The 57,671-nt window shown below is 29.1% G+C and carries 61 protein-coding genes, 4 tRNA genes and 1 pseudogene (1 of these 66 running past the window's edge); 36 read left to right on the forward strand and 30 right to left on the reverse strand.

The window, feature by feature from the left end; translation table 11 throughout:
* The 11 genes from ABIN17_05535 to gap form a co-directional block, all read right to left on the reverse strand.
* A partial coding sequence (locus ABIN17_05535; protein ID MEO0284520.1) for a response regulator occupies window positions 1–538 on the reverse strand: 538 nt, incomplete at its 3' end.
* A complete protein-coding gene (locus ABIN17_05540) occupies window positions 535–1,770 on the reverse strand; it encodes a HAMP domain-containing sensor histidine kinase (protein ID MEO0284521.1) in 1,236 nt (411 codons plus the stop codon). The genes ABIN17_05535 and ABIN17_05540, both read right to left, overlap by 4 nt.
* Window positions 1,758–2,612: a hypothetical protein gene (locus tag ABIN17_05545; GenBank protein MEO0284522.1), complete on the reverse strand. Its 855-nt coding sequence runs from the start codon at window positions 2,610–2,612 to the stop codon at window positions 1,758–1,760. Before ABIN17_05545 ends, ABIN17_05540 begins: the two co-directional genes overlap by 13 nt.
* 63 nt (window positions 2,613–2,675) lie before the next feature.
* Window positions 2,676–3,134 carry a pilus assembly PilX N-terminal domain-containing protein gene (locus ABIN17_05550; protein MEO0284523.1) on the reverse strand — a complete coding sequence of 153 codons (459 nt, stop codon included), beginning with the start codon at window positions 3,132–3,134 and terminating at the stop codon, window positions 2,676–2,678.
* Window positions 3,135–3,147: 13 nt separating this feature from the next.
* Window positions 3,148–4,068: a prepilin-type N-terminal cleavage/methylation domain-containing protein gene (locus tag ABIN17_05555; GenBank protein ID MEO0284524.1), complete on the reverse strand. Its 921-nt coding sequence runs from the start codon at window positions 4,066–4,068 to the stop codon at window positions 3,148–3,150.
* Window position 4,069: 1 nt separating this feature from the next.
* Window positions 4,070–4,489, reverse strand: a complete 420-nt coding sequence (locus ABIN17_05560) for a prepilin-type N-terminal cleavage/methylation domain-containing protein (GenBank protein ID MEO0284525.1) — start codon at window positions 4,487–4,489, stop codon at window positions 4,070–4,072.
* Window positions 4,486–4,989 (reverse strand): prepilin-type N-terminal cleavage/methylation domain-containing protein, encoded by a 504-nt coding sequence (locus tag ABIN17_05565; protein MEO0284526.1) that lies wholly within the window; start codon window positions 4,987–4,989, stop codon window positions 4,486–4,488. Before ABIN17_05565 ends, ABIN17_05560 begins: the two co-directional genes overlap by 4 nt.
* A complete protein-coding gene (locus ABIN17_05570; protein MEO0284527.1) occupies window positions 4,982–5,470 on the reverse strand; it encodes a hypothetical protein in 489 nt (162 codons plus the stop codon). Before ABIN17_05570 ends, ABIN17_05565 begins: the two co-directional genes overlap by 8 nt.
* A 12-nt stretch (window positions 5,471–5,482) precedes the next feature.
* Entirely contained in the window at window positions 5,483–9,085 is a 3,603-nt protein-coding gene (locus ABIN17_05575) for a PilC/PilY family type IV pilus protein (GenBank protein ID MEO0284528.1), read from the reverse strand.
* Window positions 9,086–9,168: 83 nt separating this feature from the next.
* On the reverse strand, window positions 9,169–10,326 hold the full coding sequence (locus tag ABIN17_05580; protein ID MEO0284529.1) for a phosphoglycerate kinase: 1,158 nt from the start codon (window positions 10,324–10,326) through the stop codon (window positions 9,169–9,171).
* A gap of 1 nt (window position 10,327) precedes the next feature.
* The gene (gene gap, locus ABIN17_05585) at window positions 10,328–11,338 is read right to left on the reverse strand and encodes a type I glyceraldehyde-3-phosphate dehydrogenase (protein MEO0284530.1); all 1,011 of its coding nucleotides are present in this window, start codon (window positions 11,336–11,338) and stop codon (window positions 10,328–10,330) included.
* A gap of 455 nt (window positions 11,339–11,793) precedes the next feature.
* Between gap and bamD the strand changes: the two genes are divergently transcribed.
* Genes bamD through arcC form a run of 6 tightly spaced genes read left to right on the forward strand, consistent with a single transcriptional unit; the run spans window position 11,794 to window position 16,843 of the window.
* On the forward strand, window positions 11,794–12,414 hold the full coding sequence (gene bamD, locus ABIN17_05590) for an outer membrane protein assembly factor BamD (protein ID MEO0284531.1): 621 nt from the start codon (window positions 11,794–11,796) through the stop codon (window positions 12,412–12,414).
* A complete protein-coding gene (gene nadD, locus ABIN17_05595) occupies window positions 12,411–12,986 on the forward strand; it encodes a nicotinate (nicotinamide) nucleotide adenylyltransferase (protein ID MEO0284532.1) in 576 nt (191 codons plus the stop codon). The genes bamD and nadD overlap by 4 nt, the downstream gene beginning before the upstream one ends.
* The gene (locus tag ABIN17_05600; protein ID MEO0284533.1) at window positions 12,983–13,885 is read left to right on the forward strand and encodes a histone deacetylase; all 903 of its coding nucleotides are present in this window, start codon (window positions 12,983–12,985) and stop codon (window positions 13,883–13,885) included. Before nadD ends, ABIN17_05600 begins: the two co-directional genes overlap by 4 nt.
* Window positions 13,864–15,120 (forward strand): 3-hydroxyacyl-ACP dehydratase FabZ, encoded by a 1,257-nt coding sequence (gene fabZ / locus ABIN17_05605; GenBank protein MEO0284534.1) that lies wholly within the window; start codon window positions 13,864–13,866, stop codon window positions 15,118–15,120. The genes ABIN17_05600 and fabZ overlap by 22 nt, the downstream gene beginning before the upstream one ends.
* Window positions 15,117–15,911, forward strand: coding sequence for an acyl-ACP--UDP-N-acetylglucosamine O-acyltransferase (gene lpxA / locus ABIN17_05610; GenBank protein MEO0284535.1), 795 nt, complete (start codon window positions 15,117–15,119; stop codon window positions 15,909–15,911). The genes fabZ and lpxA overlap by 4 nt, the downstream gene beginning before the upstream one ends.
* The gene (gene arcC, locus ABIN17_05615; GenBank protein MEO0284536.1) at window positions 15,908–16,843 is read left to right on the forward strand and encodes a carbamate kinase; all 936 of its coding nucleotides are present in this window, start codon (window positions 15,908–15,910) and stop codon (window positions 16,841–16,843) included. Before lpxA ends, arcC begins: the two co-directional genes overlap by 4 nt.
* 138 nt (window positions 16,844–16,981) lie before the next feature.
* On the opposite strand, the gene ABIN17_05620 is transcribed toward arcC, so the two are convergent.
* The 7 genes from ABIN17_05620 to ABIN17_05650 form a co-directional block, all read right to left on the reverse strand.
* Complete coding sequence (locus ABIN17_05620) at window positions 16,982–17,350, reverse strand: DUF2914 domain-containing protein (protein ID MEO0284537.1); 369 nt, start codon at window positions 17,348–17,350, stop codon at window positions 16,982–16,984.
* Window positions 17,351–17,362: 12 nt separating this feature from the next.
* A tRNA-Val gene (locus ABIN17_05625) sits at window positions 17,363–17,437 on the reverse strand.
* A 20-nt stretch (window positions 17,438–17,457) separates the two neighbouring features.
* A complete protein-coding gene (gene rho / locus ABIN17_05630) occupies window positions 17,458–18,720 on the reverse strand; it encodes a transcription termination factor Rho (GenBank protein MEO0284538.1) in 1,263 nt (420 codons plus the stop codon).
* A 43-nt stretch (window positions 18,721–18,763) separates the two neighbouring features.
* On the reverse strand, window positions 18,764–19,432 hold the full coding sequence (locus ABIN17_05635; GenBank protein ID MEO0284539.1) for an HD domain-containing protein: 669 nt from the start codon (window positions 19,430–19,432) through the stop codon (window positions 18,764–18,766).
* A complete protein-coding gene (gene alaS / locus ABIN17_05640; GenBank protein ID MEO0284540.1) occupies window positions 19,429–21,969 on the reverse strand; it encodes an alanine--tRNA ligase in 2,541 nt (846 codons plus the stop codon). Before alaS ends, ABIN17_05635 begins: the two co-directional genes overlap by 4 nt.
* 70 nt (window positions 21,970–22,039) lie before the next feature.
* Window positions 22,040–22,111, reverse strand: a tRNA-Gly gene (locus ABIN17_05645).
* A gap of 42 nt (window positions 22,112–22,153) precedes the next feature.
* Entirely contained in the window at window positions 22,154–23,695 is a 1,542-nt protein-coding gene (locus ABIN17_05650) for a mucoidy inhibitor MuiA family protein (GenBank protein MEO0284541.1), read from the reverse strand.
* A 97-nt stretch (window positions 23,696–23,792) separates the two neighbouring features.
* Between ABIN17_05650 and ABIN17_05655 the strand changes: the two genes are divergently transcribed.
* On the forward strand, window positions 23,793–24,206 hold the full coding sequence (locus ABIN17_05655) for an NUDIX hydrolase (protein ID MEO0284542.1): 414 nt from the start codon (window positions 23,793–23,795) through the stop codon (window positions 24,204–24,206).
* On the opposite strand, the gene ABIN17_05660 is transcribed toward ABIN17_05655, so the two are convergent.
* Window positions 24,165–24,833, reverse strand: a complete 669-nt coding sequence (locus ABIN17_05660) for a Crp/Fnr family transcriptional regulator (GenBank protein ID MEO0284543.1) — start codon at window positions 24,831–24,833, stop codon at window positions 24,165–24,167. The two genes, ABIN17_05655 and ABIN17_05660, sit on opposite strands and share 42 nt — an antisense overlap.
* A 72-nt stretch (window positions 24,834–24,905) precedes the next feature.
* On the opposite strand from ABIN17_05660, the gene rpmE reads away from it, so the two are divergent.
* The 5 genes from rpmE (at window position 24,906) to ABIN17_05685 (ending at window position 28,797) form a co-directional block, all read left to right on the forward strand.
* A complete protein-coding gene (gene rpmE, locus ABIN17_05665) occupies window positions 24,906–25,157 on the forward strand; it encodes a 50S ribosomal protein L31 (GenBank protein ID MEO0284544.1) in 252 nt (83 codons plus the stop codon).
* A 12-nt stretch (window positions 25,158–25,169) separates the two neighbouring features.
* Window positions 25,170–25,526, forward strand: coding sequence for a RidA family protein (locus ABIN17_05670; GenBank protein MEO0284545.1), 357 nt, complete (start codon window positions 25,170–25,172; stop codon window positions 25,524–25,526).
* Window positions 25,523–25,945 carry a cobalamin B12-binding domain-containing protein gene (locus tag ABIN17_05675; GenBank protein ID MEO0284546.1) on the forward strand — a complete coding sequence of 141 codons (423 nt, stop codon included), beginning with the start codon at window positions 25,523–25,525 and terminating at the stop codon, window positions 25,943–25,945. The genes ABIN17_05670 and ABIN17_05675 overlap by 4 nt, the downstream gene beginning before the upstream one ends.
* Before the next feature lie 147 nt (window positions 25,946–26,092).
* A complete protein-coding gene (locus tag ABIN17_05680; protein ID MEO0284547.1) occupies window positions 26,093–26,566 on the forward strand; it encodes a thermonuclease family protein in 474 nt (157 codons plus the stop codon).
* Window positions 26,563–28,797: a hypothetical protein gene (locus ABIN17_05685; GenBank protein ID MEO0284548.1), complete on the forward strand. Its 2,235-nt coding sequence runs from the start codon at window positions 26,563–26,565 to the stop codon at window positions 28,795–28,797. Before ABIN17_05680 ends, ABIN17_05685 begins: the two co-directional genes overlap by 4 nt.
* Before the next feature lie 49 nt (window positions 28,798–28,846).
* Here ABIN17_05685 and ABIN17_05690 read toward each other — a convergent pair whose 3' ends face one another.
* Window positions 28,847–29,086 carry a hypothetical protein gene (locus ABIN17_05690; protein MEO0284549.1) on the reverse strand — a complete coding sequence of 80 codons (240 nt, stop codon included), beginning with the start codon at window positions 29,084–29,086 and terminating at the stop codon, window positions 28,847–28,849.
* 104 nt (window positions 29,087–29,190) lie between these two features.
* On the opposite strand from ABIN17_05690, the gene ABIN17_05695 reads away from it, so the two are divergent.
* On the forward strand, window positions 29,191–29,997 hold the full coding sequence (locus ABIN17_05695) for a transglutaminase domain-containing protein (protein ID MEO0284550.1): 807 nt from the start codon (window positions 29,191–29,193) through the stop codon (window positions 29,995–29,997).
* 5 nt (window positions 29,998–30,002) lie between these two features.
* On the opposite strand, the gene ABIN17_05700 is transcribed toward ABIN17_05695, so the two are convergent.
* Genes ABIN17_05700 through ABIN17_05715 form a run of 4 tightly spaced genes read right to left on the reverse strand, consistent with a single transcriptional unit; the run spans window position 30,003 to window position 35,823 of the window.
* Window positions 30,003–32,192 carry a penicillin acylase family protein gene (locus tag ABIN17_05700; protein MEO0284551.1) on the reverse strand — a complete coding sequence of 730 codons (2,190 nt, stop codon included), beginning with the start codon at window positions 32,190–32,192 and terminating at the stop codon, window positions 30,003–30,005.
* Between the two features lie 36 nt (window positions 32,193–32,228).
* Entirely contained in the window at window positions 32,229–33,593 is a 1,365-nt protein-coding gene (locus ABIN17_05705) for a hypothetical protein (GenBank protein ID MEO0284552.1), read from the reverse strand.
* Window positions 33,590–34,927 (reverse strand): glycosyltransferase family 39 protein, encoded by a 1,338-nt coding sequence (locus tag ABIN17_05710; GenBank protein ID MEO0284553.1) that lies wholly within the window; start codon window positions 34,925–34,927, stop codon window positions 33,590–33,592. Before ABIN17_05710 ends, ABIN17_05705 begins: the two co-directional genes overlap by 4 nt.
* Before the next feature lie 2 nt (window positions 34,928–34,929).
* Complete coding sequence (locus ABIN17_05715; protein MEO0284554.1) at window positions 34,930–35,823, reverse strand: hypothetical protein; 894 nt, start codon at window positions 35,821–35,823, stop codon at window positions 34,930–34,932.
* A 16-nt stretch (window positions 35,824–35,839) separates the two neighbouring features.
* On the opposite strand from ABIN17_05715, the gene ABIN17_05720 reads away from it, so the two are divergent.
* From ABIN17_05720 to ABIN17_05750, 7 genes are read left to right on the forward strand one after another with little or no spacing between them, the layout of a single operon-like run.
* Window positions 35,840–36,826, forward strand: coding sequence for a flippase-like domain-containing protein (locus ABIN17_05720; GenBank protein MEO0284555.1), 987 nt, complete (start codon window positions 35,840–35,842; stop codon window positions 36,824–36,826).
* Window positions 36,814–37,431 (forward strand): glycerol-3-phosphate acyltransferase, encoded by a 618-nt coding sequence (locus ABIN17_05725; protein MEO0284556.1) that lies wholly within the window; start codon window positions 36,814–36,816, stop codon window positions 37,429–37,431. The genes ABIN17_05720 and ABIN17_05725 overlap by 13 nt, the downstream gene beginning before the upstream one ends.
* Window positions 37,406–38,215, forward strand: coding sequence for a hypothetical protein (locus ABIN17_05730; GenBank protein ID MEO0284557.1), 810 nt, complete (start codon window positions 37,406–37,408; stop codon window positions 38,213–38,215). Before ABIN17_05725 ends, ABIN17_05730 begins: the two co-directional genes overlap by 26 nt.
* On the forward strand, window positions 38,212–38,637 hold the full coding sequence (locus ABIN17_05735) for a transcriptional repressor (GenBank protein MEO0284558.1): 426 nt from the start codon (window positions 38,212–38,214) through the stop codon (window positions 38,635–38,637). The genes ABIN17_05730 and ABIN17_05735 overlap by 4 nt, the downstream gene beginning before the upstream one ends.
* Window positions 38,613–39,521, forward strand: coding sequence for a DNA/RNA nuclease SfsA (gene sfsA, locus ABIN17_05740; GenBank protein ID MEO0284559.1), 909 nt, complete (start codon window positions 38,613–38,615; stop codon window positions 39,519–39,521). Before ABIN17_05735 ends, sfsA begins: the two co-directional genes overlap by 25 nt.
* Window positions 39,522–39,532: 11 nt before the next feature.
* Window positions 39,533–40,270, forward strand: coding sequence for a 5'/3'-nucleotidase SurE (gene surE, locus ABIN17_05745; GenBank protein ID MEO0284560.1), 738 nt, complete (start codon window positions 39,533–39,535; stop codon window positions 40,268–40,270).
* Complete coding sequence (locus ABIN17_05750; protein MEO0284561.1) at window positions 40,263–40,952, forward strand: protein-L-isoaspartate(D-aspartate) O-methyltransferase; 690 nt, start codon at window positions 40,263–40,265, stop codon at window positions 40,950–40,952. The genes surE and ABIN17_05750 overlap by 8 nt, the downstream gene beginning before the upstream one ends.
* A gap of 4 nt (window positions 40,953–40,956) precedes the next feature.
* On the opposite strand, the gene ABIN17_05755 is transcribed toward ABIN17_05750, so the two are convergent.
* From ABIN17_05755 to ABIN17_05775, 5 genes and pseudogenes are all read right to left on the reverse strand, one after another.
* Window positions 40,957–41,028 (reverse strand) — tRNA-Ala (locus tag ABIN17_05755).
* 40 nt (window positions 41,029–41,068) lie between these two features.
* Window positions 41,069–41,971 (reverse strand): glycosyltransferase family 9 protein, encoded by a 903-nt coding sequence (locus ABIN17_05760; GenBank protein ID MEO0284562.1) that lies wholly within the window; start codon window positions 41,969–41,971, stop codon window positions 41,069–41,071.
* 10 nt (window positions 41,972–41,981) lie between these two features.
* Window positions 41,982–42,054, reverse strand: a tRNA-Phe gene (locus ABIN17_05765).
* A gap of 315 nt (window positions 42,055–42,369) precedes the next feature.
* Window positions 42,370–42,582: a hypothetical protein gene (locus tag ABIN17_05770; protein ID MEO0284563.1), complete on the reverse strand. Its 213-nt coding sequence runs from the start codon at window positions 42,580–42,582 to the stop codon at window positions 42,370–42,372.
* Between the two features lie 9 nt (window positions 42,583–42,591).
* Window positions 42,592–43,098 (reverse strand): annotated as a pseudogene (locus ABIN17_05775) (DUF3782 domain-containing protein).
* A 118-nt stretch (window positions 43,099–43,216) separates the two neighbouring features.
* Here ABIN17_05775 and ABIN17_05780 point away from each other — a divergent pair.
* The 16 genes from ABIN17_05780 to ABIN17_05855 all read left to right on the forward strand — a co-directional run bounded on the left by ABIN17_05780 (window position 43,217) and on the right by ABIN17_05855 (window position 57,321).
* A complete protein-coding gene (locus tag ABIN17_05780; GenBank protein MEO0284564.1) occupies window positions 43,217–43,966 on the forward strand; it encodes an SCO family protein in 750 nt (249 codons plus the stop codon).
* The gene (locus ABIN17_05785; GenBank protein MEO0284565.1) at window positions 43,967–45,583 is read left to right on the forward strand and encodes a cbb3-type cytochrome c oxidase subunit I; all 1,617 of its coding nucleotides are present in this window, start codon (window positions 43,967–43,969) and stop codon (window positions 45,581–45,583) included. It begins immediately after the preceding gene.
* Window positions 45,584–45,602: 19 nt separating this feature from the next.
* Window positions 45,603–46,346: a cytochrome c oxidase subunit 3 gene (locus ABIN17_05790; GenBank protein MEO0284566.1), complete on the forward strand. Its 744-nt coding sequence runs from the start codon at window positions 45,603–45,605 to the stop codon at window positions 46,344–46,346.
* A 9-nt stretch (window positions 46,347–46,355) separates the two neighbouring features.
* Complete coding sequence (locus tag ABIN17_05795; protein ID MEO0284567.1) at window positions 46,356–46,640, forward strand: cytochrome C oxidase subunit IV family protein; 285 nt, start codon at window positions 46,356–46,358, stop codon at window positions 46,638–46,640.
* The gene (gene coxB / locus ABIN17_05800; protein ID MEO0284568.1) at window positions 46,640–47,605 is read left to right on the forward strand and encodes a cytochrome c oxidase subunit II; all 966 of its coding nucleotides are present in this window, start codon (window positions 46,640–46,642) and stop codon (window positions 47,603–47,605) included. Before ABIN17_05795 ends, coxB begins: the two co-directional genes overlap by 1 nt.
* On the forward strand, window positions 47,602–48,438 hold the full coding sequence (locus ABIN17_05805) for a UbiA family prenyltransferase (GenBank protein MEO0284569.1): 837 nt from the start codon (window positions 47,602–47,604) through the stop codon (window positions 48,436–48,438). The genes coxB and ABIN17_05805 overlap by 4 nt, the downstream gene beginning before the upstream one ends.
* An 84-nt stretch (window positions 48,439–48,522) precedes the next feature.
* Entirely contained in the window at window positions 48,523–49,554 is a 1,032-nt protein-coding gene (locus ABIN17_05810; GenBank protein ID MEO0284570.1) for a cytochrome c, read from the forward strand.
* On the forward strand, window positions 49,547–50,056 hold the full coding sequence (locus ABIN17_05815; protein ID MEO0284571.1) for a cytochrome c3 family protein: 510 nt from the start codon (window positions 49,547–49,549) through the stop codon (window positions 50,054–50,056). The genes ABIN17_05810 and ABIN17_05815 overlap by 8 nt, the downstream gene beginning before the upstream one ends.
* Before the next feature lie 9 nt (window positions 50,057–50,065).
* Window positions 50,066–52,852, forward strand: a complete 2,787-nt coding sequence (locus ABIN17_05820) for a 4Fe-4S dicluster domain-containing protein (GenBank protein MEO0284572.1) — start codon at window positions 50,066–50,068, stop codon at window positions 52,850–52,852.
* Entirely contained in the window at window positions 52,836–54,143 is a 1,308-nt protein-coding gene (gene nrfD / locus ABIN17_05825; protein MEO0284573.1) for an NrfD/PsrC family molybdoenzyme membrane anchor subunit, read from the forward strand. The genes ABIN17_05820 and nrfD overlap by 17 nt, the downstream gene beginning before the upstream one ends.
* A complete protein-coding gene (locus tag ABIN17_05830; GenBank protein MEO0284574.1) occupies window positions 54,127–54,537 on the forward strand; it encodes a quinol:electron acceptor oxidoreductase subunit ActD in 411 nt (136 codons plus the stop codon). The genes nrfD and ABIN17_05830 overlap by 17 nt, the downstream gene beginning before the upstream one ends.
* A complete protein-coding gene (locus ABIN17_05835) occupies window positions 54,534–55,352 on the forward strand; it encodes a hypothetical protein (protein MEO0284575.1) in 819 nt (272 codons plus the stop codon). The genes ABIN17_05830 and ABIN17_05835 overlap by 4 nt, the downstream gene beginning before the upstream one ends.
* A 52-nt stretch (window positions 55,353–55,404) precedes the next feature.
* Window positions 55,405–56,097, forward strand: a complete 693-nt coding sequence (locus ABIN17_05840) for a MerR family transcriptional regulator (GenBank protein ID MEO0284576.1) — start codon at window positions 55,405–55,407, stop codon at window positions 56,095–56,097.
* A gap of 8 nt (window positions 56,098–56,105) precedes the next feature.
* The gene (locus ABIN17_05845; protein MEO0284577.1) at window positions 56,106–56,321 is read left to right on the forward strand and encodes a CDGSH iron-sulfur domain-containing protein; all 216 of its coding nucleotides are present in this window, start codon (window positions 56,106–56,108) and stop codon (window positions 56,319–56,321) included.
* Window positions 56,318–56,893 carry a thioredoxin family protein gene (locus ABIN17_05850; GenBank protein MEO0284578.1) on the forward strand — a complete coding sequence of 192 codons (576 nt, stop codon included), beginning with the start codon at window positions 56,318–56,320 and terminating at the stop codon, window positions 56,891–56,893. The genes ABIN17_05845 and ABIN17_05850 overlap by 4 nt, the downstream gene beginning before the upstream one ends.
* A 35-nt stretch (window positions 56,894–56,928) precedes the next feature.
* Window positions 56,929–57,321, forward strand: a complete 393-nt coding sequence (locus ABIN17_05855; GenBank protein MEO0284579.1) for a DoxX family membrane protein — start codon at window positions 56,929–56,931, stop codon at window positions 57,319–57,321.
* 34 nt (window positions 57,322–57,355) lie between these two features.
* On the opposite strand, the gene ABIN17_05860 is transcribed toward ABIN17_05855, so the two are convergent.
* Window positions 57,356–57,671, reverse strand: the 3' portion of a protein-coding gene (locus tag ABIN17_05860; protein ID MEO0284580.1) for a hypothetical protein. The gene runs 173 nt beyond the window's last position; only the last 316 of its 489 coding nucleotides appear in the window; its start codon lies beyond the right edge, outside the window; the stop codon is at window positions 57,356–57,358.

Below are 57,671 nucleotides of genomic sequence, written 5' to 3' on the forward strand. Positions count from 1 at the left end.
TGAATCTTGCAAAAACCTCTTTACCTGTTCCTGACTCACCTGTTAAAAGAACTGCTACATCTTCTCCAGCAACTTTTTTAGCAAGTTCAAGAGCTTTTAAGAATTTTTCATTTTTCCCTATTATTTCAGGTAAAGGTTTTAAAAGTTCTCTTATGAATCCCTTTTCTCTTTCCTTTTCTTTTCTTAATCTTTCTATTATTAATATTATCTCTTCAGGTTCAAAGGGTTTTGTAATATAATCATAGGCACCGCTCTTTATTGCTCTAATTGCATCCTGAATTGAGCCATAAGCAGTTATAACTATTATTTCACTTTTAATTAAAAGTTCATTCTTAATCTTTTCTACAAGGTCAAGTCCATTTATCTCTTTTAATCTAACATCAATTATTAAATAATCAGGTTCCTCTAATTTAATTTCTTTTAAAAATTCATCACTTCTATCATATTCCTTTGCAACAAAATTATGTTTTTCAAGGAAAATTCTTAAGGATTTTGCAAATTCAAGATTATCATCAAGAATAAAAATTTTCTCTTTCATAGGGGAATTGTTATTATAACTTCGGTACCCTTATTTTTTTCTGATTTAACTTCTATATCCCAGCCCTGTTTTTTAAAGAGATAAAAAACCATTGAAAGTCCTATTCCAAGTGAATCAGGCTTTGTGGTATAAAAAGGCAAAAATATTTTTTCAATATCCTTTTTGTCTATTCCTTCTCCATTATCGGAAATTGTTAGAATATATTTTTTATTAGAAATTTTGCTTTTTATTTTAATTTCCCCCCTTTTTTTGATTGCTTCAACAGAGTTTTTTAATATGTTATAGATGGCTTTTGAAGAAAGTAGAGGAGAAGAATTTAACTCTATATCCTCGATATCTAATTTTATTTCAATTTCTTTATTCTGTGAGATTATGAATTTTTCAGTATCTTCGATTGCTCTTTTAATAATTTCTTTTATATTACTTTTACCAAGTTTTAAATCACTACCTTTTAGAAGATTTGTATATTCATTTAAAAGGTTTTTTAATTCAAAAATTTTATTTTCTATATTTTCAAGAATTATTTCAATTTCTTCATTTTTTCTTTCCATTTTTATTACCTTAAGGGTTGTTAGAAGACTTGCTGTTATATTATTTATTTCATGAATAAGAATTGAAGAAACCTGACCCAGAAAGAAAAGATTTTTTTCCATTTCTTTCTTTTTTAAATATTCAATTGTTTTTCTATCAATTATTCCTTCAAATATCTTTTCAGGCGAAAGTTCTTTTATATATCTAAAGGGTCTTAAAATTATTGATATTAAAAGTAAAAAGATTAAACCCCATAAAAAAATTATAAATGTTCTTATAAAAAGAACTTTTGTTTCTGTCCATGTAACATAAGGTAAGCTTTTAATAAAAAGGTATTCATTATTTCCCTTTTGTAATCTGAAAATAAATGTATTTGAATTTACTACATCTATGCTTTTATTCTTTTTTAAAAAATCAGAAAGTTTTTTATTATCAAAATCAAGGTAAGGATTTTCGCTGAAAATTTTTTTAAGATTTTTGCTGTATATAAATTCTATTTCAGGTGATACTTTAAAATATTCAATAATATCTTCAAGTTTTTTTTTCTGTAAGAATTCAAAAAATTCTAAACTCGAATATTCTGCAAATTCATTCCTGAGTAAGATTTCTCTTAAATAAAAAAATTCAAGTATAAGGGGAATTGAAAATATAATAATTGATATTGATATCAAAAGAAATATGTAAAATTTTACTCTTTCCAAATTAGATTAAATTCATAAGTTATTTTATTTCCTGCTGTATCCCTTACTTCAAATTTTACTGTATTTTTTTTAATTTCTTTCTTTATTTTCCCGTACAGGACCCCTGTTAGTGAATCGAGGAAAATATCAGGAGGTGCACTTATAAGCTTAAATTTTAGGGGATCACCGTCAGGGTCTATGGCTTTGATTTTGTGATTAACTACTCCTTCTTTGAATTCAATTCTACTTCCTTTTTCTTCAAGAATTTGAGGAGGAGAATTTAAAACCATTGTTTTTATTATATAAGGTGTTTTTATTGTATCCTCACCGTCTGTGGCATACACAAAGGCTTCTAAAATGTCACCTGCTTTTAGATTCTCTTTTAGCTCTTCACCATTTATAAAAACAAGTTCACCATTACGATACCATTTAACAATAAAACTTACATTATCTCCGTCAATATCCTTTGCCCTTATATTAATTTTAACTTGTTTATCAGAAGAAAAGATACTTTGTTTATCAAAGGAAACTTCTTCTATAAGGGGAGGAGTATTTCTTACAAAGACTTTTTTTGTTATTATTTTTTTATCTTTTAAACTTATTTCTGCAAAAATAGTATCATTTTTTTTAAATAAAAGAGGTGTAAGAATTTTTTCTTCTGAAACAGGTTTCCCATTTATAAACCATTTTATTTTGTAATCTTTTGTATTGGTTCTTACCATTAATTCATCTTTCTTTGAGGGATTTCTTGGAAGAATTTCAATTTTTTCTTTTATTTCAGAATAGATTTCGGATTCTCCTTTTTTTTCTTTTTTTTCCTGACATGCTGCCAAAATAAATAAAATCAAAATAAATTTTCTCATATAAAATTATATGAGAAGTATTAAAAATTTACAATTCTTTAATCTTTAACAGTTCAAGAAGTTTTAACCACCTGGTATATTAGGGACTCTCCTATAGATTTCGCTCATCCGGTAGCGGAGGTTATCTCTTATGCTTTCAGAAAATATCAGGTATTCAATAGCAATATTTCCACCTGAAGCTGATTTACCAATACCAGCATACCCTCTTGCAAAAGTTGCAAGTCCACCACCGAGAAAAGTGGAGCCAAGATTTTCTGTTTCAATATCAACATTAAATCCTTGAATATTTCTTGTCTCTGTTTGAAGATACTGTGGGTTACCTGTAGTAAAGGCAAGTTCTATTTTTCTATAACCTCTTTCAATTCCAGAAATTGCTGCTGCAAAAGCATCCCTTACAGTTTTCTGTGTTGAAGTTATAATTAAACCCCTTGAAACAAGAAAAAGGGCCATTGAGGCAAGAATGAGAATTACTGTAAGAACAAGTATTGTTGTAACCAGTGCTATTCCTCTTTTTTCTTTCATTTTATACCTCCTTTTATTCTATTCTTTTTAAATTTTTTGCAAAAGCTGTATTGGTAAAAAACTCTCTTGGGAATCTTCTCTGTAAATCAGTAAGATTAATCACCCTGTTTGCATTTGTTACAGTGTGAAAAGGATAATGAAAACCAGGCACACCTCTTGAGCTTCTTACAAGTAGTGATATTCTTATTAAAAGGGGTCTTGTGTAAAAATCGTTAATTGAATAATTAGGTGGTAATTCACTTCTAAAGTCATTTACATCAAGAACTCCATCATCATTCCAGTCAGCACAGAATTCAACTTGAAAATCCTCAACATCTTCAAGGAATATCTCATTATTTCTGAAAAGTGTATCACCTCTTAACTCATATGTGACTGTTCTATTTATTACACCCCTGTTTGGAACTTCAAGCAGAATTCTTCCTTTTTGAATTGATAAAGGGGGAGTATAAGTTATTATGCTTTCTGTATCGCTCAGGGGAGTTATATTGTTAATACAAAGACATCTTTGTATTTCAACTTCACCTCTTGGACCGAGAATCAGAAATGAATCACCCTGTCTTAAATTTCTTAAAGTATCAGCCCATCTTCTTATAAGTATAGAACCAAGTCCTGTTTCTAATGCTACTGACCATCTTCCCTCTGTTTGGTCAAGAGGCATAAGGACTGATCTTATTCCCAAAATATCAGGATTTTGAGGGCCACCATCAGTGAATTCAATTGGTTCTTCATTTATGCTGATTCCCAGTCCTGAATGTAAGATTTCTTCTGAAATTACATGTAGAGCAAGCTGTGCTTCTGTAGTTAAAGTAGCCTTTTCACTTACTTCATGAGATTTTCTTGTCTGAATTATGTAAATTCCAATCACAACAGATATAACAATAGAGAAAATTAAGGTGCTTACAATAAGCTCTATTAAAGTAAATCCCTTTCTCATCTTATTTCCTCCATATTTCATAGGTTCTGGAAAGAAACCTTTGTTCCCCTCTTTCAATCCATAAGACATGTATTCTGATTGTTTTTCTCTCTTCATTTTGATTTTCAGCAATATTCCATACTATTGTATAGGGGAAATTTTCAACAGTATTACTATCACGGAAGTCCGCAAGGGCAGGATTTCTCTCTTCAAGATCCATGGTATCACCATCATCAGTTAACAATGGACTATCATAGGGTAAATTAAGCAAATATTCCATATAATTTGTAAGAAGGTAATTTGCATTTTTTGAATGTTTTATATTTATAAGGTAACCGGAGCCAAGAAGAACCATATTTAAAAGACCACCAACGAATACTATCCCGAGTAAAACAAGTGAAACAAGTAATTCAATTAAGGTAAAACCTTCTTTTTTATTCAATACCATCCTGAACCTCCCCATTTCCAGATTTTAATTCTTCCACTTCTTGAAATTCCTACAGCATAAGCATTTTTACCATCAGAAAAGTAAATTCCACAGGGAGTTAAACAGGCTCCAGTTGAAGAAAATATAATAGGGTCAGGAGTTATTAAAGAACCCTGAGCTTCAGGAATTCCATCAGAAGGGACACCGTTTCTTGGTCCATTTAATCTATCAAAATTTTCAGGCAAGGAAAATCTTAACGCATCTCCTGTATTTTCAACAATTATTTCAATTGTGTTAGGTTGAGGGGATCTTCTTATTATTAAATTTGAATTTCTTGCTATTGCAATATTTCTTATATTTCTTAAAATCTGAGCTGTGTTTTCAGCTGTAGCTCTTATATTTGCTTCTCTTATGTTACTCTGACTTAAATAAAAGGAAAAAACACCGAAAAAAATAGTTAAGATGGTTATAACAACGAGCAGTTCAATTAAAGTTAATCCTTTTCTTTTATTCATTTTTAAATATATAAATTTCTTTTATTTCCTTTATATATTCACTCAGGTTAATCCCTTTACCAGTTTTACAGATTAGAAAAGCATTTCCTTTTTCTGGAACAGAAAGGGTTATAAAGGTGTTTTTAAATCCTGCGCTCAATTTGTTTATATCACTTTCAAAATTAAAATTTAGTGCAAAATTTTCTATATCAAGGAGTGAGGGTTTTCCTCCAAGTAAGGATTCAAAAGTTTTGAAATTAATAAGCACAATTTTTGTTCCTGGATTTATTTTTATTGTGGATTCATCTGGATATGAATCTTCATCTTTTACAACAATATAATCTTCAGTGCTTTTTATTATCTCAACAGGTAAAATAATGTATCCTTTTTCAAGTAATTTAAGGTTCTGTAGCCTCCCATACAAAAAGGCATGTATCTTATCAGAGAGAGAATAATCTCCCCCTGATATGGTGATTAAAAAACTTAAAAAAAATCCTCTCATTTTAAACCTCCTTTATCTTTCTTTTTTCCATAAAATTGTTCCTTTCTTTGGAGCAAGGGGTAAATTTATATCATATTTTTCAATAACTCCTGTTGTAGTCTGAACGAAAATTGTTCCTCCTTCTTCTCCTATATGCAGAGTAGGCTCTGATGGGAGACCAGCCACCTGCTTTTCCCTTTCAATCCTTTCTTTTCCTCCCGGGAGCTGTGTCACTACTCCAAGTATTGGAGTAATATACGCTGTTCCTGTTTTTAAATAGATTCCCCAGATTCTTCCTGCTCCACCCACCTGACCTGACTGACAGGGATTACATATTTCTTCAGTTCCACTTAATAAAGGATTTAAGGTTGTAAATATTGCAGCGCCTCCAACAACAGCAGGTCTTGAAATACATCTTTCGTCATCCTCAAGTTTTATAAACCATCCACCTGATGATTTTATGAGATTTTCAAATTGATCGAAGGTATATCTTCCAAGAGATGATATTACACTATCTCCACCTGGTGTGGAAATAACAGCTGCATCAGTAACATCTACTAAATAACTTAAAGTTTTTGTTATACCTCTATCCACTTTAAATCCAACAAGATATTCTGAATGCTCTAAATTAAAATCAGTCAAATCCCAGAATTTTCCGGTTCCAAAAAGTATCCATATATTACCGAATTCATCAACCACAGGGGAAAGCTCTGCAGTAACAGGTGCTGGAATTGTAAATACCCTGTAGAAATTCCAATCAGAAGGATTTCTTTCATTATTTGTCTCCACCATTATTATATCGGTTACCCATTCATCATTTGGTTTGTGTTTATTTATTGCAAAGAAAAGGTGATCAACAGTAAAATCAAGATTAATATCAGCAGGTGCAAGGTCATTTAAAAAAGAAGAGTCCCTGTTAAATCTTGAACCAAGATCAAATCTGTAAACAGTAGATGGATTCTTTAAATTTATAATAAAAAGATGGGCATTCTGGTCAGAAAATCCCTCTGGAATAACCGTTGGACCAGAACCTATTCCAAGATACCAGGTAGTATCTATTTTTACGATACCTGGAAAAGAAGTAGTATATCCAAGATTTATGTCTTGAAATTCTGTTAAGACTTTTATATTTGAAATATCACTCGGATCAGTTATATCAAGAATAAGGAATGAGGACTTTAAAATTTCAGAACCTATAAGTGCAGGATAACCTCCAAAATTCATTCCCTGAATTAAAATTGTTCCCCACCCATTTGGATGAATATTATCAGGGTCAAAAACCTGGACATCTGTTACATAGGGTCTACCATCCACAAAATATAAATGACAACCTTCATATTCAGGTTCTGAAAAGTATTTAAGATGAGGTAAAAGGTTCCTGGGGATTATACCAGCAATTTCTTCACCTATACCGTAAGGTAATTTATTTACCAGTTTACCTTTATCATTCCCGGTTTTTATCTCTTCAAAAACCCCATTGTTAAATATGTGTAATATACCATCATTTGCTCCTGTAATTAAAATTCCTCTTTTATTTAAATATTTTGTATAAAAGGGTAAATAACTTATATCCCCATAAATGATATCATATCTCTCTTGAGGAGTTGAAACATATACTGGAGTTGAGTTTACAATATCCCCCAGTTTCCATACATTTCCATTTAGATATCTTGACCTCAAATTTGGATAATCTTTACCTCTTATGTAGTTTATTATTGTATCTGCTTTTGAGTTTGTAGCTACATCAAGCAAGGTCCTTAATTCATTTATATTTGAATTTGTAAAATCCTTTAAAATATAAGAAGCCCCTGTTTTTGAAACATATTTTATTCTTCTCTGATCTTCACTCCTATTTTTCAAAAGCTCAGCATGTTTAACAGTAGCCCTTATGTTGTAAATAAGAGCAGAATCGATAGGTATAGTATCCGCTCCATTAAATTTACCATCACCCTCATTATCCCTGTATCTTATAACAAATGTCTGTCCAAGAGTTGAATTGAATTTAAACCTTACTATGTAATCATTGAAATAGTTTAAAAATAAATTTTGGTCTGAATCTTCTCTTAAATTTCCTTCTTTATCAACCCATAGTGTATTCAAATAACCGATCCAGTAAATTTCTTTATTTAATTCATTTTTTCTCATCGGGGAAAAGAAAGCCTGGAAGGATAAACCTTCACCCCTTGCTGTTACAGGAAATGTTGGTGCACCTGTTGCTGCTGCAACTTCCTGTTTTATCTTCTGGAATATTTCTTTTAAGGCCTCTTCAATCGCTTCTCCTGTTTCAGCATTATAGTAATTGTCAGGAAGACCATTCTGGTCATTATCCCATTCATCAATATCCAGCTGGTCGTATGGTGTTGGAAGGTAAAATTGTGCCAAGGAATTTGGAGATGGATATGTTGTATAATGTCCCGGATAATTATTTAAATCTTTGTCTTCAAATCCTCCAAATAGAGCCATCCACTTCAGTGACTCTTCTCCATTATCTCCCGCGCTTGCAAAAGTAAATATTGTAAAAAGTGTTACATTCTGAACTCCCTGAAGGTCTCCCCTTAAATCCTGATAATGAATCTGATGGGCAAGAGATAAAGGGTCACCACCTGTGTTCCATGCACCATCTGACATTAAGATTGCATACGCCCTTTTACACCATATTCCCTGTGGTTCATCGCAGTATTCATCAAAGAAAATATCAGTATTAGGATTGTGGTTACCAGATACACCTGTATCATCATAAAGGTCTTTTAACTGTTGCATAGCATATTTTGTTGGAGTATTACCATTTGCCTGTTCTCCCTGAATATGCGTTTCAAGAGTTGATATAACATTCTGTTTCTGGTCAAGAACCCTTGAATTACTCTGGTTGAATTTTATTACACTCCACCATGGTTTTCCTTCATCTACCAACCCATCCATATCCTCATCTGAAAATTTTTCAATTACCCCTCTTAATCTCTGAATTTCATCCCTTATTTTCCAGGGACTTTGAGGAATTACAGTTTTTTCTGTAACCCATTCCCATCTTCCTGTTCGTGGATTACGCTGATATTTTTCAATATTAACATAAAAAGTTCCTCCAACTTTACAGTTATTTGCCTCAGAAAATCCATCATTGTTAAAATATATTAGAATTCTCCTTGTGCCCGATAAATAATAGTATCTTTGATATACTTCTGTGCCATAAATATTTGATCTTTTTCTTAAATTTGCTATTCCATAATTTCCATCAATTTGATCAATATACTCCCCTGTTAAAACCTTTTTAATGATATTCATCCTGTTCATCCACTGAGCCCAGTTTAAAAAATTACCTGAAAAGCGACTCGTTGCCTCATCAAAAGGTGGCGAGCCCGGTGTATAGGGTATATCCTTTTCCCAGTATCCCCCAGTTGAATTATATTTATAATAGTATCCTTTATCAAAACTTCCATAAAAATTATAGTTATTATTGTAATTATTTTGATACTCATCAGGAAACGCATTAAAAAGCATACTTCCTGAATAATCAAGAACTAAAGCAACATGAGGAGCTACAACAGCTCCTGTCACACCAAGAAATGGAGGAAATAAACAGGGAGGCCTTTCAGCCCCCAGATAAACTCCCATTATTATAAATATCCACATTTTTTTCATTCTCTCACCTCCACTTTTAATCTATGCAAATTCTGTTCCTTTAATTTCCCCTTTAATTTGTTTACTTTTGGTAACAGAGTGTTTCAGTTAAGTGCCTCAATACCTGGTAGAGTTCCCTTTTCAATAAATTCAAGGGATGCACCGCCTCCTGTTGATACAAAGGAGATTTTCTCTTCAAGTCTTAAATCTTTTAAAACCTGGACTGTTTCTCCTCCACCACATAAAGAAAAAGCACCTTTTTCTGTTTGTTCTGCTATTTTTTTTGCTATTTCGTAAGTCCCTTCCCTGAATGTTTTGTTTTCAAAAACACCCATTGGTCCATTCCAGAATATCGTTTTTGCTTTAGAGATTTCTTCTTTAAAGATTTCTATTGTTTTTGATCCTATATCATAACCAGAATAACCTTCAGGAACTTCCTCTCCTTCCTCATATTTTTTACTTTCAGGATTAAGAGCATATCTTGTATCAACTGCGATAATTATTTTATCCTCAGGAAGTTTATTAACTTCTTGAGTGTATTTTTCATCTAATATAGAGTTTCCTATTTTTTTACCCTTTGCCTTCCAGAAGGTAAACATCATACCCCCGCCTATTAAAACCTTATCACATTTATTAACAAGAGTTTTTATAACACCTATTTTATCTTCCACTTTTGCACCACCCAATATTGCTATAAAGGGTCTTTCAAAATTTTCCGTAATTTTCTTTAAGTTATTTATTTCTTTTTCCAGTAAAAAACCAGCATACTTTTCCTCAAAGAGCTTTGGAACCGTAAAAACCGATGTATGCTTTCTATGAGAAGCGGAAAAACATTCATTAACATAAATATCCGCAAGTTCCTTCCATTTTTTTGCAAGTTCAATATCTTCCTTTTCCTCATTTTTTTCAAATCTTACATTTTCAATAAGCAAAATATCACCTTCCTTTAATTTTTCAATAATTTTTTTTACACCTTCTCCATATACTTCTTCAGTGAATTTTACCCTTTTCCCAAGAATTTTACTAAGTCTATTTGCACAGGGTTTAAGTGAAAATTCAGGATTTCTTTCTCCCTTTGGCCTTCCAAGATGTGATGCAAGAATTACCTTTGCCCCTTTTTCAGATAAAAACTTTATTGTGGGAACTGTCTCTCTTATCCTTGTGTCATCCTGAATTCTACCTTTTTTTATTGGCACATTAAAATCAACCCTTACAAAAACTCTTTTACCCCTTATATCCCCTATTTGATTTAATGTTTTCATTTTATTTCTCCTTTTCTGATAAATATTCAAGTAAATCTACAACTCTTACAGAGTACCCCCATTCATTATCATACCAGCCTGCTACTTTTACTAAGTTTTCAACAGTTTCGGTTAAGGTTGCATCAAATATACAGGAATGAGGGTTTCCTATGAAATCAGTAGAGACAAGGGGTTTATCACAGTATTCAAGATATTTTGGGAGTTTTTCTGATACTTTTTTGAAAGCCTCATTAACTTCTTCTTTTTTAACTTCTTTTTTAACTACTGCTGTGAAATCGCAAAGGGAAACATTTGGTGTTGGAACCCTGATTGATATAGCCTTTAGTTTTCCCTTTAATTCAGGATAAACAAGTTCAATTGCTTCTGCTGCACCTGTTGATGTTGGTATTATATTTAAAGCTGCTGCTCTTGCTCTCCTTAAATCCCTATGTATCTGGTCAAGAATTCTCTGGTCATTCGTATAGGAGTGAATTGTGGTCATTTCTCCCTTTTCAATTCCAAAATTTTCGTGTATAACTTTAACCAAAAAGGAAAAACAGTTTGTTGTGCAGGAAGCATTGGATATAACAAAATGTTTTTCCGGGTCATAGAAGTGTTCATTTACACCAAGGACAATTGTAACATCCGGTTTTGTTCCTTTACCAGGTGCAGTAATTATAACTCTTTTTGCTCCTGCATCAAGGTGGAGTGCTGCTTTTGTTCTATCTGTAAAAGCTCCTGTTGATTCTACTACATAATCAACTTCAAGTTCTTTCCAGGGGAGTTTTGATGGTTCTTTTTCAGAAAAGACTTTTATTTTCTTTCCATTAATCTTAAATCCATCTTTTAGAACTTCTATTTTATCATCTGTTATTCCAAAAACAGAATCGTACTTATAGAGGTGAGCGAGAGCCTCAGGGTCTGATAAGTCATTTATTGCAACAAATTCAAGATTTTTTCTTTTTAAACCTTCTTTTAAAACCTGTCTTCCAATTCTTCCAAAACCATTTATAGCAACTTTTACCTTTTTCATTTTTTAATTTTAAAAATTATTAAGAGGGGATTTGAACCCTTAATGATTTATATTTTACATAAAAAAAGCACAGATTTTCATATTAATGTAGATAAGTTTCCTTAAACCCCTATTTTCTTAAAAAAGTCGGAGAAGGTGTCCCCTCCTCAATTTTATTTTTCCACCTTATATGCAAAAAATCATATGTTAGCATCTTCAAATGGATAGCCTTTACATAGTTAATTGAGGGAATTTCTATTTTAACTGAATCAATTCCAACTGTAAATATGTCAAAGGAAGGAGATTCAATAGTGTTTTAAAATTTCCTCATCACTCAGAGTTGGTTCAGTTTTTTTCTCTTCATCCCAATTTTTTTTCTTTTTTATTTTTAAGGGATTTGAACCTTTAATTATTATTAGACTCATTAATAATTCTTGAAAAAAGGCAGATTGACTATTTATAATTGATTTTAAAAAATGAAAAAAATTTTTTTGATTTTTTTTACTATCTTTTTCGCCTGCCTTTTCAAAAAGGCAAAGCCCACGGATTTAGACCCTGAAAGATATTTTGAACTGGGTCTTTATAATTTTTATAAAGGAAAATATGATAAAGCAAGATTCTATTTTAACAGGGTTTTATTTTCAGGTGAGATAAAGGAATACACCGACGATGCCCAGTTTTATATAGCAAAATCCTATTTGAATGAAAAACAATTTGAAACAGCTATTTCAGAATATAATTTTCTTATAAATCAATTTCCTAATTCTGAGCATATTGAAGAGGCGGAATTTGATTTAATAAAACTTGAAATTTTAAAAGTTCGCTCACCACTTCATGAAACAAAAGAACTTGAAAAAGTTCTTGCTAAATTATCTGAATTTCAGAAAAAATATCCAGAATCTCAATACATTGAAGAAATTAAAGCTCTTAAAGGTGAGGTTTTAAATATTTTAGCAGAAAAAATTTATAAAATTGCTGAACTTTATGAAAATATGAAAAAATTTAATTCAGCTAAAATTTATTATGAAGAACTGATTAATAAATATCCTGATACTATCTGGGCAGAAAAAGCAAGGGAAAAAATAAATAAAAAATGAAAAAAATAGGAATATTTGGAGGAACTTTTGATCCACCTCACATAGGTCACCTTCTTGTTGCACAGGATATTTTAGAAAAACTTGAACTTGATGAAATTCATTTTCTTGTTTCCTATAGACCCCCTCATAGAAAAACAAGAGCTGAATTTGAGGATAGGGTTAAAATGGTTGAACTTATGCTAAAAGGACATCCTTACTATGTTTCAGATTTTGAGTCCCATTTAAAGTTTGCTCCGACTTATACTGCTCTTGTATTGAGTGAATGGAAAAAAAGAAGAAAGAACGAGGAAATTTATTTTATAATGGGTTCAGACCAATTTGTGAATATAGAGTCGTGGTATGAGTATGAAAGTCTTTTTGACCTTGCTAAGATAGTTGTTTGTCAGAGGGTAAAAAAAGAAATAAGAGATGATTTCCCTTATAAGGAAAAGGCAATAATTTTAAATACAAGGATTATTGAAGTATCAGCAAGGGAGATAAGAAGGAGAATAAAGGAGGGTAAAAGCATATACCTTATGGTTCATCCTGAAGTTGAAAGTTATATAAAGGAAAAGGGGCTTTATAAAAAATGAAAGTCTATTACTCTTCAAGATATGAGGTAGATATAGGTCCCCATGTTTTTCCCACACAGAAATACAGGTTAATTAAAGAAAAATTAATAAAAGAAGGGATTCTGAAAGAAGAAGACTTTTTTGAAGCTAATCCTTTATCTTTTGAGGAACTTAAAATTGTTCATACTGAGGAGTTTCTTGATGATTTAAAAAATTTAAGATGGACAAAAAGAACAATGTTTTCTGAATTACCTTTGAATAAGGAAATTGTGGATTTTTACCTGATAGGAGCGAATGCCACATATCTTGCTTCTTCTTATGCCCTAAAATATGGACTTGGAATACATATAGGTGGAGGCTGGCACCATGCTTTTCCTGATAAAGCAGAAGGTTTCTGTTACATAAATGACCTTGCCTATGCTGTTAAAAAGTTAAAAAAGGAGAATAAGATTAAAAATGCCTTAATTATAGACCTTGATCTTCATCAGGGAAATGGAACTGCAAAAATTTTTGAAAATGATCCTGATGTTTTTACATTTTCAATGCATCAGGAAGATTTATATCCTGTGCCCAAACAAAAAAGTGACCTTGATATTGGTTTATGGGGAGGAACAGGTGAGAAAGAATACCTTGAAAAGCTTGAAAATGCTCTTGAATTTATTTTTAAGGATAGAAGTTTTGATCTTGTTCTATATCAGGCAGGTGCTGATCCTTACGAAAAAGACCTTTTAGGAAATTTGAAATTAACAAAAAGTGGATTAAAAAAAAGAGATGAAATTGTGAGAAAATATACACTGGAGAGGGGATATAGTATTGCAATTACCTTAGGTGGGGGATATTCTTCTGATTTAAATGATTTAATAGAGATTCATTCAAATACAATCAAGGTCTTTCTGTTATGGAAAAGAGAAAAACAATAAAGGGCGAGATAAGTTTCAAAGGTAAAGGACTCGATAAAGGTAAAATTTGTGAAGTAATTTTAAAGCCAAATAAAAAAAATGGTATTTTATTTCTGGTTGAAGGCAAATTTTATTCTTTAAAAGAATTAGAACCCTCTTATTCTAAAAGGGGCACATGTTTAATTTTTGAAAAAAATAGTGTTTTATATGTAGAACACTTAATGTCAGCTATTTATGGAACTGGACTTGATGATGTTATAATAGAGATTAAAGGTGAAGAAATTCCGTTTTTTGATGGTTCAGCTAAAATTTTTATTGAAAAAATTTTAGAAAAAGGTCTTGAAGAAAAGGAAGAGGATTTGGAATTTTATAAAGTTAAAAAGGCTTTTTCTAAAAATTTTGATGGCTCAAGAATTTCAATTTTACCAGGAGAGGATTTTGAGATAAGTTATAAATTTACAAGAGAACCTTATCTAAAATATAAATATGATTTTATTTTCAGTACAGAAAGTTATGTAAAAGAAATTGGTTTAAGTAAAACTTTTATAACTTACGAGGAGGCAAAGGCTTTAAAGGAAAAAGGTTTTTTTGAAGGCGGAGATGAAAATTTGGCAATAATTTTTAAGGATAATGATATAATAAATAAAAGTATTTTGACATTTGAAGATGAGCCAGCAAGGCATAAAATTCTTGATGTTATTGGTGATATAAGTTTACTTGGTAAGAGATTTAAGGGTAAATTCCTTTTTGAAGGAACTGGTCACAGGGATCACATAGAATTTTTACCTTTCCTTGAAGCTTTTTCAGGATATGGAAAGGAGATTGATTCAGAAGAAATAAGAAAAATTTTACCTCATGATTATCCCTTTTTGCTTGTTGACAGGATTTTGTCTATTGAGGAAGAAAGAGTTATTGGTATTAAAAATGTAAGCTATAACGAGGAATTTTTTAGGGGACATTTTCCTCAGAAAAAAATAATGCCCGGAGTTTTGATAGTTGAAGCAATAGTTCAGACAGGAGGTATATTGGTCTTTGAAAGATTTAAAGAAGAGCTCAATTTAAAAAATAAAATTCCCATATTTACAAGTATTGAAAATGTTAAGTTTAAAAGAGCTGTTTATCCAGGTGATACTCTCTATATTGTTGTAAATCTTTTGAGATTCAAGGGAAAGGTATGCAAGTTGAGGGGTTTTGCTTTAAAAGAAGAAGGAATTGTTTGTGAGGGAACATTTACAGCTATTATTTCAGAGGTATGAATAATATTCATAAAACCTGTATTCTTGGTGAAAATGTTAAATTAGGAGATAATATCTATATAGGTCCTTATTCTATAATAGAGGGAAATATAGAAATAGGTGATGGAACTTATATTGATGCTCATGTTATGATAAGGGGAAATGTTAGAATTGGAAAAGGTAATAGAATATATTTTGGAGCCTGTATAGGTTATCCTCCCCAAGATGTTAAATTTAAAGGAGAGGATTCATGGGTTATTATAGGAGATAACAATATCATAAGAGAATTTGTTACAATCCATAGAGCAACAGGAGAAGGTGAAAAAACGATAATCGGTAATTCAAACTTTTTTATGGCTTATTCTCATATAGCCCATAATTCAAAGATAGGGAATGGAGTGATAATAGTAAATGGTGCGCAACTGGGAGGTCATGTGGAGGTGGAAGATTTTTCCTTTATAAGTGCCAACTCTCTAATTCATCAGTTTGTTAGAATTGGTAAGTATTCTATAATAGGCGGAGGAAGTCATGTTAAAAAAGATATTGTGCCTTATGCATTATGTTATGGTAACCCTGATGCAGAGATAAGGGGAATAAATTCAGTGGGATTGAAGAGGAGGGGTATTAGTGGAGAGAGGTTAAATAACATAAAAAGGGCTTTTAAAATTTTATTTTTCAGTGATTTAAATGTTTCTCAGGCTCTTGAAAGGCTCAAAAGTGAGTTTGAAAGTAATGAAGATATTTTACATTTGATAAAGTTTATTGAATTATCAAAAAGAGGGATAACTAAAAAAAGCAAGGAGGATTTATGAAAATAGTTATTGCTCTTGGAGGTAATGCTATTTTACCTAAAGGTGCAACTCCTGATATTGTTACACAATTTAAAAATACAGAAGAAACTTTAAGAAAACTTGTTCCTCTTTTAAAAAAGGCAGAGAGTGCTATTATTACTCATGGAAATGGTCCACAGGTGGGAATAGAACTTTTAAGGAGTTTTTATGCAAGGGAAAGTGCTCCGCCTTATCCCCTTGATATTCTTGGTGCAGAAACTCAAGGATGGATGGGTTATATGATAGCACACCTTTTAAGGGAAATTTTCTGGGAAATAGGATTTAATAAAGAAGTTGTTGCTGTTGTTACTCAGGTTATTGTTAAAAGTAATGACCCTGAATTTGATAATCCCTCAAAACCGATAGGTCCATTTTTTACAGAGGAAGAGGCTGAATCTTTGAAAAGTAAATTTCCTTGGCCGATAAAAGAGGATGCAGGGAGGGGCTATAGAATAACAGTTCCTTCACCTTTGCCAATTGATATAGTTGAGAAGGATGTTTTAAAAAAATTAGCGGATAGTGGTGTTATAACTGTTGCTGTTGGTGGAGGTGGTATTCCTCTTGTAAAAGAAGGTTATAAACTTAAAGCAAAACCTGCTGTAATAGATAAGGACAGAGCCTCTTCATTAATAGCAAAGTTAATAAATGCAGACCTATTTATGATTTTAACAGATGTTGATTTTGTTTATTTAAATTATAGAAAAGAAAACCAGAGAGAATTAAGGGAAGTAAAATTTTCACAATTAAGAAAATTTATAGAAGAGGGTCATTTTTCGAAAGGGAGTATGCTTCCAAAGGTTGAATCTGCAATATCTTTTGTTGAAGATACTGGTAAAAGGGCAGTAATTACTTCCCTTGAAAGATGTCTTGAAGGATGGGAAGGTAAATGGGGAACTCAGATAATTAAAGGTTAAATTTACTTCGTGTGCCCGCGAACCGGAAGTCAGGAGAGGTAGATAAGTCAGAGTATTCTGAATAGATTTGCTATTTATATTTGCCTACCTACCTGTTTTGGTTTCCTGCACAGGTGCTAAGATAATTAGAGGGTAAATTTACTTTATTTTAAATTTTATTTCCTTTAGAAGGGAGTCCTTAGCATTTTTGATTCTAACAGTCCATTCACCGGTAAAAAGTGACATTATAGTTTTTTTGCTCCATGTTCTATAATTTTCTGATGGAGTTTTAATAAAAAGTTTAACTTTTGCCTTCACTTCATTATTATATACCCATTCATGGTATATTGTATCAGGGACATCTGCTTTGATAACCGTAAAACAGTATAAGTATCCTACACCACTTTCAAAGAGTGTATCTGCTTGAACTGGATTTCTATTTTCCACATTTCTGCATATATATGCTTCCTTTACTTCTATTGCATTTAGATTTATTATAAGAAAAAGTACTACACATAATTTTTTCATATTTTTTTATACTGGGCGGGCGAGGATTTGAACCTCGGACCTCCTGTATGTGAGACAGGCGTTCTAACCAAGCTGAACTACCCGCCCTTAAAAAAATTATAAGATATTCACTTCTGCTGAGTCATTGCTTCAAGAAATTCTTCATTTGTTCTATATAACCTCATCTTCTGAATAAGAAACTCCATAGACTCAACATTACTCATTTCTGCAATTAACTTTCTTAAAATCCATACTTTGTTTAAAACAGAATTTGGAAGTAAAAGTTCTTCCCTTCTTGTCCCGGATTTCTTTAAATCAATAGCAGGGAAAATTCTCCTTTCAGCAAGTTTTCTATCAAGGATTATTTCCATATTACCTGTCCCTTTGAATTCTTCGTATATAACATCATCCATTCTTGAACCTGTCTCTATCAAACAGGAAGCTATTATTGTTAAAGAACCTCCTTCTTCAATATTTCTTGCTGCACCGAAAAATTTTCTTGGTTCTATTAAAGCAGTTGCATCAAGACCACCTGAAAGAGTTCTTCCTGAATGTGCTGCTAAAACATTATGAGCTCTTGTTAGCCTTGTTAAAGAGTCAAGCAGTATAACTACATCCTTTTTTAACTCAACCATTCTTTTTGCCCTTTCAAGAACTATTCTTGCTACCTGTGCATGTCTATCTGCCGGTTCATCAAAAGTTGAGGAAATTACTTCTGCATCAACTTTTCTTTTCCAGTCAGTTACCTCTTCAGGTCTTTCATCAATTAAAAGGACAATTACATAGGTATCAGGGTGATTCTTCCTTATACTCTGGGCTATTTTCTGTAACATCACTGTTTTACCTGCTCTTGGGGGTGATACTATAAGTCCTCTTTGTCCATGACCTATAGGAACAAAAAGATCTATAATCCTTCTTGTTAAATCTTCTTCCTCCTCAATTTCCAGTTTAATTCTTCTTGTTGGAAAATAAGGAATAAGTTCATCAAATTCTGGTCTTGACTTTAACTCCTGGGGCGGTAAACCGTTTATAAGTTCAATTTTAACCATGGCAGGAAATTTAACAGTTCCATCAACTGGAACCTTTATATAACCTGATACAAGGTCTCCTGTTTTTAAACCAAATCTTTTAATCTGTGACTGAGATATATAAACATCCTCTGTCCCTTGTAAATAACTGTTTTTTGGTGATCTTAAAAATCCGTAACCCTCAGGATGAATTTCAATAACACCTTCCCTAAATTCAGCTCCTTCCCTTCTTGCTGTTTCCTGAGCGATTGCAAAAATAAGTTCTTCTTTTTTTATTGATTGACTTACCTTTATACCCAGTTCCTTTGCAAGATATATAAGTTCGTTTGTTTTTTTCTGTTTTAGTTCTACTATATCTATCATTTTTGAAAAAGAAAATTATAATGGGATTGAACCTATAAAAATTTTATAACATTTTAGTTCCATTTATAAAAAGTTCAAACTTCTGTCCAAGATTTTTAGCTGCCATTGAAGCAATTATCATTCTCTGTAAAAAAATTTCAAAATATTCAAGAACAGGAGAAATTCTTGTATTTATCTCAATATCAAATCTTATTATTTTTCTATCAGGAAAAACAATTACCTTAGAACTTTTTGCTGAATAGTTAACCCTATCATGAATATCAGTTTTTATATCAGAATTTTTCTTTCTAACCCTTTCCCTGTGAACATCAGATTTATCAGCAATAATAAGTGCTGAAGTTATATCCTTTGCAGGTATACCGTCTTCTTCATGATGATTCCCTATTGCTTGAGCTATTTCAATTACCTCCTCAAGGGACATATCCATTTCACTAAGAATTTGATGAGCTATTAAGGCACCAAATTGTGCATGATGGTCCCTGTGTATAACATTCCCAATATCATGCAAAAAGCCCGCTATTTCTGCAAGTTCAGCCCTTCTTTCAGGATAGGAAAGTTCCCTTAAAATTCTTCCTGCTGTTTTACCAACATACTTTGCATGTCTCAATCCATGTTCTGTATAACCCAGTTTTTCAAGATATCTATCAGCCTCTTCTATGTATTTTATAACTTTTTCGTTTTTTAAGAGCTCCTTTAATGTTATTCTTTTCATATCATCTCTTCTATCAAAATAAGACCTTCCTTTATCTTTAATTTATCCTTACCACCTCCCTCAGCCTTTTCCTTATTTCCACCACCGCCCCCTTTTATAATTTCACCAAATTTTTTTACAAAAATTCTTGCATCAAGACCAGAATTTTTGCCTGTTCTTGAAAAGAAAAATACCTTTTCACCTGAGGAAACAAGAAAAATAAGTGAAAGGTCCTTATTTTTTTCCATTAATATATCAGAAATTTTTCTTATAACATCAGGTTCAAGGTCTTCAAAGTGTTCTATTACATATTTTTTTCCATTTTTTTCTCTTATATTGATTTTATCAAATATAGATAAGGATATTTTATTTATTAATTTTTCCCTTTCCCTTTCTTTTTCCCTTATTTCCTCTCTTAATTTTTCAATTCTCCTTAAAAGGTTTTCCTCATCTGCTAAAAGAATTTCAGAAATTTTATTTATAAGCTCTTCTTTTTTTCTTATATATTCAAGGGCTTTAAAACCTGTTAAAGCTTCAATTCTTCTTATTCCTGCACTTATCGCCTCCTCCTTTATTATTTTAAAAATTCCTATATCACCTGTTTTTTTCACATGAGTTCCACCACAAAGTTCTTTTGAATAGTCTTCAATTTCAACTATTCTCACAATATCTCCATACTTTTCTTTAAAAAGAGCAATTGCTTCTTTTACTGCTTCCTCGAATTTTCTGTATTCCCATTTAATAGGCCTATTTTCCATAATAATGTTATTCACTCTATCTTCAATTTCTTTTAAAAGAAGAGGATCAAGAGCCTTTGGAAAGGAAAAATCAAACCTTAATCTATCATCCTCAACCAAAGAGCCTTCCTGTTTTACAAAATCTCCAAGGATTCTTTTTAATGTTGAGTGGAGAATATGAGTTGCTGTATGAGCTCTCTGCGCTCCTTTTCTTTTTTTAATATCCACTTCTGCTATTACTTTTCTATCTTTTATATTACCTTTTAAAATACCTATGTGGACAATTTCTTCCTTTAAATATTGAGTATCTAAAACAGTTATTTCAAAATCCTTACCCTTAATTTTTCCCTTATCACCAACTTGACCACCTGCTTCAGCATAGAAGGGTGTTTTTTCAAGAACAATATATATTTTATCATTTAAAAAACCATACTTTAATATTTCAGTCTCTGTCATTAATTCATGATATCCTGTAAATTCTGATTTGCCCTCCTTTAAAACTTTATAATCTATCCTGATTTCCTTAAATTTTTCCTTTTCTTTTGCCCTTTCTCTTGCCTTTTCCAGCTCTTCTTTAAAGCTATCTAAATCCAGTTTTAATTTCCTTTCCTTTGCTACTTCTTCTATAAAATCTATTGGTATTCCATAAGTATCGTAAAGTTTAAAAAGCACATCACCCTTTAATACTTTATCCTCCTTAAAGGCTTTTTCAATTTCTTTTTCTAAATAAACAATATTCTTAAAAATTGTATTTAAAAATCTTTCTTCCTCAGATTTTATTATTATACTTATTTCTTCTCTTTTTTCTTTTAATTCCTTATATCTTTCACCATAAACTTCTGTAAAGTAAGGGACAAGTTCATACATGAAACTTTCCCTTATTCCACTTTTATAAGCAAATCTCAAAGCTCTTCTTAAAATTCTTCTTAAAACATAACCTCTTCCCTCATTTGAAGGATAGGCTCCATCTGCAATAGCAAAAGTTAAAGCCCTTGTATGGTCTAAGATAACTCTGAATAGTGTTTTTGAATCTTCATATTTTCTATTTAATATCTTTTCAAGTTTTTTATTTGCTTTTTCAAAAAGTTCAGTCTTATAGGATGATTCCTTTTCCTCAAGTATCATAAGAACTCTTTCAAGTCCCATTCCTGTATCAACTCCTCTATTTTTTAAAGGTAACATTTCTCCATTTTCCTGCATATCAAACTGGGGAAAAACGATATTCCATATCTCAAGATATCTATCACAATCACAGCCGGGTTTACAATCACTTTTTCCACAACCGTAATTTTCTCCAAGGTCATAATAAATTTCAGTAGATGGTCCACAGGCACCTGTTTTTCCAGCAGGACCCCAAAAGTTTGTTTCCTTCCCCATTTTTAAAATTCTTTCTTCTTCAATTCCTAAGGATTTCCAGATTTTAAAACTTTCTTCATCTTCAATATAAACGCTAAAATACATTCTTTTTTTATCTAAATTAAGGACTTTTGTTACAAATTCATAAGCCCATTCTATTGCTTCCTTTTTAAAATAATCTCCAAAGGAAAAATTACCGAGCATTTCAAAAAAAGTATGGTGCCTTATTGTTAAACCCACATTTTCAAGATCTGTTGCCCTCAAACACTTCTGACAGGATGTTGCTCTTTTGAAAGGCAAGGGAACTTCTCCTGAATAGAAAGGTTTGAACTGAACCATTCCTGCAGTTGTAAATAAAAGGGTAGGGTCCTTTTCAGGTATAAGAGAAGAAGATGGAACTATTTTATGTCCTCTTTCTTCAAAAAATTTTAAAAAGGAAACCCTTAATTTTTCTGCTGTCCACATAGAAAAAAAGATTAAATTGAAGAAGATTTTTTGGGAATGGAACCCTTAATCTTTACTATTCTTTTATAAGAGCGGGAGACGGGATTTGAACCCGCGACCCCTACCTTGGCAAGGTAGCGCTCTTCCGCTGAGCTACTCCCGCAGATTTTAAATTATAATTTTATTTTTCAAAATTTTCAAATTTTTATAACCCAAAAATCTCTTTTTCAGGTGGATGAATAACATCAAAGTAATATAAAAGTTCGTATGTCTCTCCTGGTTTTAATTTAAATTCAAAATAATATTTTCCTTCGGGTTTATCCTCTTTAAAGGGTTTTTTTGAAAATTCTATGTTATTTATCACAATATCAGGATCAGAGGAAACAGGAACCTCTGCTATTAAAATTCCCTTTATTTCTGTTTTTCTTTCATTTTTTATTTTTACACTATATCCAAATTCCCTTTTTATTTTTTTATCAAATAAACCAGTTTTATTTATTTCTGACTTTATTAAATCGTAATATACCTTTACATAAGGGTCTTCACCAAAATAAAAGGAAAGAGTATCACCGGGATATATATAACCTATATCTTTTTTACCTATAAATTCTTCCTCTAAAAAAATATTTCCTGTTCCCTTTGGTAAAATTTCTTTTGAAGCTAAAACTCCCTTTGCCATTAAAAATCCAAACTTATAACTTCTCGGTATAACTTTATAGGAAAAATCTGAATTAATCTCAAATTTTTTCATAAATAACATAACTCCCTTTATATCAGAAGGTATGGTAGTTTTAAAAGGAAACCTGTATTCAAAGGATGTATATAATTCTTTTTCTTCAACAGGTAATTCTATTTCTAAATTTTCTTCCATCAAAGCAGTTTCCTCCACACCAGGTTGGATTCTAAGTTCCTTAAAAGTAGGTTTTCTTCTTGTAAATCTTTCTCCTATTATCCATCTTGAAATTACAGGTTCAATATATTTACGAGGAGAAAGTGTTGAAAGATTTACATAAACATTTTCAAAATCTTTTCCTGTATACTGGAAAATTCTTGAGTAAAGGTTCATTTCAACTTTTTTTTCTTCAGGTAAACCATTTATTTTATAAATTAATCTGTATCCACATTTTGAGGGTAAAAAGTATTCTAAATTTAAAAGGGATTTTCCTTCTATTTTTGAATTTAAATTGACTTTTAAAAAGAGGTCCTCAATACCAATAGGATGATATATAGATAACTTTTTCTGTATCTCCTCTTTTTTAAAATTTAGGTCCTTTATTTTTTTGTTTATCTTATTTATTTCATTTTTTATTTCTGTTCCTTTATTTATTATTACATTAAGTGCATTTATAACATTACTTGTAATAAATTCCTTTTCTAAAAATTCCTTTGATTCCTTTTCTGAATAGGAAGTTTTGAAGCTTTCAATAAATTCGCTTGCCTTTTTTAAATTTTCAATTTTAAAAGAAAGTTTTTCTATTGTATCATTTATTAAATCAAAGGAATCCTGTAAAACTTTTAAAAAATCTCCGTATTTATTGAAAACTTTCTTTTCAAATCGGGTACTTATAAGTTCACCATCCTCAAATTCAATTTTTAGGGATAGTGTATCAACAATTGGTAAAAGTTTCAGATTCACTGTATTGAAACCCTTTTTCAAATTGACTTCCCTTTTTTCAGTTATAAGTGCACCTTCAGGATAGAAGTTGACTTCAGAAAAATAAGAAATTAATAAAAATAAAAAAATCATGATTTTTTTATTATAATTTAAAATGGATATAATTTCAAAAATTTTATTTAAAATATTTAGGTTTTTTCTCCCCTCTTTAAAAACACCCTTTTTGACTGTGGATGGTATTGTTGAAATTTATGATGAAAATAATAATTTAAAAGGAATAGTTTTAATTGAAAGAAAAAATCCACCCTTTGGTTTCGCCTTACCAGGAGGTTTTGTTGAATATGGTGAATCACCTGAAAAAGCTATCTTAAGGGAAATTGAAGAGGAAATAGGTGTTAAAGCTGAAATCATAAGACTTTTTGGTGTATACGGTGAGCCAGATAGAGACCCGAGGTTTCACACTGTAACCTGTGTTTATATTTTAAAAACAAAGGAAAAACCAAAAGCCTCCTCTGATGCTAAGAGAGCATATATTTTTGATTTTAATAATATACCTTTTGATAAGATTGTATTTGATCACGGGAAAATTATAAGGGATTATTTAAAATTTAAGGGCACTCTGGTGGATAAAAATTCCCTTTGAAGATAATTTAATAACATTTATTCTTTTAAGTTCATTTATTATCCTTGATACACTTTCTCTTGATGAACCGATAGCTGAAGCAATTTCTTTTATTTTAAAATTTTCCTTAATAAAAATATATTCTCCTATTTTTTCACCTTCTTTTTCAGCCTTTTCAATAAAATACCTTGCTATTCTACCTGATACATCAAGAAATACAAGGGAACTTAATTTTTCATTTGTTTTTTTTATTCTTTCTGCCATTTCTTTTATTATTGAAATGAGTATCTCCGGGTGTTTCATCAAGTTATATAGAAGATCCTCTCTGTAAAAAATTGTAACATCTGTATCTTTTATAGCAGTAACTCTTGCTGTTCTCTCCTCCTCACCAAAAAAACCAACTTCACCAAAAAAATCACCTTCTTTTAAATAAGTTAAAGTAATTTCTTTTCCGTCTTCAGAAAAAAGAGAAACTTTTACCTCACCTGAATTGATTATGTAAATAGAGTCCCCCTTTTCCCCTTCTTCTATAATAGTTTCTCCCTTCTTATATTTTTTACTTATACCCAGTTTCTCTATTATTTCAATTTCCCTATCAGACAAAAATTTAAATAGCGGAACATCTTTTAATGAGATTGATTTTTCCATTTTTTTATATTATAATTAAAAAAATAAAATAAATTCAAAGGGTTCAAATCCATAATTTAAAAAAGAAAAAAAATGAAACCAAAAATTCATCCCGAGTATGTGGAAGCAGTGATTGAGTGTGCTTGTGGAAACAGAGTTGAGACCCGTTCTACAAAAAAATTTATTAAAGTTGAAATATGTTCAAATTGTCATCCTTTCTTCACAGGTAAGGAAAAACTTGTTGATACAGAGGGAAGAGTGGAGAAGTTCAGAAGAAAGTATGGAGAAAAAACTAAAACTGTAGCCTCAAAAGTGAAATCAAGGAGAAAGAAAAAGACCTCTTAAAAGGAGGTTAAAATGAGTTTGCCAAAGCCCATAGGACCCTATTCCTTATACAGGGAAGTAGGGAACTTGGTTTTTCTTGCAGGTCAGATTGGTATTGATCCAGAAAAAGGTGAAATGTCAGAAACTATTGAAGGTCAAACCGAAAGGGTTCTTGAAAACATTAAAAAAATTCTTGAGAGTATAAATTTAAAAATGGAAAATGTTATAAAAACTACAATTTTTCTTAAAGATATTAATGATTTTCCAAAGGTAAATGAAATCTATTCAAAATATTTTAAAGAACCTTATCCTGCAAGAACTACTGTTGAGGTAAGCTGTCTACCAAAAAATGCAAAAATTGAAATTGAAGTTATTGCTTATAGAAAATGAAAAAGACAAAAAAGATTAGAGTTTTAATTGCAAAACCAGGACTTGACGGTCACGATAGGGGTGCAAAAGTAGTTGCAAGAGCCCTAAAAGATGCAGGTATGGAAGTTATATATACAGGTCTTCACAAAACTGCTGAGGAGATTGTGGAAGCAGCTCTTCAGGAAGATGTGGATGCCATTGGACTTTCCATACTTTCAGGAGCTCATATGACCTATTTTCCAAAAGTTTTAAAATTAATGAAGGAAAAAGGTCTTGATGATGTTTTGCTTTTTGGTGGTGGGATAATCCCTGAGGAGGATAAGAAGAAATTAAAAGAAATGGGAGTTGGAGAATTATTTGGGCCTGGGACACCTTTAAAGGAGATAATTGAATATATAGAAAGATGGGTAGAGGAGAGAGATAAGAAAAAAGGTGAATAATAAAATGGGAGGAGGGGAAGAAAGATAATAAAAAGATTTCTCTTTCTTAGTTTATTTTTTCTTTTATCCTGCACTCTTGAAGTTGAAGTAAAAGAAGTAATAGATGGAGATACATTTGTTACTTTTTCAGGTGAGAAGGTAAGACTTATAGGAATTGATACACCTGAGGAGGGAAGATTTTATTATTATGAAGCAAAAAAGGCTCTTGAAGAACTTATTAAAGGTAAAAAGGTTAAACTTGAATTTGATGTTGTAAAAAAGGATGTATATGAAAGAATCCTTGCTTATGTTTTTGTTGATACCATATTTGTTAATAACTATATGTTAAAGAATGGTTATTCCTATATTTACACTTTTCCTCCGAATATAAAATATATACTTAAATTCAGAAAGTCTCTTGAATATGCAATAAAAAACAATAAAGGTATGTGGAAAATGTTTCTTGATGAAAAGGATATTTTTATAGGAAATGCAGAAAAGATGGAGTTTCATAAAAGAAACTGTCCTCAAATTCCTGAAATACCTCCCTTTAACAGGGTTAATTTTAAATCTTCTATGGAAGCACTTCTTGAAGGTTATCATCCTCATAGATTATGTAATCCTGTTAAATTTATTAAATGATTTTTTTATTTTATATTTTTTTTGAGCTTCCAGAAATAAATGCTTTTATTGAAAGTTCAAAAGGTGATACCTGGGGAATTTATAAAGTAAAAAGGGCAGAGGAACTTTTAAAAAAAGGGAACTTTTATGTTAAAAAGGATTTGATGGATGTTTTAGAATCTCCCCTTTCTGATTCTGTTAAAGGAAAGGCTATAGAGATTTTGATGTTTTTAGGTCCTGATACCTTTCAGAATGCTTCAATTTCCCTTCAGTATCTTCTTGATCTTCATTTTTATAAAAAAAGAAAAGATAAACTTTGGGTTTTACAAAATTTTTTTAAAAAGAAGAAAGATTATAAATTCTGTGAAAAAATATTGAGAAAAATAGCCTCTGATTATCCAGAGGAGAGAATTAATGCACAGAAGGAAATTTTTGAAATTTTTTTAAAAATTAAAAATTTTGAAGGTATTTATCCTTTACTTGATATAATAAAAAAAGAAAGACCTGATCTATATCTTCTTTATTTGTCAGAATTGAAGGATACAATTTTCTTTCTTTTTAATTATGATACATTAAAGAATATTAATAATTTTCCCTATTCTGATTCTATTTTCAAAATTTATAAAAATTTTCTTTCTTTTAATGATACTTTTATAAATGATCCTGATACTGAAAATTTGAAAATGTGGCAAGAAGAATTTTTTATAAGAAAGAATAAGAGAAAATCTGATTCCTTGAAAAAGTATCTTTTTGAAAATTACGGTTACATTTTACCTTTATTTCCTGATACCTCATATATACCAAAAATTTTGACTAACATTTTTGAAAATAGAAAGTTAGATTGGAAGGAAATTTATGATAAGGGTCTTTATGATATTATTTATAGATATGCTGGCAATAAGAATAAGTTTTTTTTACCTTCGCTCTATTTTTTGAGTTTTATAAATAAAGAGATAAATTTTCCTGATACTCTTAAAGGTGATTCTCTTTTCATTTCCCTTATTAGTTTCAAAAAAAATAAAAAAGGAATAAACTATGTTCCCTCTAAATATAATTATTTAAAGGGAAGATTCTATTTTATGAAGGGAAGAAAGGATAGCAGTATTTATTTTTTGAGATTTTCAAAATTTTATAAGGATATTTCACTTCTTTTATATCTCCTTTCTGAAAAAAAAGATACTTTTAAAATTGATTCCTTATTAAAAAAATATGATTTAAATAAAGTTCTTGAATTTAAAAGGGGAAAAGAAGCACTTTTAACATATTACAATTTAAAAAGAGATAAGGAAAATATAATAAAACTTTATAAATATTTTAAAAAATATGATACAGATATTTTAAAAAGATATTACAAAATTTTTGTTCCCTATATTATTGAAAATAAAAGTTTTAAGGAACTTTTTAAACTCTCCCTTTACTTAGATGATGATACTTTGAAATTGAAAGCACTTTTAAACTTAGAAAGCTTTAATATGGCTGAGTATTATTTTAAAAAAAGAAAAATTGATAATAAATTTGTTATTGAAAAATTTTTTAATTTTTATGCAGAAAGAGGAAATGTTGAGGATTTGAATAAATTGAAAAACATAATAAGTAAGAAGGAAGAATTTAAAGATCAAAAAAAGTGGTTTGATTCGGTTTTTGTAATATATAAAAAAGCATTAGATTTGATAAAAAATCAGAAATATAAAGAAGCAGATTCCCTTCTTGATATATTGGAGAAGGATAATTATCTTAAAAAGAGAATAATTTTTGAAAAAGCAAATGTAAGTTTTGTTACAGGAAAACTTCAGGAGGCAAAAAAACTGTATTCTTTTCTTTACAAAAAATACAGGGATGAATTTTCCTTATATAATTTGACTATCGTTTTGAGAAAGTTATCTCATGATTCCACATTACATTTTTATAAAGTATATAGTGATATAACAAAAGGTAAAAGCGATTTTTATCAGGCAGTTAAAAGACTTGCTTATCTTTATATGGATTATGGAGATTATAATAAAACAAAGGAACTTTTAGATTTAATCTATGGTTTATCACCTGACTCCTTTGAGGAAAAAGAACTTAAATTTTTTTATATGCAAATTTTAAGAGCATTACTTGATTTTGAAAAAAGTATGAGGGAAGGTTTTATAATATATCTTAATTATCCAGAAGATAATCTTTTCACAAAAACAGCACTTGAAGAATCAATAGAACTTGCAAAGATACTAAAATTTGATTATAAAAAATTATTAAAAAATAAAAAATAGACTTTAATACTTTTTTAATTTAAAATTTTATTTTTTAATTATAAAGAGTTTAGACTATTTTTCTTGTTTTGTAATAGAGGGAAAGTTTTGCTCTTTTTGCGTATTGTAAGGAACCCTTGGTGAATCCGCTTGATGATACGATTATTTTGTATCCCTTTTTACTTAGTTTTTTAACTTCAGTTAAAGGAAGAGGTCTTGACCAGTTTCTTACTGCTTTTAAAGGTCTTTTAGTTTTTTTTATTCTTGAAGATTTTTTTGTTACTTTTTTGCTTTTTCTTTTTATCACCATTTTTGTTTTTATTTTTTATGAGATTTGAACTCTTTTTTTTATATTATATAAAATTTTTTTTAATTTGTCAAGACCCTTACATTTTTAATTTATAATATAAAATTATGTCATCAGATAACATTGAAAAATATAAAGGTAATCATATATTCGGAAAAGCATACAAAAGAATGTTTGAAAATCTTTTTAAGGAAAAAAATTCTATTGACAGAGTTTTAATTGATGAAATGATACTCCTCTGTCCTGAAACTGAAAAATTTTTATATACAGAATATACACCTACAAAAAGTTTTTATATAAAAAGCATGCGCCCTGAATTAGAAAAACACCTTGAGGAAACTATTGTTAAATATCCCGGGGAAAATATTATACAAAAAATAACAGGTTTTACAAGTGAACTAAAAGAAAGAGCGGTTCAGAATTTAGAGAAAATAATTACTGGTGGATTAGAAGAAAAAATAATAAAAAGGGGTTCTGATTTTTGTAATGAAGTTTCAAGGGTTGCCTGTGCTCTTTTTCAGGTTGCTGGTTTTGCTTCAAGAATGATTTTTTCAGTTAATCCATATAAGGCTTACTGGGGACATTCTATAATAGAAGTTTTTTATAATGGCAAATGGGGAGCAATAGATCCTCTTTTTAATGTAATTTATATTTTTCCTGATAATAAACCAGCATCAGTTCTTGAACTTCATAAAGATAAAAATCTTGTAATTTATAATAGTAGAGGTGATTTAACACCTTATACAAATCCAGAACAGTTTAAAAAATGTGCAATTTCAAATTATTTTATATGGGAATGGAAAAAATATAATTATTCTGAAAGTAAATTAAATGATTATGCTAAAAAAATTTTAGATATGGCTAATAAAGGCTGGCCAGGCGGCACAAGGTGGCTTTTTAAGGAAAATTTGTAATATTTTTATGGTGATATTATAAGTTTACTTGTTATATTAAAGGGAAAAAGTGTTAAATATTCACCTTTTGCCCATAGCTCGTATTGGTTGCTGTAGTTTCTATCAAAAATAACCCCACTTTCTCCTGGAGGTAATATGTAATAGAAATTTTTATTTTTTAAATCTATTATCATTCTCATTGAAGGACCTTCTGTGACTTTGTAAGGACTCTGAAGTTCAAAACCCATTTTATTAATTGTTGTTAATCCCCCATCAAGGGATATTTCTTTTAATTTAAAAAGAAAACCAATAAATTTTATTTCCTTGAAAGGATGTTTAAAATCTGCTATGTGATATTTACCATATTTTTCTTTTTTATACTCCTTACATAATTCCCTGAAGGATTTTATTATGTAATAATCTTCTATCAACCCTTCTCTTATGTTATTTTCAAGAACACTTAAAGGTATATAGGAAAAGGATAAAAATTTTTTATAAAGTTTTTCCCCAAGTTTTTCTTTATAAAAATTCTCAAAAATTTTGTAAATTAATTTATAAAAAATTAGAGGTTCTTCTTTATCCTTTGTAAAATTGTAGTCAAAATTGTTCAGTTTCTCGTAAAGATCCTTTTCCCTTTGATCCATAGGTATATTCTTTAATATCAGAAGAATTTTTTTACCTATTAACTCTGCATGAGCATCCTTTACATCCTTTGATAAATTCATTAAATCTTTATAATTAAATTCTTTTTTATTTTTAAGAATTTCCTTTACCCTTCTTGCTCTTCCTGAAGGTGAAAAATAAAGGGATATGTAATATTTATAATTTCTTTCAGGTGGATTGTTACAGGATGCTATATAACCATTTTCAGGGTTTATTTTTTTGGGTAAAAGGGAATCAGGAATAAATTCCTCAGGTTTTTCCTCTCTCACAAAAATTGAGGGTTTTTCTCTTTTTTCTATCCATCCACAGGCTTTATAAAGTAAATTACCTTGAACATCACATATAAGGAAATTTAATGATGGGTCTCTGAAATCTTTTAAGGCGCTATCCGCTTCATAAACATTGTTTGCTCTATATAACTTAAAGATTGATAAAATTTCATGTGATAAAAGGGAACTTCTCCAGAAATAAAAAAGTTTATTTTTTTCATCAACCAGTGGCATTTCATCCTTTAAAATAACCTTTATTTTTTTATCATTATTTCCCTTTATTTTTATTGTTTCTTCAATTATATCTACATTTTGTAAATCCCCTTTTATAAAATCTCCGTCATCAAGACATAAGGAAGTAACACCTACTGCAATTTTCCAGTTTGTTCCTGGAACAGGTAAAGGAATTCCTGGAACTGTAAAACCTACAAAATTTAAGGAATCACTTTTAACAGAAATTAAATACCAGTTAGAAGGAATTGTTAGATCAAGATGAGGGTCATTCTCAAGTATAGCTGGGTTTGAAACAGCGATAGCATTTGAACCTGTAAAGGAGGGGATAAATTTTTCCACTTTTTTTAAAAGCTCCTCTTTTTTTTCAAATTCATTAATTGATTCAATATGGGTGGGTGCATCTAAAGGATAAAAGGGTAAAAATACTTTAATTTTTTCTGTGTCAATTTTTTCTTTTAATTCTGTATAAAAAAGATCACCTTTGAAAGAAAGGTTTAAGTTCCATGAAATAAGCTTACCTATTGCTATTGAATGCTCGATTTCCCATTTTTTAGGTTTATAATTTAAAAGTAAAAACTCAATAGGTAACATTCCTTTTCTTTTTTCAATATAAGCATTGACCCCTTTTAAATAACTTTCAAGGATTCTTTTTTCAAGGGGTAAAAGATTTTTTGCACTTTTTATTGAAATCCTTTTAATTCCAAGGACTCTGAAAAAGGAATCAACCTTAAAAGTCTTTTCACCAAAAATTTCAGAGAGTTCTCCAAAACTTACCCTTCTTAAAAGGTCCATCTGGAACATTCTGTCCTGAGCATGAAGATAACCTATTGCAAAAAATACATCATCAAGATATTTTGTTTCAATATGAGGGATTCCGTATTCGTTAAAGTATATAAAAATTTTGTCCTTGACACCTTTTAAATTTATTTCACCACTTCTCACTGGCAGGGATATTCTGATCCTTATATAGATAAAACCAGAAAGGAATAATATTGTAAAAAATATAAGTAAAATTAAATTTAAAAGGAATTTTTTTATTTTACTTTTCATAAGAAGATTTTAAGATAAATTTTAAAAAAAAATCTCTTAAAAACTCTGACCTTCACCAAAAGAGAGATATTTACCTTTTTCAGAAAACCCTATATCCATTCTCATCACAGGAAGGTCATAGGTTTTTGTTATTTCTATCCTTATTCCGAAACCGTAAGAAAAAGAGAAATTCTTTCTATCAAACATATATGAATTATCAATAAAGAAAACAACACCTGGTTTAAAAAGCTCAAGGAATTCCTTAAAGTAAATTCTTATTTCACTTATGTTTAAAATGTAATGGGAGGTAAAAAAATAAAATGCCTTATAGCCCCTTAAACCGTATAATCCACCAAGGTAACGGAAATTAAAATCATTAAAAATTTCCTTTATTTTTTCATAGCGAAACATAAAGGCAAGTATAATGGAATTATTTATTTTTAAATAAAGAAAACTTTGCAGATTAAAAAATTTATCTAAAAAATCTTTTAAAGTTAAATAATTTATTGAACTTAATTTACTTTCAAAGAAGTTAATAAATAATTTAGTTTCATATCCGGTCTTTTCCTTAACTATATTTTTATAAAGATTTAATCTAAGAAAAATTCCCTGAAGATTATATTCCTTTTCTCCAAAATTTCTTATAAACTTTACAGTCTCTGTTTTTAACTTTCCAGTTTCAAATCCAAGGGATAAATAATAATTACTTTTATCAATTCCTCTATCACCAAATCCAATAAGGGGAGAGAAAAATAAATCTTTTCTTAAAAAATTTTTTGAAAATTCAAAAAGAAAATCTTTTCCTTTAAATTCAAAGGTATCAAGAATAATTCCCTTTTCATAAAAAAATCTTTTTGTTTTATATTCTGTGTAATAAAGGTTTAACTTGTTTTTAACATAGGAAGAAAAAAAGGGAAAAATTGATATATTTTTTATCTTTGAAAATTTTGAATCAAGATAAAAAATTGATATATCATGATTTTTAAAAATTGAAGGATAAAAACTCTGAAAGTATAAATATGGATATTCATATCCCCAAATGTAATTTAATCTTGCATCAAGTAAAAGTCCAAGAAAGTTGTGATCCCAGATACCGATTCCCTTCTGAACCAAACCCCCGCCTCCTTCAAAATTAAAAAATAAGGCAAGTGTAAAAAGTTGTCTTAATTTTATTATTAAAGTATCTTCTTTTTTAAAAAATTCAATTTCTGTAAAAACACCTGTTTCTCTTAATCTTCTTATACTTTCACTTATTATAACTGTATCCCTATCCTCAATAAGAAAACTCTTAATTCTGAATTTTTTAGGTTTAAAGGAGATTTTTTCCGCAATTCTATATAAAAGGAAATCTGATTCAAAAAGTGGTTTATAAATTATTTTTACATTTTTAGCTGTTATTATTAAAAATATTAACAAATTCATTTTATAATTAAATAAATATCCATTTTTCTTATCTTACTTTCTGATTCACCTATTTTTTTTATCTCTTTAAAAAATTTTTTAAATCCCTCATTTATTTCACCAACATATAAAAGTGTATCCGGAAGCTTCTTTTCTTTCTGCCATATTGTAAACTGGTTTTCCCTTGAATTTATGTTCAGGGAGTAAACATAAGGTTTATCTTTCATATAAAAGGATAAAAGGGAAGCTATTTGATAGTTATTAGCTGCAAAATTTTTTATTCCATATCTTTCAGCAAACCATTTTACATCAAAGGCAAGTTCCTTCCACCCTTTCATTCTAAATGTAGGATCTTTTTTAAATTTTATCAAAGGATAAAGGGTATGTGAATGAATGTAAAAGATTAAAATAAAAGTTATAAAAGAGATGATGTAAAAAATTTTATTTTCTTTTAGATATTTTATGGCAATTATTAAAAGAAAAATATAGGATATACTTGGCCAGTTCGCCTCTGCTTTTGTTTTAAGTGAAGAAATCATAAAAAATAAAAAGGGAAATAAAAAGGAAAAGGTTAAAAAATTTATACCTTCCTTAAAAATACCTTTAAAACCATAAAAGTATATTAGAATTGAAAGGGGGAAGGATAATACAAGTATAGAATCTAAAAGGTATAATAGAGTGTTCATAAATTCTATTTCTTTTTTTCCGTATCCATGATGAATTTGAAATTTGAAACTTATAAAATCGTTCATTAAATTCCATATTATACATGGCGAAAATATTAAAAGGGATATTAAAAAGAATAAGAAAAGTTCTTTTGAAAATAATTTTTTCTTCTGAAAGAAAAAAAGAATGATTGATGGTAATAAGAGGATTGAGACATATTTTGATAAAAGGGAGAGTCCATAGGAAATTGCTGCTAAATAAAGAAAAAGAAAATTTTTTTCTGATTTTAAAAGAAAATAAAAGGTAAGTATTATAAATAAAGCCATAGGTGTGTCAGGTGTTATTACTACTTGCCCAACTGAAAATATTAATACGAGGGAGAAAACATAGATTGATATTAAGATTTTTGTTTTATCAATTTCTGTAAATATAAGCACCAAAACCAATAAAAAAATAAGACCTAAAAAAAATGCTGGAAATCTGACACCTAATTCATTATCTCCTAAAAAAATTCTTGAAATTTTAATTAAGTATGCAACCATTGGAGGGTGGTCAAAGTAGGAGAGATCTAAATTAGAGGACCATAAAAAGTAATAGGCCTCATCCTCTGTTAGTTCTGTTTTTAAAATTATTAAAATTTTCAGAATTATTAAAATAAAAATCTGGATTATTACATAAAATTTTTTCATAATCAATTTTGAGGTTTTAAAAAAAATACATTTTTTAAATTATCAAGAATCCATTCAGTAAAAATCATTTTCTCCTTGAATAAAGGTTTTAATAAAATTTTATCCTTTTTCTCCATAAGGAAAAATAGAAACTGCTCAAAATTTTCTTCCTTTGAAAAGAATTCAAAAATCTTTGATTTATCAGAGGTAAATATTCTTTTTAATTTAAAAATGCGCTCTTTTTCTTTTCTTTCATAATTATTTTCAAAATTTTCTTTTTCTAAAATTAAGTGGTCAAATTTATTTATAATTTTAATTTTCTTTTCAAGGTCAGGTTTTTTATCTGAAACTTTTTTAAGGGATAAAAAATAAAATTTTTTACCTATTTTTTTCCATTTCCTTGCATATTTCGTATCCGTAGCCTTTTCAAGAAAAAAATCTTCAAATTCATCTTCAATAAAATATCCTTTCCTTAAAAATTTTTCCTTCATTTCTTCATAAAAAAATTTTTCGTCTGTTATAGAGTAGAACTTACCTTCTTCCTTAAGTGAATACCATATAATTTCAGGAAAATCATTCTCATAAATTCTCCTTTCTTTATGTTTTTCTTTTTTGAAAGTAAAAGGAAATAGCATAAATATTTTTTCAAAAAGAAAATTTGGGAAAACGTATTTTAATAAAAATTTTGCATCACCATAAAATAAAAATATATTGGGATGATAGGAAAGTTTTTTAAGGAGAGTTTTTATCATTTTTTTTGAAATTTCAATTCCAACTAAAGGTGATAAAGGGTCAAGGGCAAAAAGATGGATTAAAAAATCTCCTTTACCAAAGCCAATTTCTAAAAATCTTACTGGTTTTGGTCCAAAAAAATTTTTATTTAAGGGAAGTTTTTCATCCTGCCAGAAAACTATCATAGAATATAATTTTAAAATGAAAATTGTTGAAAGGGAAAAAGTTAAAAAAGGAATAAGATTATTATTTTTAATTTTTTTTATTTCTTTTATTTTTGTTTTTTTTCATTCTTTTTCTAAACTGGATATTCAATATTTTAAAAACATAAAAATTTTCTTTTTGTTTTTATTAATTTTATCTTCCCTTTTTTATATAATTTTTGCTGGTTTAAGTATAAGTTTTGCCTCCTTTTCCTTTAATAAAAAAGTTAATCCTTCATTTTCTATTGAGATTCTTCTTTCAGGATATTTTCTTGCTTCAATAACACCATTTGGTTCAGGAGGTCTTCCCTATCAACTTTTTTTACTTTCAAGAAAAAAATTATCTCTCGGTGAAGGTACTTTTATTTTATATATTTTTGCATTTTTTAAATATTTATTTTTATTTAGCTCTTTAGTTTTAAACTTAAAATTTTTAACAATTAATAAGAATGCTTATATAAGAATGATTTTTTCTTATATAATTTTACTTATAATTTTGATGTTTATTATTCTTTTATTTCTTTTTATTTTTCCAGAAGAAAAACTAAAATTCTTTCCCCTTAAATTTGAAGGGAATTTTAAAAAAATACTTTTTTTCCTTTTTAATGAACTTTTCAATTTTAAAAGGGTTTTCATTGTATTTTTGAAAAATCCTAATTATTTCTTATTATCCCTTTTATTTGCCTTTAAAAGTTTTTTAAGTCTTGTTTTAATTATACCTTTAATTTTTTTTGCTCTTGGAGTAAAAATAGAATTTTTTAAAATTTTTTTAGTTTCATCTTTTATATATGTGCTTTTACTTTTTTCTCCTTCACCTGGTGGAATTGGTTATGCTGAAATAATATCTTTCTTTTTAATCTCAAAAAATCTGGAAAGTTCTCTTATTCCCCTGATTGTGTTTTTGTGGAGATTTTTTTCTTTTTACATTTTTGCATTTTCAGGTGCTTTTTTTATATTATGGAGAATATCAAAATGGAAACTTTAATATTTTCCCTTACGGGTTATTTAATTGGCTCAATTCCTTTTTCTTATATTATAGGCAAATTAAAGGGAGTTGATATAAGAAAGGTTGGAACTTTTAATGTTGGTGGTTCAAATGTATCAAGGACCCTTGGTTTTAAATATGGTTTTTTGGCTTTTATTCTTGATTTCTTAAAAGGGGTAATTTCTGCTTTAATCCCGAAATTTTTGGGTTTTGCTCCTTTTTATTCCTTTTTATCAGGTTTTGCTGCGAGTTTTGGGCATGCTTACCCTATTTTCCTTAAATTTCAAGGTGGAAGGGGTATTGCTACATCCCTTGGTTTTCTTCTTATTTTATTTCCAAAAGAGACTTTAATTTTTTTATTAATTTTTTCACCTTTATTCTTTATAAAAGAGGTTGCTCTTTATATAATTATATTTATTTTTTCTATTTCTCTTTATATTTTTTTAAAATTTAGGGAATTTTCTTTTTTACCTTTAATTTTTTTCATTTTTATTGTTTATAGGAGAGTTCAGTTTGTTTACGGTGATTTAAAAAGTGGGAGGGGATTTTTAAAAAGTTTTATTAACAGGTTTTTATTTGATGCACCTGAAAAAAGGAAATTTTAAATATTTACTTTTTTTAAGTTTCATAATTTATTCCTGCCAGAAAGAAGAAGTAATAGGTGAAATAGAGGGGAGAAAGATTTTTAGAGGGGAACTTGAGGATATTATGAAAATTGAATTTGCCTATGGAAATTATGGAATAAAAGAGGAAGAGGCTTTTTTAATTTTAGTTCAAAAATTAATTGATGTTATTCTTGCTGAAAAGTATGGTGTTGTATTAAGTAAGGAGGATATTTTAAAAGAGGAGGTAAGAATTTTTAAAAATACAAAAGAACCTTCTATTCTATCAAAAATTTATGAATCTGTTTCAGAGAAAGCAAGGAGAGAACTATTTATTAAACCACTGCTTGCAAGGAGAATACTTGAGGAAACTTTCCTAAGGGACACCCTTTTATTTCAAAGAGAGAACTATTTAAAAGCAAAAGAGTATTTAAAAAAATTAAAAAGTTCTAAAGAGATAAAGGATTCAAATTATTTTAACTTTTTGCCAGGGGTTAAAAGTGTTATTTATGAATATATTTCTTCAAAATTTTTAAAAAAAGGGGAATTTAAAGGAGAAAAAAAATATGTAATTTTTGAGGATAAATTTACTTATTATCCTGCTGAAATAAAAAGAGTAGAAAAAGGTTTTTTAATAAGGGGGTTTTATGTTAATAAGAAAGATTTTTATAAGGACTTTTATTTTAAAGAACTTGAAAAAATAAAGGTTTTAGTTTATAATAAAATTTTAAAGAGTAAAATTTTTAATATAATAAATAAAACATTGTGGGAGGGTGTTATAAAATGAAAAAGGATTTTCAGGAGAAACTTGAAGTTTTAAGGAAGAAAGGTTATTTTTTGACCTCTTCAAGGTTAATGATTCTTGAATATTTGAGTGAAAGTACTTCTCATCCTACTGCTGATGAAATATATAATGCATTGAAAGATAGGCTCCCATCCCTCTCAAAGGCTACTGTTTACAATACTCTTAAACTATTTATTGAACTGGGAGTAGCAAGAGAAATCAAGGTTGAAAGGGATAAATCAAGATTTGAAGCAAAAACAGACCCCCATATTCACTTTACATGTGTTAAATGTGGAACAGTTTATGATATTGAAAAAAAGGATATAGTTAAATTTCCTAAAAATATAGAAAATCACAAAGTAATGTTTGGTGATCTTTTGCTATACGGAATTTGCTCATCTTGCCAGAAAAAGGAAAGTTTCTAAGAAGAATTAACAGGTTTGTTACATTTGTAGAATTTAAAAAAAAGAAGGTAAAGGCTTATCTTGCTAATTCAGGAAGATTAAAAGAAGTTTTAACTGAAGGGGCGGAATGTTTGCTTGAGAAAGGTAAGGGAAAGATTCCCTACAAGTTAATTGCAGTTAAGAAGGATGATGTATGGGTTTCAGTTGATTCTCATCTTCCCAATAAATTTTTTTATGAACTTTATAAAAGAAAAGAAATTGATTTTTTAAGAAAAGCAAGATTTCTTTCAAGAGAGTTTAAAATAGATGGTGAAAGGATTGATTTTTTATTTATAAGAGGTAAAAAAAGAATTTTTCTTGAAATAAAGTCCTGTACACTTGTTGAACAAGGTATAGCTATTTTTCCTGATGCTCCTACTATAAGGGGTAAAAGGCATCTTGATTTACTATCAAAATTAAAGGAAAATGGAGATGATGCTTACATAGTTTTTATTGTTCAGAGAAAGGATGCAAAAAGTTTTGCTCCCAATTCCTTTACTCATTTTGATTTTTCAAAAAGTTTATATAGAGCTATGGAAAAGGGAGTGAAGGTATATCTTATTGTTGCAAATTTTAATGATAAAAAAATGAAACTTGAAAAGATTTTTATAAGAAAACTTGATATTTTTGAAATTCTTGTTAATGAGTATCATTTATGGCGATATCCTGAAGTTTTTATTGATTATAAAAAGCTAAAAAAAAATTCCTTTTACCTTGATTTTAAAGGGGAAACTTGTTTTCACTGTTCCTTTGAGGAAAATTTTTTTGATTTTATTTATTTTGCAAAAGAAAGAGGTATAAATTTAGATCCTATTAAAATTGAAAGTAACATAGGTCATTTAATTGCAAAAGTAAGAAAAACTTAATAAAATTAAAGATGGATAAACTCAAAATTCTCCTTGTTAATGATGATGGAATAGAGGCAGAGGGTTTAAGAAGGGCTTTAAAGATTTTAAAGAATTTTGGGGAAGTTATTGTTGTAGCTCCATCAGAAGAAAGATCGGGTTCAAGCCATTCAATTTCTTTAAGGAAAAATATAAAAGTTAATAAAATAAGGGAAAATTTTTATTCTGTTGATGGAACCCCTGTAGATTGTGTTTTAGTTGCTATGGAAGCAATTTTAGAGGAGAAACCTCAACTTCTTGTTTCGGGAATAAATTATGGATTTAATCTTGGGGAGGATACATTTTATTCAGGGACTCTTGCAGCTGCAAGGGAAGGTTATCTTTATGATCTTCCTTCAATAGCCTTTTCAGTTGGTCCATATAATGAGCCTTGTTATGAAGGAGGTGAATATTATCTTGATTTAATTTTAAGAAAAATAATTGAGAGTAAAGTTTACAAAAATAAATTTTTATTAAATATAAACTTATATGATTTAAAAATTGAAGAAATAAAGGGAATTAAGGTTACAAAACTTGGGAAAAGACACTATTTAAATCCAATTGAGAAAGTTGATGAAAATATTTACAAAATTGGTGGTAAATTGAGACTAATTCCTGAGGAGGGAACAGATGTAAAGGCTGTTCTTGAGCATTTTGTGAGTGTAACTCCTTTAACACTTGATACAACTGATATAGAGTTAATAAAAAAATTAAAAAAAATACTTGAATAAAAAATTAGGAGAACTTTTAGAAAGGTTCAATAGCAAAAATGATCCTTTTTATAATTTAAGAAAAGAAATGGTAGATAAACAGTTAAGGGAAAGGGGAATATGTGATGAAAGGGTTTTAAAGAGTTTTCTGGCTGTTCCAAGGCATTTATTTGTTCCAGATAAAATAAAGTCTTTTTCTTATGATGATTCTCCTTTGCCTTTATTAGAGGGTCAAACAATAAGCCAGCCCTATATGGTGGCTTTAATGGTTGAACTTTTAGAGCCTGATGAAAACAAACATGTTCTTGAAATAGGTACAGGTTCAGGTTATGAAACTGCAATTTTATGTCTTCTTAATAAATTTGTTTATACTGTTGAAAGGGTTAAAGATTTATCTCTTTATGCAAGAGAAAAACTTAAGGAACTTTCTATAGAAAATGTTTATTTTCATGTGGGTGATGGTTCAGAAGGTTTAATGGATTTTGCTCCCTATGATTGTATAATCTGTTCTGCTGCTGCTCCAGATGTCCCTCCTCCTTTTATAGAGCAATTAAATCCAGGAGGAATTATAGTTATGCCTATAGGTGATAAACTTTATCAGGACCTTGTAAAAATAAAAAAGGAAGGAAACAAATTAAAAAGGGAATATCACGGGCCCTGTGTTTTTGTCCCTTTAATCGGGAGATATGGTTTTGAGGAGTGAAAAATGGAGCCGGGGAGATTTGAACTCCCGACCCCCTGGTTGCAAACCAGGTGCTCTCCCACTGAGCTACGGCCCCGCTTTTTTATTATAACTTTTACTTTTTAATATTTTCAATTTTATTTAAGTGATGAAATTATTGCTTCTTTAACTTCATTTACAGAAATTTTTTCAAGATTATTAAATTCTGTTTTTAAAACTATGCTTTCACCAAGTGGTCCCCATCTTTTTGGGGTAAAGGGTATTTTTTCAGAGAATATTGAAACTGTTTTAACATTCAATGCAGATGCTATATGAATAACACCTGTTGAAGGAGCAAAAACAAGGTCACATATGGAAATAAAGTTTATAAACTCCCTTAAATTAAAGTCTCCTCTTAAATCTATGATGTTTTCCTTTTTAAAAAAATCAAAATTTTTTTGGATTCCTGTTATGAAAATAGTTCCATCAATATCAAGAATTTTTAAAAGTTCATTGTATTTAGTTAAACTCCAGTTAGGAGCAGAACCCTTTGATTCAGGGTGAATTAAAATAAAGGGTTTTTTATAATTTTTAAATTTTTCTTTTATTTTTGAAACTTCTTCTTCCTTTAGATATAATTGGGGTTTAAAGTAATCAATATCATATCCTGCTTTTTTTAAAAGTAAAACATTATAAAAGGACTCGTGGAATTCGCAGTTTTTTCTGTGTAAAGGAATTCTTCTGTTGAATAGAAAAGAATAGAATCTGTAAAGAGTTCCTATTCTTTCAGGAATTTTTTTTATAAAAGAAAAAAGGGATTCTTTAAATCTTGGAAAAATATGGACTGACACATCAATTTTTAACTTTTTTATTTCCTTATCAATATTATCAAAATCTGTAACTATGTCAATATCAGGGTGGTTTAAAAGAATTTCTTTATAAAGGGGATTGCAAACAAAGATAATTTTTGAATCCTTATATTTTCTTTTTAAACCCTGAGGAACAGAAAGGGAAAGAACAAGATCACCTATTCTATCTGTTCTGAAAAGGAGGAAGTTCATTTGAAATAAATGCCGGGGCCCAGAATCGAACTGGGGACACCTGGATTTTCAGTCCAGTGCTCTACCGACTGAGCTACCCCGGCACTATGTTTTAATTATAAGGTTTCTTTAAAAAAAAATCAAATTGAATCACTCTTTAAATAATTTTTCTCTCCTTCTTTTATTTTAAAAAACAATAAATTTTCTCTTTGTTTCAAAATTTTTTATCTTTAATTCACAAAAATATACCCCCTTTTAAGTTTATTTTCCTTTATGTTTAGCTTAATCTCATATATTCCGGGTATTTGCTCTTTTTCCAATAATTCTGATAAGTAAAAGGATAACAAAAACCTATGATTGCCTTATATATTTTATTTAAAAGTTCTCCGAAAGTAAAATTTTTGTATAATTCCATATTTTTAATCTTTTTTATAAAACTTTATTCCAAAAACTTTACACTTTTCCTTTGCCTCTTCCCTTATGTAAGGAGAAACTATAAAAAGTTCGGGTTTTACCCCGGTTTTTTTCTCATAAAATTCCCCAATCCTTTTAAACTTCAAAACATCACCATCCGATACACTGCTTTTTATCTCTATTAAATAATGTTTATCATCTTTTATAACAAGATCCACCTCAATTGTTTATGGATAACCAAAAACAATACCCTCTTTATCATAATCCTCCCATTTCTTAACATCATAGAACCCAAGTTCTTTTAAAATATCTTTCATACTCTACCTGAAAGCTTCCTCTGCAAAAATACCCCATCTTGCCCCTACTGTAGTTATAGCATCTCTTAAAATCTTAAAACCATCCCTCATCTCTTTCGTAAGAAGCTCAAACCTCCTATCAACTTCCTCAAACCTTTTATTTATTTCCTCAAATCTCTTATTTATTTCTTCAAATCTTCTATTAGTGTCTTCTCTTAATTCCTCAAATCTTTTATTAGTATCTTCCCTTAGAGCCCTTAATTCCTCTCTTTGTGCTTTTAATTCATTGAGTATTTCTTTTATTTCCTCTCTTGTTACTGCCCTTTTATTAATTATTTCCTCAACCTTTAATCTGAAAATAGGAGATTTTTCAATAATTTCAGGTAATTTTTTCTCAATTATTTTTATTATATCTTCTTCACTTAAGATTTTTTTCATAATCCAATTATAAAGAAAAAACTTTAAAAATTCAATGTAAATTACTTGATTTTTTAAAATGGTTATAGTATTATTTTAAAATTAAAAAAGGTTCAAATCCAGAATTAAATTTCATAAAATGTTTAAATTTATCCTGTTTTTTTTAATAATAAATGAAACCCCTGAAGTTGGGGTAGTTGAAAAAATCGGTTCTTTTTTGCCAGGAGATATTTATTTTGTTAATTCAGAGGGAAAGGAGTTCGCTCTAAAAGATATTTCTTTAAATAAAAAACCTTTTGTTTTTGTTCCTGTTTTTTATAGTTGTAAAATGGTATGTCCAATGATGCTTAATGAAATTTTTAATAATCTGGAAAAGATTAATTCAAAATTAGGTAAGGATTTTTATATTATTGTTTTCAGTTTTGATCTTAAAGATGATGTGAATAAGGCAAAAGAACTTAAAAAGGATTATTTTGCCTCTTTAAATAAAGATTTTGATAAAGAGGCACTCAATTTTACAATCTTGAAAGACTCTTTAAATCTATACAGGTTAACCAGTTCCCTTGGTTTTTATTTTAAAAGAGAAGGAGAAATGTTCATTCACCCTTCTACATATATTTTTATTTCGCCTGATTTAAAGATAGTAAGGTACATATATGGTCCTGAACTTTTACCCCTTGATATGGAAATGGCACTAAATGAAGCATCAGAAGGTAAAATTGGAGGAATCAGGGTTAAAGCTACCAGGTTCTGTTTTACCTATGATCCAAAAGGTAGAAAGTATGTTTTTAACTTTATCAAAGTTTTTATGACTTTTTCTATGATTTTTGTTATTTCTTTTGCCTTATTTTTAACTTTATGGATTAAAAAAAGAAAAAGGGAGGATTAAATGGAAGTTTATATACCTTATTATAAATCCGAAAGTAAATTTAGGGGAATTTTTTCCTGGATTTTTTCTACTGATCATAAAAGGATAGCTATCCTTTATCTTGTTACCATTTCTCTTTTCTTCCTTGTTGCTGTTATCCTTGGACTATTAATGAGAATTGAACTTATGAAAACGGGAAAGCAGATTTTTGATGCAAGAACTTATAACCAGGTATTTACCCTTCATGGAGTTATAATGATATTCTTATTTGTAATTCCTGTAATTCCAGCTGTTATGGGTAATTTCTTTCTTCCAATTTTAATAGGAGCAAAGGATGTTGCTTTTCCGAGGATAAATTTGCTCTCCTGGTGGTTATTTCTTTCTGGAGGAATAGTTGCTTTAATTTCCCTTCATACAGGAAAGGGTTTTGCTGATACTGGCTGGACTTTTTATGCTCCTTACAGTTTAAGGACAGGAACCAATGTTTCTCTTGCTGCCTTTGCAGCTTTTATTATTGGATTTTCATCAATTTTAACAGGTCTTAATTTTATTGCTACAATACACAGATTAAGGGCAAAAAATTTTAAATGGTTTAATCTTCCTCTTTTTGTCTGGTCAATATATGCAACTTCCTGGATTCAGGTAATTGCAACTCCTATAGTTGGTCTTATTCTTTTCCTTGTTATTTTAGAGAGAATTTTTGGTATAGGTCTTTTTGATCCTTCAAAAGGAGGGGATCCTATTATGTTTCAGCATATTTTCTGGATTTATTCTCATCCAGCTGTATATATAATGATTCTTCCTGCAATGGGAGTTATTTCGGAAATTATTCCAACTTTTGCGAGGAGAAGAATTTCAGGTTATAAGGCAATTGCCTTTTCTTCCCTTGCTATTGCTTTTATAGGTTACCTTGTCTGGGGTCATCATATGTTTACAAGTGGAATGGCTGATTTTGCAAGGATTATTTTTTCTTTACTTACTTTTCTTGTTGCAGTTCCTTCAGGTGTTAAGGTTTTTAACTGGGTGGCAACCTTATATAAGGGTTCAATTAATTTAAAATCACCACTTTTTTTTGCTTTAGCTTTCATATTTTTGTTTTCCATAGGTGGTTTAACTGGACTTATAAATGGTGCACTTGCCTCTGATATTCACATTCACGATACTTATTTTGTTGTTGCTCATTTTCATTATACTATGTTTGGAGGTGTAGGTTTTGGTTTTTTTGCAGCAATGCATTACTGGTATCCGAAAATGTTTGGAAAAATGTATAATGAAACTCTTGCAAAAATTTACTTTTTTCTAATGTTTATTGGCTTCAATATTCTTTATTTTTCAATGATGATTTTAGGAGTAATGGGTATGCCGAGAAGATATTATGATTATCTTCCCCAGTACGAACCCCTTCAATTTGTAGCAACAGTTGGTTCATGGATTTTAGTTCCTGGTATATTTTTAATGGTTTTCAATTTTGTTTATCATCTTTTTAAAGGTAAAAAAGCTGAACAAAATCCCTGGGGAGGAGTAACCCTCGAGTGGCAGATTCCTTCACCTCCACCGGCTGAAAATTTTGATTATGAAGTTGTTGCTCCCGATGAACCTTATGATTTTAAAAAAATCAGGGAAAAATTAAAAGTATAGGATTTTAAAGGGGGCAAAAATGGAAAAAGTATTAGAAGTTGTTAATATCCACAGGGATATAAAAGGTGCTAAAATTGGAATGTGGCTTTTTCTATTCTCTGAACTTTTATTTTTTGGTGGTTTATTTCTTATTTATTCTGTTTTTAGATATTCTTTCCCAGAAGATTTTGTAAAAGGTTCAAGAGAATTAAATTTAACTATCGGAATAATAAATACAATTATTTTGCTAACAAGCAGTTTAACTGTCGCCCTATCAATTGCTGCCTTTGAAAAAGGTAAAAAAAGTCATTCACTATTTTTTATTTTCTTAACAATATTTTTTGCTCTTTTGTTTCTTGTTAATAAATATTTTGAATGGTCAGCCAAGATTAAACACGGAATATATCCTGGTTCTGATTTTTTAACCAGTATCTCAAGGGGAGAAGCTTCCTTCTTTAATCTTTATTATGTAATTACAGGTATCCATGGTTTGCATGTTCTTATCGGAGTTATAATCTTTATTGTGATGTTTTTTATATATTTAAAAGAGCCAAGAAAGAAAATAAATCTATCGGGGAGGGAACTAAAGAGTTTAAAGGGGAAAAGTATTCTTGGAATTGAAATTAACGAAAATGTTAAAGAAGTTAAACTTGATATCCGGTTAATTGAGAAAGAGGAAATTGTTAAGAAAGTTGATTATACAAAACTTTTTAATGCTGGATTATATTGGCATTTTGTTGATATTGCCTGGATATTCATTTTCCCCTTGTTCTATCTAATTTAGGAGGTAAAAATGGAAAATAAAGAAACAGGATATTCCCTATATTTTTATACCTGGCTTAGCCTTATTATTTTAACATTTTTGACAGTAAGCTTAACCCCTTTAAGAATTTTTAATTCATCAATAATTATTGCTATTACAATTGCTGGAATAAAATCCACCCTTGTAGTTCTTTATTTTATGCATCTTAAATATGAAGATAGGATTTTTAAATATATGGTTTTATTTGCCCTTTCTTCACTTATTATTATTCTGATTTTACTTTTTTCTGATTATCCTTTCAGAGGAGGAGTATAATGGCTAATTTTACAAGGGATGTTGATAATGTATTTCTATATATAAGTGGAATTGGTTTTTTTCTCTTACTTTTAATAACTTTTTTAATGCTCTTTTTTATCTTCAAATATAGAAGTTCAAAAAATAAAGAAGCAGAAGATGTAAAAGATAATATAGTTCTTGAAATTACATGGACTCTTATTCCTACAGTAATTGTTCTATCAATGTTTTATTATGGATTTTATGTTTTTAAAAAGATGAGATATATTCCCCCTGATGCTTATGAAATTAAAGTTACAGGAAGGCAGTGGTCATGGCTTTTTGAATATGAAAATGGTTTTAAAAGCGACACCCTTTATCTTCTTTTGAATAAGCCTGTAAAACTTACAATGAAAACTATGGATGTTATTCATTCTCTTTATATTCCAGCTTTCAGGATCAAAGAGGATCTTCCTCCTGGTTATGAAACATATATTTCTCTTACACCAAAAGATACAGGAACTTATGATTTACTTTGTGCCGAATATTGCGGTGATTTACATTCTTATATGGTAACAAAGGTAAAGGTTTTAGAAGAAGAAAAATTTTATTCAAAGATTAAGGGTGAAAAAGAACTTGAAGAAAAAGTGGAAAAAACTGAAGAAAAAATAGAAGCTCCTGGGAAAAAGGAGGAAAAATTAGATTTTGATATTAATTTAGTTGATAAAGGAAAGAAATTGGTCTCAGAAAAGGTTTGTATTGCTTGTCATTCAACGGACGGTTCAAGGTTAATAGGTCCGAGTTTTAAAGGAATGTATGGAAAGAAGGAAGTTGTTGTTTCAGCGGGTAAAGAAGTAGAGATTGTTGCGGATGATGAATATTTAAAGGAGTCAATATTGGAACCAGCTAAAAAAGTAGTTAAGGGATATGAGAATTTAATGCCTCCTTCTGAGTTAAAGGAAGAGGAATTAAAGGCTATTATTGAGTATATAAAGTCTCTTAAATGAAATTTATTAGAATTTATCTTTCATTAACAAAGTTTAAAATTGCTTTTCTTTCTACTTTTTCAGGATTGTTGGGTTATTATATAAAATTTAAAAACTTTTATGATTTATTTTTTATTTTTATTTCTCTTTATCTTTTATCTTCAGGCTCCCTTTCCTTAAATCAGTATATTGAAAGGAATTTTGATAAGTTAATGGAGAGAACGAAAAATAGACCTATTGTTAAAGGTGATATATCTCCTTTTTTTGCTCTTTTAATTTCTATTTTTCTTATAACTTTAGGTTTAATTTTAATTTTTTTTAAATTTGGAGTTTTTCCATTTATTCTTGGTTTTATTACTTTTTTTATTTATATTTTTATTTATACGCCTTTAAAGAGAAAAACTCCTTATGCTTTTTTGCCTGGTTCCATAATTGGAGCCCTGCCTCCTCTTATAGGGTGGGTTTCAGCAGGTGGTGATCCCTTTTCTCCCACTATATTATCCCTTTCCCTTTATTTTCTTTTATGGCAGATTCCCCATTTTATGCTTTTATTCTATATTATGAGTGATGACTATAAAAAAGCAGGTTTCAGAACAATTAAGGATATTTTTGATGAAAATAAAATAAGTATAATTCTTTACAATTTAATTTCAGGAGCTTTACTTTTTACTTTGAGTTTTCCTTTATTTGGAATTGTTCATAGTAAAATTTATTTAATTTTTTCCTTATTTACAGCAATTTATTTATTATTAATCTTTTCTTATATTAAAAATTTAAAAAATTTTAAAAGGATCTTTTCTTTTATTAATTACTATACTCTTTTTTTGATTATAACTCTAATGATTTTGAGATAAAAGGATAAATACCCTTCAAGTCGCCTCTTTAATACTATTTGAATTTTAGATTAATATTTTTTTAAAATTAAATTTAAAATTTCTATGAAATTAGAACTCCTTAATATTTTGGTTTATTCTCTTCCCTTGATTTATCTACTTGTTTTTTTATCATATTTTTTATTTATCTATTATATTTTTGATAAAAAAAGAATTTTTTTAAATACTTTTTTTGAACTCATTATTTTCTTTATACCTCTTTTGATATTAATAGTTATTCTTTATGTTTTAACTGGTTATAAAAATCCCTACTTTTCTTTTGCTTTTATATTTTACATATTTTCATACATTTCAATTAGCTTTAAAGTTCTTTATAACAGGAATTTTTCTTTTATTCTCTTTCTCTTTTCACTTTTTTTCTTTTCCTCTTCAATAACACTTTATCTTGATTCTGAGAAAATGCTTTTTGTTAAAAGTTTAGGAGATATACTTTATTCCTTTAATGTTTTCGCAAAATTTTTTTCTATTTTTATATTCTTATCTTTGCTTTATTCCTTTTTTAAAATTAAAAAGAAAATGTTTTACTTTTTCCTTTTTTTATCTCCTATTTTTTACTTCTGGGATACTATAACACTTCCGGATGTTTCCCTCATAAAACCTTATTTTTATCTTTCCATAATATTTTTGTTTTCCCTTTACTTACTTGTTTTAAATTTAAACAAACAAAATAATAAAATAAAATTTTTATTCATTTTTTTATTAACACTTCCCCTTTTTATTTCAAGAGATTTAGAAGTTTTTTATTTTGTTAATAAAGAAAAGTTTTTCCTTAAAAGTGAAGAGCTAAAAGCTTTGGAACCGGAAGAGAAGATAATAGAGAAAAAGGGTATAGAAGGAAAAAAAGTTTTTGATGATTTTTGCACTTCTTGCCACTCCTTTGAACAGAAAGTTGTAGGTCCTCCCTTTAAAGAAGTTTTACCAAAATATAAAAGAGACCTCGCAAAACTTAAGTCTTTTATAAAAAATCCTTCTAAAATTAATCCTCTCTATCCTCCTATGCCCAATCTTGGATTAAAAGATAAAGAAATAGATGCTGTTATTGAATATCTTATGGAGGAGTTAAAAAAATATGAGTAAATTTTTTCAAATTTTTTATGCTTTTTACCTTTTAATTTTTGCTATCATTTTTATTTTCTATATGAGTATTATTGAAAAAAGGGAAAATTCTCCTATACAGCCTATAAAATTCTCCCATAAAATTCATGCCTATAAACTTTCCCTTGATTGTGTTTTTTGTCATGAAAAGGTAGAAGAGTCAACTTTTACTCTACCTCCTCCTCTTAGCTTATGTATGACCTGTCACGAAAGTGTTAAAAAAGATTCTCCGGAGATTATTAAACTTACAACATACTATAATAAGGGAGAGGCTGTTCCCTGGGTAAAGGTTCATAAATTTAAAGATTGGGTTTATTTTTCTCACAAAAGACATATAAAAAAGGGAATAGATTGTACTTTCTGTCACGGTGAAATAAAGGCAATGGATGTTGTAAGAAAGGTAAGGTCAATGAGAATGGGTTTCTGTGTAAAGTGTCATGAGATAAATGGTGCTGAAAGAGATTGCAGTGTTTGCCATAAATAGGAGGAAAAAATGAAAAGAAGAGATTTTATTAAATTTCTTGGTTTAACATCTTTTTCCTTTTTTGCAAAATCATGCGGTTTAAAGGATACTTCTGAAAAATTAATTCCTTTTTTAATTCCCCCTGAGGAAGGTTTTATTCCAGGTGAACCGGTTTATAAGAAAACAGTATGTATGGAATGTCCTTATATGTGTCCAGTTGAGGCAAAACTTTATGATAAAGTTTATAAGGGAAAAAGAAAATTTTATCCTGTAAAATTTGAAGGTTTATCTTCTTTTCCCTTTACAGGTGGATCTCTATGTATAAGGGGTCAGGCTTCCTTGCAGAGAACTTTCAGTGAAAAGAGATTAAAGGATGTAATTTTAAAGGAAAAAGGAGGTTTTAAAAAATCTGATTGGTCTTCAGTTTATAATATTTTAACGGAAAATTTAAAAAATGGAAAAAATTACCTTTTAACAGGAAAGTTACAGAGTTCATTGAAGAATTTAACTGAGAGTTTCTGTAAAGAGTATAATTTTAAAAGAATTTATTTTGAATTTTTCAATTTTTCAAATATAAGGAAGGCTAATGAAATATGTTTTGGAATAAGGGATATACCTTTTTATCATTTTGATAAAGCTGATTTTCTCTTAACCTTTGGCACAAGTTTTCTTGAAGGTTTTTTGAATCCGTTAACTTTTTCTAAATTCTTTTCTGAAAGGAAATTTGAGTGGTACCATTTTGAACCCCATTTTTCCCTTACAGGAATGAATTCTGATAAAAGAATAATATTAAAACCTGAATCTGAAATTTTTATTATGATTTATCTTTTAAGAAAACTTATTGAGAGAAAAGGGGAGTTTAAGGAAATTTTAGAGTATTTACCTTCTTATGAACTTGATTTTGTTGCTGAAAATTCAGGTGTGGATAAAAATCTTTTGAAAGAAATTGAGGAAAAATCTTTGAATTTAAGATCCCTTATTGTAGCTGGTGATATATCTTCAATGACAGAGAATGGTTTTTATCTAAACATACTTGTGAATATTTTCAACTATTTAAAAGGAAATTATCCTGAGGTGATAGATTTTTATCATTCTTACGGGTTTGAAGATATTGATTTTTCTGAGGATATAGAAAGAGAAATTGATAAGGCTTCTGGCGAGGAAAATAATATACTTTTTGTAAACAATATTAATATTTTTAAATTTCTGAGAAAAGAAAAGTTAGAGAAATTCTTAAAAAGTTTTAAAATTAAAGTTTTATTTTCAGATACATATATTGATAATATTGATAAGTTTGATATTATTCTTCCCCTTTCAACTTCTCCAGAATTTAGCGGTTTTTCTGAAACTTTTAAAAACTTTTTTGTTATTCAGGAAAAGTTAATGGAAAAAATTTATGATACAAAATCTTTTGGTGATGTAATATTCGACCTTCTAAAAATTGATAATAAAATAGAAGCATTAAATTTTGAAAGTTATATTGAAAAGGAACTCAATAATATATTAGGTGAAAGAAAAAGGGAAATTTTTGAAAAGGGTTATGTTGTTTTAGATAAGGTTTTGAGTTTTGAATTTAAAAAGGATAATGTATTAAAAGAAATTAAAAACTTTAATATAAAAGAAATTTCTTTTAAAAACACTTTAATAGTGGTGCCTTCTTTAAGATTTTACGATGGAAGATCTTCTTCAATTATGCTTTTAAATGAGATTCCTGATCCTTTAAGCACAATTTCTTATAGGAAATTTCTTTATGTTTCAGAAGATTTTGCAAATAAAAGAAGTTTAAAAAATGGTGATGAGGTTTCTCTAAGTTATGAAGGAAAAGAATTAAAATTACCTATTTTTATAACAAAGTTTTTAAAAGAAAGTGTCTTTGTTCTTGATATTAATTTTTATGATGGTTCTTTCAGTGTAAAAGAGAATACAAAGGATTTTATTGTTTATTTTAATTTAGAGAGTATAGAAAAAACAGGAAGAAGGGAAAATTTACCAATACTTTCAGGTTCATTTTTAGATTATGGAAGAATTTTGAAACATGATGTTAAAGAACATGATGATATTAAGAAAAAATCTGAATATTTGAAAAGTATATATGGTGAGCATGAGCACCTTAAATACAGATGGGCTATGGTTATAGACCTTGATAAATGTACAGGGTGTTCTGCATGTGTGGCAGCTTGTTTTGTAGAAAATAATATCCCCTGTACAGGTTATGAGGAGCATTTAAAGGGAAGAGAAATGTCATGGATAAGGATAGAACCCTATATAAACAATGATAAATTTGAATTTGTTCCCATGTTATGTCAGCATTGTGATTATGCACCCTGTGAGCCTGTTTGTCCTGTTTCTGCTACCTATCATAATCCAGAAGGTTTAAATGTTCAGGTTTATAACAGGTGTGTTGGGACAAGATATTGTTCTAATAACTGTCCTTACAAGGTTAGAAGGTTTAACTGGTTTGACTGGTCAGATAAAAAAAGTGCTCCTTATTTGTATTTTACAGAGGAATTAAAGTTAATGACAAATCCTGAAGTTTCTATAAGACCAAAGGGAGTTATGGAAAAATGTTCTTTTTGTATTCAGAGAATAAGGAAAGCAAAGGATAGGGCGAAAGATGAGGGTAGAGATGTAAAAGATGGTGAAGTTATTCCAGCCTGTATGCAAACTTGTCCGACAAAGGCAATAATTTTTGGTAACTTAAAAGATCAAAATTCAGAAGTTTATAAAAAATCAAAGGAAAAAAGTTTCAGGATTTTAGAAGAACTTGGAGTTGAACCCTCGGTATATTATATAAAAAATAATGAAAGAAAAATTTGAAAAAATAGAAAGGGATATTCTATCAATTTTGTGGAAAGTTGATAAATTTTATATTTTTTGCTTAACTGTTTCACTTCTTATGCTCCTTACAGGTGCTTTGAGTTGGAGTTATCAGATTATAAGAGGTATTGGAGTTTCTGGAAAAACAAATCCTGTTGGATGGAAGGTTTATATTACAAATTTTGTCTTTTGGGTAGGAATTGCACATTCAGGAACACTTATTTCAGCGGTATTATTTCTATTAAGGGCAAAATTTCGCTCAAGATTTAATCGCTCAGCAGAAGCAATGACAGTTTTTGCAATAATGGTAGCTGGTTTATTCCCATTAATACATCTTGGAAGAGTCTGGAAATTTTACTGGCTTTTGCCTTATCCAAATCAAAGGCACTTATGGGTTAATTTTAAATCTCCTCTTATATGGGATGTTTTTGCTGTTAGCACATATTTAACTGTTAGTTTAATTTTTTTCTATGTTGGAATGATACCGGATCTTGCCATTGCAGCGAGGTATTATAAGGATAAAGTAAGGAATCTGTTTTATAAAATTCTTTCTATTGGTTTTAAGGGAACAAAAAGAGAGTGGGAGAATTATAATCAGCTTTATTTGTACTTGGCTGCTTTTGCAACTCCCCTTGTTGTTTCTGTTCATTCTGTAGTTTCATGGGATTTTGCAATGAGTATTTTACCGGGATGGCATACAACAATTTTTGCACCCTATTTTGTTGCAGGAGCAATTTTTTCTGGTTCTGCAATGGTAATTACCTTAACAGTTCCTTTAAGAAAAATTTTAAAACTTGAAAATTATATAAGGGAAGAGCATTTTGATGACCTTTCAAAAATTCTTTTATTTACTTCCCTTATAGTAACATATTCTTACATTTTAGAATTTTATTTAGCCTTTTACGGGGAAAATCCCTTTGAAAAAGAACTTTTTAGATTCAGAGCTTTAGGTGGCGCAAAAATTTTCTTTTTTATAATGATTCTATGTAATTCTGTAATACCCCTTACTCTTTTTGTAAGTAAATTAAGAAGGAATATACCTTATCTTTTTGTTTTATCAATATTTGTAAATATCGGAATGTGGTATGAAAGGTTTGTAATTGTAACTTCGTCTTTATCAAGGGATTATAATCCCTATGCCTGGGGTAGTTATGCACCCAGTTTAATTGAAATAGGAATAACTATTGGAAGTTTTGGATTATTTTTTACCCTGTATTTAATTTTTATAAAAATTTTCCCATTTCTTTCAATAACAGAAATAAAGGAGGAGGAAAATGAGAATCACCTTTGATAGTGAAAAAGAATTTTTAGAAAAATACAGGGAACTGATAGAAAGAGGGATAAGAAGAGAAAAAATTAAGACTTTTACTCCCTGCCCTGTGAAAAATTTTCACGATAGAGATAAGGGTGTTGTGAAATATTTTACACTTATTGGTTCAATTACAGGATTTCTTATGGGTATTTTTTTAACAACAATATCATCTCTTGAATGGAATGAAATACTTGGAGGTAAAAAACCCCTTTCAATACCTGCATTTATAATTATTTACTATGAACTTGTAATTCTTTTTGGTGCTGTTTTTTCCTTTATCGGTTTTTTAATTTTAAAAGGTTTAAACTTAAATAAGATTTTAAAGGGTGAAGAATTTAAAAATGAATATATAATTGAAATAGAGGAAAAATGAAGGTTTTATTTTTTTTAATTCTAACTATTTATTCTTTTCTTATACAGATTTTTTATGGACTTCCTGCACTGCAGGCAATATCCTTCCTTTCAAGGGGAGAATGGCTAAAAAAACTAAAGGGTGAACATTTAAAAGTGACAAAATTTTTAATATTCATGCCTTTTATAACTCTTCTTTTTATACCTTTTACAAAGTATTACCCCTGGATAGGTAAAAAGGGAATCTGGTTTAACCCTTATTTCTTTGTTATCAGAAATTTTTTACTCCTTCTAATTTCTTATTATTTTGCTTTAGTTTTTAAAAGAAAAATAAGAGGTCAGAATGCCCATTTATACCTTTTAAGCTTTGTAATAAGCCAATCCCTTTTTGCTTTTGATTTAATTTTATCTCTTGAATATCCCTTTTATTCTACTCTTTATGGTGCTTACTTTTTTATAGAAAGTGTTTATATTTCCCTGTGCCTGAATCATTTTTATGTAATTAAAATGGAAGATAAAGAAATTCTTTACAAAAATTCTTCAATGATATTTGGCTTTTCCCTGATGTGGGCTGGTTTATTATTTGCACAGTATCTTGTGATTTGGTACGGAAATTTACCTGAAGAAACCCATTTTCTTATTAGAAGAACCTCGGAGTTTCCTTTCAATTTTCTTTCTCCTCTTATAATTTTGTTCTCCTTTTTAATCCCATTTCTGACACTTGCACCTAAAAGCTCAAAGTTGAATAAAAAACTTTTAAGTTTCTTTTCCCTTTTAATAATACTCGGCCTTTTTATCGAAAGGGTAGTAATAATCTTCCCTGCAATTTTTAAATAAATTAAATTTAAATTTAACTTGAAATTTTATTTTTAAGAGGGTATAATAAAATATGAACTTAAATTCAGATTTAAATAAAAATTTAATGACAATAGGTGAGGTAATAGAGTATTTAAAAAAGTATTTTGATAAAGTTTCGGAGAGTAAGTTGAGGTATTATGAAAAAGAGGGTCTTATTCTTCCGAAGAGAACAAAGGGGGGGCACAGGTTATACTGTTTAGAAAGTGTTAAGATTTTGAGGCTTATTTTGGAGATGAGGGAGAAATACAGAATGAGTCTTCCTGAGGTTAAGTCTTTTCTTTCCCGTATTAAGAAGGATAAATCTTTGCTTTTACTTTTTGAAGAGATAGTTAAATATTCTGATCTAACTTTTGAAAGAGTTGACCTTTCTGAGCTTGAAAGGAAATATAAATTTTCAAAGGATCATATTAAGAAATTGGAAAAAATTGGTTTAATAGTTAAGTGTCCTAAGACTGGAAAATATTACGGAGAATCTTTGAAGTTGATAGATATTTTGAATTATTTAGCAAATAGTGGTGTAGATCTTGAAAAAATTTACAAAATAATTGAAAAAGTTAAAGAAATCTCAGAAATTGAATCTCAAATTTTTAGTGTTGTTAAAGAGAATGGGATAAAACTTTTTGAAGTAAAGGAAAAAATTTCCCGTTTAAAAGATATACTTTTTGTTTTATATTTAAAGAAATTTTTACTTGATAAGGGTTCAAATCCTTTAAAAAAGGAGTAAAGAGAATTATGAAAATAAATTCAAAGAAAAATGGTCCCAATGTTTTGATGTTTGATAAAGCGAAGAAAATAATAATTAAAAAAGGTGATAGTGTAGAGGAAAAGGAATTGCAGGTTATAGCTTTTTGCAGATGTGGTCACAGCAAAAATATGCCCTTCTGTGACGGAACACACAAGGAGGTAAATTTTAATGCTGATGAAGCTGAAGTTGAGATACAGGAATGATAGAGAAAGATCTTTTTGATAGGGGTTTATCTTTTGAAGATTATATTAAAAAAATGTCTGATTTAAAGGATATAACAGAGGAAATATATAGTAAATTGGTTATTAATGATGATATAAAAAAAGAGATAAGGAAAAGGATAGAAAAATATGGAACAATGAATGTTCTATGTGTAACAGAACCTTTTTGTGGAGATTCTGCCTGTAATTTACCTATAGTTAAGAAAATTTTTGAAGAAGAAAATGTAAATTTAAGGATATTTATAAGGTCTTTAAATTCTTATCTTGAAGAAAAGCTTTATTCAAGAGGTATTAAAAAAATACCGGTTTTTATTTTTTATGATTCAGAATTTAAGGAAATTTCTATATGGATAGAAAGGCCAAAAAAGGCTTATGAGTTAATAGATAAATGGAAAAGTGAACATCCTGAATATGAAAAACTTAAAAATTCTAAAGATAAGAGAGATAAGAATAATTTAAATAGAATTTACAGAGAGCTTGTTAATTATATGAAAGAAAATTATATTTCCTATCTGTGGAAAGAAACTGCTTTAGAAATTCTTAATTTAATTTAAGGGTTCAAATCCCTTTTTAAAAAAGGAGGAAAAATATGGAAATAGCCTTTTTAATAGGCAGAATTCTTTTTGGTTTATTCCATATTTTATTTGGTTTAAATCATTTTACTAAACTTTCAGCAATGGCTGCTTATGCTGGTTCAAAAGGTGTTCCTTTTCCAGTTGTTGCTGTTTTATTCACTGGTTTTTTGCTTTTGATTGGTGGTCTTTTTATACTTTTGGGAATTTATCCAAAGATTGGAATTTTAGCTCTTGTTATATTTTATATTCCAGTGACTTTAATGATGCATAATTTCTGGGCTGTAACTGATCCTATGGCAAAAACGATGGATATGATAAGTTTCTTTAAAAATATGATTATATTGGGTTCCAGTTTAATGTTTTTAATGATACCTGAGCCATGGAAATTTTCAATTTTTAAATTTTAGTATAAATTCTTCAATTTAGCTTTTATTGTATCAGTTAGAAGATTTCGCTCCATTTTTTTGCGAGTTCGTCTCTTCTTGGTTTATAGACAATTTCATAGAAGCTTCTCTGTGAAAGTAAGATTCCTTTTTCATAGGATTTACAGATATTTACTGCCTCTTCAAAAGCTTTTTCCCAGTTACCTTTGAATTTTCTTTCAATTTGTTTTTGAAATTCTTCTTCGGTAAGAATTTCCTTGCCAATTACATAATATTTTTTTCCTTCTTTTTCAATGCAGTATGCGTATTCATCACCGATTCTATCAATTTTAAATTCGCCTTCTAATTTTTCTTTAATTTTTTCAAGTTCTTTT

The organism is candidate division WOR-3 bacterium (genome assembly GCA_039803925.1).
GTDB lineage: Bacteria > Hydrothermota > Hydrothermia > Hydrothermales > JAJRUZ01 > JBCNVI01.

Coding starts and splice junctions, on each gene's coding strand:
- ABIN17_05545 (MEO0284522.1), bottom strand. CDS start 2,612: ATGAGAAAATTTATTTTGATTTTATTTATTTTGGCAGCATGTCAGGAA.
- ABIN17_05550 (MEO0284523.1), bottom strand. CDS start 3,134: ATGAAAGAAAAAAGAGGAATAGCACTGGTTACAACAATACTTGTTCTT.
- ABIN17_05555 (MEO0284524.1), bottom strand. CDS start 4,068: ATGAGAAAGGGATTTACTTTAATAGAGCTTATTGTAAGCACCTTAATT.
- ABIN17_05565 (MEO0284526.1), bottom strand. CDS start 4,989: ATGAATAAAAGAAAAGGATTAACTTTAATTGAACTGCTCGTTGTTATA.
- ABIN17_05570 (MEO0284527.1), bottom strand. CDS start 5,470: ATGAGAGGATTTTTTTTAAGTTTTTTAATCACCATATCAGGGGGAGAT.
- ABIN17_05575 (MEO0284528.1), bottom strand. CDS start 9,085: ATGAAAAAAATGTGGATATTTATAATAATGGGAGTTTATCTGGGGGCT.
- ABIN17_05580 (MEO0284529.1), bottom strand. CDS start 10,326: ATGAAAACATTAAATCAAATAGGGGATATAAGGGGTAAAAGAGTTTTT.
- gap (MEO0284530.1), bottom strand. CDS start 11,338: ATGAAAAAGGTAAAAGTTGCTATAAATGGTTTTGGAAGAATTGGAAGA.
- bamD (MEO0284531.1), top strand. CDS start 11,794: ATGAAAAAAATTTTTTTGATTTTTTTTACTATCTTTTTCGCCTGCCTT.
- nadD (MEO0284532.1), top strand. CDS start 12,411: ATGAAAAAAATAGGAATATTTGGAGGAACTTTTGATCCACCTCACATA.
- ABIN17_05600 (MEO0284533.1), top strand. CDS start 12,983: ATGAAAGTCTATTACTCTTCAAGATATGAGGTAGATATAGGTCCCCAT.
- fabZ (MEO0284534.1), top strand. CDS start 13,864: ATGGAAAAGAGAAAAACAATAAAGGGCGAGATAAGTTTCAAAGGTAAA.
- lpxA (MEO0284535.1), top strand. CDS start 15,117: ATGAATAATATTCATAAAACCTGTATTCTTGGTGAAAATGTTAAATTA.
- arcC (MEO0284536.1), top strand. CDS start 15,908: ATGAAAATAGTTATTGCTCTTGGAGGTAATGCTATTTTACCTAAAGGT.
- ABIN17_05620 (MEO0284537.1), bottom strand. CDS start 17,350: ATGAAAAAATTATGTGTAGTACTTTTTCTTATAATAAATCTAAATGCA.
- rho (MEO0284538.1), bottom strand. CDS start 18,720: ATGATAGATATAGTAGAACTAAAACAGAAAAAAACAAACGAACTTATA.
- ABIN17_05635 (MEO0284539.1), bottom strand. CDS start 19,432: ATGAAAAGAATAACATTAAAGGAGCTCTTAAAAAACGAAAAAGTTATA.
- alaS (MEO0284540.1), bottom strand. CDS start 21,969: ATGTGGACAGCAGAAAAATTAAGGGTTTCCTTTTTAAAATTTTTTGAA.
- ABIN17_05650 (MEO0284541.1), bottom strand. CDS start 23,695: ATGATTTTTTTATTTTTATTAATTTCTTATTTTTCTGAAGTCAACTTC.
- ABIN17_05660 (MEO0284543.1), bottom strand. CDS start 24,833: ATGGAAAAATCAATCTCATTAAAAGATGTTCCGCTATTTAAATTTTTG.
- rpmE (MEO0284544.1), top strand. CDS start 24,906: ATGAAACCAAAAATTCATCCCGAGTATGTGGAAGCAGTGATTGAGTGT.
- ABIN17_05670 (MEO0284545.1), top strand. CDS start 25,170: ATGAGTTTGCCAAAGCCCATAGGACCCTATTCCTTATACAGGGAAGTA.
- ABIN17_05675 (MEO0284546.1), top strand. CDS start 25,523: ATGAAAAAGACAAAAAAGATTAGAGTTTTAATTGCAAAACCAGGACTT.
- ABIN17_05685 (MEO0284548.1), top strand. CDS start 26,563: ATGATTTTTTTATTTTATATTTTTTTTGAGCTTCCAGAAATAAATGCT.
- ABIN17_05690 (MEO0284549.1), bottom strand. CDS start 29,086: ATGGTGATAAAAAGAAAAAGCAAAAAAGTAACAAAAAAATCTTCAAGA.
- ABIN17_05695 (MEO0284550.1), top strand. CDS start 29,191: ATGTCATCAGATAACATTGAAAAATATAAAGGTAATCATATATTCGGA.
- ABIN17_05700 (MEO0284551.1), bottom strand. CDS start 32,192: ATGAAAAGTAAAATAAAAAAATTCCTTTTAAATTTAATTTTACTTATA.
- ABIN17_05705 (MEO0284552.1), bottom strand. CDS start 33,593: ATGAATTTGTTAATATTTTTAATAATAACAGCTAAAAATGTAAAAATA.
- ABIN17_05710 (MEO0284553.1), bottom strand. CDS start 34,927: ATGAAAAAATTTTATGTAATAATCCAGATTTTTATTTTAATAATTCTG.
- ABIN17_05715 (MEO0284554.1), bottom strand. CDS start 35,823: ATGATAGTTTTCTGGCAGGATGAAAAACTTCCCTTAAATAAAAATTTT.
- ABIN17_05720 (MEO0284555.1), top strand. CDS start 35,840: ATGAAAATTGTTGAAAGGGAAAAAGTTAAAAAAGGAATAAGATTATTA.
- ABIN17_05725 (MEO0284556.1), top strand. CDS start 36,814: ATGGAAACTTTAATATTTTCCCTTACGGGTTATTTAATTGGCTCAATT.
- ABIN17_05730 (MEO0284557.1), top strand. CDS start 37,406: ATGCACCTGAAAAAAGGAAATTTTAAATATTTACTTTTTTTAAGTTTC.
- ABIN17_05735 (MEO0284558.1), top strand. CDS start 38,212: ATGAAAAAGGATTTTCAGGAGAAACTTGAAGTTTTAAGGAAGAAAGGT.
- surE (MEO0284560.1), top strand. CDS start 39,533: ATGGATAAACTCAAAATTCTCCTTGTTAATGATGATGGAATAGAGGCA.
- ABIN17_05760 (MEO0284562.1), bottom strand. CDS start 41,971: ATGAACTTCCTCCTTTTCAGAACAGATAGAATAGGTGATCTTGTTCTT.
- ABIN17_05780 (MEO0284564.1), top strand. CDS start 43,217: ATGTTTAAATTTATCCTGTTTTTTTTAATAATAAATGAAACCCCTGAA.
- ABIN17_05785 (MEO0284565.1), top strand. CDS start 43,967: ATGGAAGTTTATATACCTTATTATAAATCCGAAAGTAAATTTAGGGGA.
- ABIN17_05790 (MEO0284566.1), top strand. CDS start 45,603: ATGGAAAAAGTATTAGAAGTTGTTAATATCCACAGGGATATAAAAGGT.
- ABIN17_05795 (MEO0284567.1), top strand. CDS start 46,356: ATGGAAAATAAAGAAACAGGATATTCCCTATATTTTTATACCTGGCTT.
- coxB (MEO0284568.1), top strand. CDS start 46,640: ATGGCTAATTTTACAAGGGATGTTGATAATGTATTTCTATATATAAGT.
- ABIN17_05805 (MEO0284569.1), top strand. CDS start 47,602: ATGAAATTTATTAGAATTTATCTTTCATTAACAAAGTTTAAAATTGCT.
- ABIN17_05810 (MEO0284570.1), top strand. CDS start 48,523: ATGAAATTAGAACTCCTTAATATTTTGGTTTATTCTCTTCCCTTGATT.
- ABIN17_05815 (MEO0284571.1), top strand. CDS start 49,547: ATGAGTAAATTTTTTCAAATTTTTTATGCTTTTTACCTTTTAATTTTT.
- ABIN17_05820 (MEO0284572.1), top strand. CDS start 50,066: ATGAAAAGAAGAGATTTTATTAAATTTCTTGGTTTAACATCTTTTTCC.
- nrfD (MEO0284573.1), top strand. CDS start 52,836: ATGAAAGAAAAATTTGAAAAAATAGAAAGGGATATTCTATCAATTTTG.
- ABIN17_05830 (MEO0284574.1), top strand. CDS start 54,127: ATGAGAATCACCTTTGATAGTGAAAAAGAATTTTTAGAAAAATACAGG.
- ABIN17_05835 (MEO0284575.1), top strand. CDS start 54,534: ATGAAGGTTTTATTTTTTTTAATTCTAACTATTTATTCTTTTCTTATA.
- ABIN17_05840 (MEO0284576.1), top strand. CDS start 55,405: ATGAACTTAAATTCAGATTTAAATAAAAATTTAATGACAATAGGTGAG.
- ABIN17_05845 (MEO0284577.1), top strand. CDS start 56,106: ATGAAAATAAATTCAAAGAAAAATGGTCCCAATGTTTTGATGTTTGAT.
- ABIN17_05850 (MEO0284578.1), top strand. CDS start 56,318: ATGATAGAGAAAGATCTTTTTGATAGGGGTTTATCTTTTGAAGATTAT.
- ABIN17_05855 (MEO0284579.1), top strand. CDS start 56,929: ATGGAAATAGCCTTTTTAATAGGCAGAATTCTTTTTGGTTTATTCCAT.